Here is a 56395-nt window from a genome sequence, read left to right on the forward strand (position 1 = left end):
AAGGTACGGGGGCGCCGAGCCAGTGAGCATCGCAGGCCGCAAATTACGACGCGCAGTAGGTTTTGATAGGCGTTCTAAAATATTTTTACCTGGCTGCATCCAAATGACTGCCCCATGCGTAGTAATGGTATCAACCAGCCGGTTGAGCCAACTATCAGGAGTTCGCCATGCTTGCCTTCACTGCCCCACGCCAAACCGCCCCTACACTCACCGTCCTGTGCGCCGCCCTGCTGCTGAGCGCCTGTGCGCCCATGAGCGCGCGCTATTCGCAGGAACAATTGCCGAACGCCGTCAAGGTGCCAGATGGTCATCAAGTCGCCATGCAGACGGTGGGCGTGGGCAAGATCGCCTATGAATGCAAGGCGAAAAAAGACACGACGGGCCATGAATGGGTCTTCGTGGGCCCGGATGCGGCCTTGAACGACCGCAGCGGCATGCAAGTGGGCACGTATGTCGGTCCGCCTGCCACCTGGGCCAACCTGGACGGCTCGAAAGTGACGGCGACGCAAGTGGCCGTGGCGCCGGCCGGCGCGGGCAACATCCCGTATCAACTGGTGAAAGCCAACCCGGCCACCGGCAGCGGCGCCATGCAGGGCGTCAGCTACATCCAGCGCGTGGCCACCAGCGGCGGCGTGGCGCCAAGCAGCCCCTGCGGCATGGAGAGCATCGGCGCCAAACAGTGGGTGCCCTACCAGGCCGACTACATCTTCTGGAAAGCCGCGTAGTGACACCTATCAAAACCTGCTGCGCGTCGGGATAGGCGGCCTGCGATGCTCACCGGCTCGGCGCCCCCGTACTGAGTACGGTTGCGCTTCTTAGCCACCTCTCCCTTCCGCTCGCGACGGTTTTGTTAGGTGTTGTGAAACAGGAAAACAACGGTAGAAAAGCGGGTTTCTGGCCTATACTTGGCATGAAAAACTTGCTAACCGTCAACTCCAAACGATTGCGCCGACCTTGCCAGCCCCAGCCGCCCCCTACGATTACGATGCCGCCCTGCGCGCCTGCGCCCGGGGCGAGCAGCAGGCATTGCACGGCCTGTACCAGCAGGAAAGCCGCTACCTGCTCGGTGTGGCCCTGCGCATCGTACGCCAGCGGGCCCTGGCCGAAGACGTGCTGCACGACGCCTTCCTGAATATCTGGCGCCGTGCCGGCAGTTTCGACGCCACGCGCGGCAGCGGCAAGGGCTGGATCTATGTGGTGGTGCGGCACCAGGCACTGAACGTGGCGCGCGCCCGCGCCCATGAAGTATCGGCCGACGAGGATACCGTGGAAAACCTGCTGCACCAACGCCAAGGCGATGACGCCGGCGATGCCTACGCGCTGCAGGCGAACATGGGCAAGCTGCACGATTGCCTCGGTCACCTGGACGAACCCAAGCGCAACAGCATCCTGTATGCCTACGTCGATGGCTGTTCCCACAGTGAAATCGCGCAGCGCCTGCAAGCGCCGCTGGGCACCGTCAAGGCATGGGTCAAGCGGGGCCTGGCCGCCTTGCGGGAGTGCATGGGATGATCGACAACGACGAAGAACTGCAAAGGCTGGCCAGCGAATACGTGCTGGGCACATTGGAACTGACCGAACGGAACGAAGTGGAACAGCGCTTGCCGCACGACGCCGCCTTGCGCGATGCCGTTGCTGCCTGGGAACAGCGTCTGCTGCCCTTGACGACCCTGGCGGCGCCCGAAACGCCGTCCGCGCAACTGTGGCCGCGCATCAGCGCCAGCCTTTTCATGCCGAACACCGTGCGGCAGGCGGGCGGCTGGCAGGCGTGGTGGAACAGCCTGGCCTTCTGGCGACTGCTGGCCGGCGTCGGCCTGGCGGCCACGGCCGCGCTGGCCGTGCTGGTCACCATGCAACTGCAGACGCCAGCCGGACCCGGCTACCTGGTCGTGCTGGTGGCGCCACAGGATAAATCGCCGGGCTGGATCGTGCAGGCGGGCGGACGCGGCGGCAAGAACCGCGACCTGCGCCTGATCCCGCTGGGGCCAACAAATGTACCGCAGCAAAAAGCCCTGCAATTCTGGACCAAGGGCAAGGATTGGGGCGCGCCTGTCTCGCTGGGCCTGGTCAAGCCGGGGCAAAGCCTCAAGTTGACCCTGGACAAGCTGCCGCCGCTGCAGCCGGAGCAGCTGTTTGAAATCACGCTGGAACCGGCTACGGGGTCGCCCACGGGCCGGCCGACGGGGCCGATTTTATACATCGGCCGCGCCGTCAAGGTGATCTGATTACTGAGACAGCTCGTCACCCATCTCGCGCCCGCGCTGCGCGGCCGCCTTGATGCCCTTGACGATGGCCGCCTTGACGCCGCTCTCTTCCATGCTGGTGAGCGCCGCATACGTCGTGCCGCCTTTCGACGTCACGCGCTCGCGCAGCAGCGACACGGGTTCGCTGGAATTGGCCGCCAGCTGCGCCGCGCCCGTAAACGTCGCAATGGCCAGCTGCGTGCCCTGCTCGGACGTCAAGCCCAGTTCGGCAGCCGCCTGCTGCATCGCTTCGATAAAGTAAAACACGTAGGCGGGACCGCTGCCCGACACGGCCGTGACGGGGTCGATCTTCGCCTCGTCGTCGAGCCAGACGGTCTGGCCGACGGCGCGCAGGATGGCGTCCGCCGTCTTTTTCTGTTCTTCGCTCACGCCGCTGCTGGCCACCATGCCCGTGATGCCCATGCCGATCAGGGCCGGCGTGTTCGGCATGCAGCGCACGATGGCGCGGTAATCACCGAGCCATCGCGACAGGTCTTGCGCGCGGATGCCGGCCGCGATCGACAGGATCAATGGCGCCCGTTCCCCGTCGAGGAAGGGCAGCAATTGCGCCGCCACTTCGCGCATGCTTTGCGGTTTCACGGCCAGCACGATCACGTCCACGGCGCGCAGCGCTTCACCGGCGGCACTGGCCGTGGTGACGCCGAATTGCGCCTGCAATTTTTCCAGCGCGGGCGCATGCGGGTCGATCACGTGGATGTTGCCGCCCAGGGTCAGTTTGCCTGCCAGGCCGGCGATCAGGGCGGCGGCCATATTGCCGCCGCCCACGAAGGCGATATTCAATTCTGTCGTCATGGTGATTCTTCCATTCAATCAGTGAGAGTAATTACGGGAACCGAAGATGGCGCTGCCCACGCGCACGATGGTGGCGCCTTCCAGCACGGCGGCGCGCAAGTCGGCCGACATGCCCATCGACAGCGTGTCGAGCGCCAGCCCGTCCGCCTTCAATTGCTGGTACAGCACGCGCAATTGCGCAAAGGCAGCGCGCTGCAGGGCGACATCCGTTTCCGGCTCGGGAATGGCCATCAGGCCGCGCAAGCGCAAGCGAGGCAATTGCGCCACGGCGCGCGCCAGCGCCGGCAAGTCAGCCGGCGTCACGCCGCTCTTGCTCGCCTCGCCGCTGATATTGACTTGCAGGCAGATATTTAAGTCCGGCAAGCCGGCCGGGCGCTGCTCGGACAGGCGAACGGCGATCTTTTCCCGTTCCACCGTATGCACCCAGTCGAAGTGCTCGGCGATGGGGCGCGTCTTGTTGCTCTGGATGGGGCCGATGAAATGCCATGCCGGAGCGTGCTGCGGCGCGGCCTCCTTCACAAAGGCGATCTTGTCGAGCGCTTCCTGCAGATAATTTTCGCCAAACGCCGCCTGGCCCGCGCGCATGGCGGCCAGCACGGCGTCCGCGCCAAAGGTTTTCGACACGGCCAGCAGGGTCACGTCTTCCGGCAGGCGCCGCGCCTCCAGGGCGGCCTGCGCAATACTGTCGCGCACGGCTTGCAAGTTCTGTTCGATTGTGGACATAATCATTTTCTAGTGTATAGGGGCGGCGGCACAGTGCGCCAGCCCATCAATGCAGGCACAGGGATTATAAATGGACATCTCCGAATTACTCGCTTTCTCCGTCAGCAACAAGGCTTCCGACCTGCACCTGTCTTCCGGCCTGCCGCCGATGATACGCGTGCATGGCGACGTGCGCCGCCTGAACGTGGCGCCGCTCGAGCACAAGGAAGTGCACAGCATGATCTACGACATCATGAACGACAGCCAGCGCAAAGCCTATGAAGAAGCGCTGGAATGCGATTTCTCTTTCGAGATTCCCGGCCTGGCGCGCTTCCGCGTCAACGCCTACAACCAGGAACGGGGCGCTTCGGCCGTGCTGCGCACGATTCCCTCAAAAGTGCTGACCCTGGAAGAACTCAACGCCCCGCGCATCTTCGGCGAGCTGGCCATGCGTCCGCGCGGCCTCGTGCTCGTCACGGGTCCGACCGGCTCCGGCAAGTCGACCACCCTGGCGGCCATGGTGAACCACGTCAACGAACGCCTGAACCACCATATTCTGACCATCGAAGACCCGATCGAATTCGTGCATGAGCCAAAAAAATGCCTGATCAACCAGCGCGAGGTGGGGGCGCACACGCATTCGTTCAGCAACGCGCTGCGCTCGGCCCTGCGCGAAGACCCGGACGTGATTCTGGTGGGCGAATTGCGCGACCTGGAAACCATCCGCCTGGCGCTGACGGCAGCCGAAACGGGCCACCTGGTGTTCGGCACCCTGCACACCTCGTCGGCGGCGAAGTCGATCGACCGCATCATCGACGTCTTCCCCGCCGAGGAAAAGGAAATGGTGCGCGCCATGCTGTCCGAATCCTTGCAAGCCGTCATTTCGCAGAATTTGCTGAAAACCAAGGATGGCGCGGGCCGCGTGGCCGCGCATGAAATCATGCTGGCCACGCCCGCCGTGCGCAACCTGATCCGCGAAGCGAAAGTGGCGCAAATGTATTCGGCCATCCAGACGGGCAGCAACGTGGGCATGCAGACCCTGGACCAGTGCTTGAGCGACCTGGTGCGGCGCGGCACGATCTCGGCCGAAGCGGCCCGCGCGGCCGCCAAATCGCCTGAAAACTTCCCCGGATAAGCCCATGCAGACGACGCACGAATACTATGGCGCCATGCACGCGCTGCTGGCGCAGATGCGCGCGCGGGGCGGCTCCGACCTGTTCATCACGGCCGGCTTTCCGCCCGCCATCAAGCTCGACGGCAAGCTGACGCCGCTGGCGGGCGCCGCGCTCGATGCGCAGCAGGCGGCCGGCTACGTGCGCGCCGTCATGAACGAGCGCCAGGCGGCCGAATTCGCGTCCAGCCGCGAAGCCAATTTCGCCATCAGCCCGGACGGCCTGGGGCGTTTCCGCGTGTCCGCCTTCGTGCAGATGGGTCAGGCAGGCATGGTCTTGCGCTTGATCAATACCGCCATCCCCACCCTCGATGGGCTGGGTTTACCGGCCATCCTGCAAGACATCGTGATGAGCAAGCGCGGCCTCGTCATCATGGTGGGCGCCACGGGCTGCGGCAAGTCGACCACCTTGGCGGCCATGGTGGGCCACCGCAACGCGCACAGCCACGGCCACATCATCACCATCGAAGACCCCGTGGAATTCATCCATCCGCACGGCAACTGCATCGTCACCCAGCGCGAGGTGGGCGTCGATACGGACGACTGGGCCACGGCCCTGAAAAACACCCTGCGCCAGGCGCCCGACGTGATCCAGATCGGCGAAATCCGCGACCGCGACACCATGGACCACGCCATCGCATTCGCCGAGACGGGCCATCTGTGCCTGGCCACCCTGCACGCGAACAACGCCAACCAGGCGCTGGACCGCATCATCAATTTCTTCCCCGAAGAGCGGCGCCAGCAGCTGCTGATGGATCTGTCACTCAATTTGAAGGGCATGATTTCGCAGCGGCTGATCCCCAACAAGGACGGCGGCGGACGCAAGGCGGCGCTGGAAATCCTGCTCAATTCGCCGCTGATGAGCGATCTGATCTTCAAGGGCCAGGTGCACGAGATCAAGGAGCTGATGAAAAAATCGCGCGAGCATGGCATGCAGACGTTCGACCAGGCCCTGTTCGACCTGCACGAAGCGGGCGCCATCAGCTATGAAGACGCGCTGCGCAATGCGGACTCCGTCAACGACCTGCGCCTGACGATCAAGCTCAAGGGCGCAACGGCGCCGGAACCGGCCCCGCAAACGGGCACCACCACACTGGGACTGCTCTGACATGAGCAGCATCCACGCTTTCCAGGCCGAGGCGCTGGACGGCACGCCGGTCGACCTGGCGCGCTACAAGGGCAAGGTGCTGCTGATCGTCAATACGGCCAGCGCCTGCGGCTTCACGCCGCAATACCAGGGTCTGGAAGCGCTGTACCGCGAATTTCACGACCAGGGTCTGGTCGTGCTGGGCTTTCCCTGCAACCAATTCCGCCAGCAGGAACCGGGCTCGAATACGGACATCGGCGCTTTTTGCGAGAAAAACTTCGGCGTCACCTTTCCCCTGTTTGCCAAGATCGACGTCAATGGTCCGCAGACCCATCCCCTGTTTGCGCAATTAAAACAGGCGGCGCCCGGCATATTGGGCACGCAAGCGATCAAATGGAATTTCACCAAGTTTTTGGTGCGCAAGGATGGCAGCGTATTTCGCCGCTACGCGACGGCCAGCAAACCGGCCAGCCTGGCGGCCGACATTCGGCAATTGCTACAGGAATAGCACGCGACGCTTTGATTTAAAACAACAAACAATGAAATCAATCAATTCGTATTTATTTCATGCTTGATATCAATATTGTGTTTCCAATAGCAAATTTCGGTGATAATGTTGACATAATTATTCGCAGATATCGATCAAAAAACGATGCCAGTCTTTGGGAAATTCATATCTTCATGGATGCGGATGGGCATTTATTCCCGTCTCTTCATTCCTATTTTCTTCCTGATACTCGCCGTTTCCGCCGTTCGCTATCACGCCCTGCTCGGTACGGAAACGGCGCTGGCCAAGGCGCGCTACCACAGCGATGCCCGGCAACTCGACCTGTTCCTGGCCAATAGCGTATTGCCGCTGAGCGTACACACGCACAGTCACGCGATGCACGACAGCGTGCGCCAGGTGCTGCGCGGCGCCCTGCCGCTGAACCGCAGCCTCGTTTCCGCGCGCTGGGACACGGCTGACGCGCATGTCGAAGTGCTGGCCGACAAACCGCTGGCCGACAGCGTGGCGGCCACGGTGCCCGCGTGGTTCGCGCGCCTGGCCGGCCTCACGGCCATCCGCAGCCGCCTGACGGTGGCGCTGCCGGACGGCGGCGACGGCATCCTCGCCCTGCACTACACGCCCGGCCTGCCCCTGGCGCAGGTATGGCAGCGGGTACGCGAACAGGCCGTCCTCAGCACCATCAATATCGTGCTGGTCTTCCTCTTGCTGAGCTTGATCCTGGCCACGCACCGGCGCTTGCTGGCGCGGCTGGTGCAAGCGACCGACCGCTTCCGCGAAGGCGACTTCACCGTGCGCCTGGCGGCTGGCGCCACGCCCGAAGCGCAAGCCGTGTCGCACTCGTTCAACAGCATGGCCGGCGATGTCGAAGAACTGTTTTCCTCGCTGAAGACCAGCCAGCGCCAGCTGGGCGAGCAGCTGAACGAAACCGTGCACATGCAGCAGGCGCTGCAAAAACTATCATGGCAAAACTACAATGATGTACTGACGGGTTTGCCCAACCGTGCCGCGCTGGCCGCCCGCTTCGAACAGGAAATGTTCCTGGCGCGCGAACGCCAGCGCCTGCTGGCCGTCTGCCTGTTCGACCTCGACCACTTCCAGGTCATCAACGACCGCTACGGCGCCGAAGCGGGCGATGAAATCCTCAAGCAGGTGGCGGGCCGCCTGCACAGTTTTACGGGCCAGGTCCACTACGCGGCGCGCCTGGGCGGCGATGAATTCGTCATGCTGCTGTGCGGCCAGGTGAATATCGCCAGCATCGAACAGAACGTCACGCAATTGATGCAGGAACTGAGCCGCCCCTACCAGTGCGACCAGCAGGCGCTGCACATGACGGCCAGCGCCGGCATCGCCGTCTATGCGGGCAAGGACTTGAATACGGAAAGCCTGCTGCGCCACGCCGACCACGCCGTCTACCAGGCGAAATTGACGGGGCGCAACCAGTACCACTTCTTCGATACCAACCTCGATGAAGAAGTGCGCACCCACCACAACCAGCGCACGGAAGTGCGCCAGGCCCTGATCAACGGCGAACTGCGGCTGTACTACCAGCCCAAGGTCAACATGCGCGCCGGCACGGTGGTGGGCATGGAAGCGCTGCTGCGCTGGCAGCATGCGCGCCGCGGCGTGCTGGCACCGGCGCAATTCCTGCCGCTGGTGGAGCAGACGGACCTGATCATCGACATCGGCGAATGGGTGCTGCGCCAGGCCCTGTGGCAGCTGCAGCGCTGGAGTGCCGCCGGCAAGCACTGGGTGGTCAGCGTGAACATCGCGGCGCGCCACTTCCAGCAACCCAATTTCGTCTCGCGCCTGGAAACCATCCTCGGCGAATTTCCCGGCGTGTGCGCCAGCATGCTGGAACTGGAAATCCTCGAATCGTCGGCCCTGCACGACATCGAGGACGTGCGCCGCATCATCCGCGCCTGCCAGGCGCTGGGCATCACGTTCGCGCTCGACGATTTCGGCACCGGCTACTCGTCGATGTCGTATTTGAAGCGCCTGCCGGCGAACATCGTCAAGATCGACCAAAGCTTCGTGCGCAACATGCTCAACGACCGCGACGACCTGCACCTGGTGCGCGCCGTCATCGGCCTGGCCCGTTCAGTCAGCCTGACGGTGATCGCCGAAGGCGTGGAAAGCGTCGAACATGGCGCGCGCCTGATCCAGCTGGGCTGCGACCTGGCGCAAGGCTACGGCATCGCCCGCCCCATGCCGGCCGAGGCCGTGCTGGAGTGGGCGAACAATTTCATCCCGGCGCCGCAATGGAAAACTGCGCAATATAGCGAAGTGTCTATTTGACCTGGGACAAAGCGGAGTCGATCAGCTCGATCCAGTGCCGCACGGGCGTCTCGGTGCCCGACTGCAGGTGGCTCAGGCAGCCGATATTGGCCGACACAATTTCATCGGGCTCGCACGCTTCCAGGTTTGCCACCTTGTTGTCGCGCAGCTGCTGCGACAGGGCCGGCTGCAGAATCGAATACGTGCCCGCCGAACCGCAGCACAAATGGCTGTCGGCGCACAGGCGCACGTCGACGCCGACGGCGCGCAGCACCTGCTCCACCTTGCCGCGGATTTGCTGGCCGTGCTGCAGGGTGCACGGCGGGTGATACGCGACTTTTTTGCCGATGCGCCCTTTCAGCTGCGCCACCAGCTCGTGTTCAAACGCCGGCATGATCTCGGACAAATCGCGCGTCAGTGCGGCGATGCGCCGCGCCTTCTCCGCATACTGCGCGTCGTGCGCCAGCAAATGGCCGTATTCCTTCACCGTGGCGCCGCAGCCGGACGCCGTCATGACGATGGCTTCGGCACTGTCGACATACGGCCACCAGGCGTCGATATTGCGGCGCATGTCGTCCAGCGCCGCTTCCTGGTCGTTCAGGTGATGGCGCAGCGCGCCGCAGCAGCCGGCCTTCGGCGCGACGATCAATTGCACGCCCAGCGCATCGAGCACGCGCGCCGTGGCCGCGTTGATGTTGGGCGACATGGCCGGCTGCACGCAGCCGTCGAGCAGCAGCATGCTGCGCGCGTGCTGGCGCGCGGGCCATGCGCCGGCGGCGGCGCCCGGGCGCAATTTGTCCTGCAAGCCTTTTGACAGCAAGGGCCGCAGCGCCTGTCCCGCCTTGTACACGGGCGTAAACAGCCAGCGGCGCGGCAAGGCTTCCTTCAGGGCGAAGCGCAAGGCGCGTTCGCGCAAGGGGCGCTGCACGCGCTGCTCGACGACGTTGCGGCCGATGTCGACCAGGCGCCCGTACTGCACCCCCGAGGGACAGGTCGACTCGCAGTTGCGGCAGGTCAGACAGCGGTCCAGGTGCGTCTGCGTCTTGGCCGTGACGGGCGCGCCTTCGAGCACTTGCTTGATCAGGTAGATGCGTCCGCGCGGGCCATCGAGCTCGTCGCCCAGCAGCTGGTAGGTGGGACAGGTGGCCGTGCAAAAGCCGCAATGCACGCAGGCGCGCAAGATGGCTTCGGCTTCGTCGCCTGCCGGCGTATTCTTGATGAAATCGGCGAGATTGGTTTGCATGCGCTCAAGTCATTCTGTGCGGGTTGAAGATGCCGGCAGGGTCGAAAGCCTGCCGCAGGCGCTGGTGGATGGTGGCGATGGCCGGCGCCAGCGGGTGGAACACGCCCACCGCCTTGTCGCCGCCGCGGAACAGGGTGGCGTGCCCCCCAAGAGCGGCCACGGCCTGGCGGATGTGCCGCGCGCTATCGGCGTCAGCATCGCCGTCGAGCTTGAGCCAGCGCTGCGCGCCGCCCCACTCGATCAGCTGGCGCCCTTTTACAATCACGGCGCTGGCGTGCGGCGGCAGCGACAGGCGCCACAAGCTGCCGGCGCCCGCAAAGAAAGCGTGCGTCTGTTCGCGCACGGCCAGCCAGAAGGCGGCCGCCTCATCGGCTGCCAGCAGCTCGCCGCCCAGCGTGTGCAGCGCCGCCGACACGGCCGCCTCGGCGCCGGACAGGCGCAGCGTCAGCACGCCGTCGTGCCAGCAGCTGGCCGATATCGGCAGCGGCTTGCCCGCCCATTCATTCAGCATGCGCAAGGCGGCGATTTCCGCGCACGCCATGCGCAAGGTCGCTTCGCGCAGCGGCAAGGGCAGCACCTTCAGCGACACTTCCAGGATCAGGCCCAAGGTGCCCATGGACCCCGCCAGCAGGCGCGAGACATCGTAGCCGGCCACGTTTTTCATCACCTGCCCGCCGAAAGCCAGGCGTTCGCCATGGCCATCCATCAGCACGGCGCCCAGCACGAAATCACGCAGCGCGCCCGCGCTGGCGCGGCGCGGGCCGGACAGCGCGCTGGCGACGACGCCGCCCACGGTGGCGCCAGGACCGAAATGCGGCGGCTCGAAGGCCAGCATCTGGTTGCGCGCGGCCAGCGCCGCCTCGATGTCCGCCAGCGGCGTGCCGCAGCGGGCCGTGATCACCAGTTCCGTCGGTTCATAGTCGATGATGCCCGCATACGCGCGCGTGTCGAGCACCTCGCCGTCGAATTGCTGGCCATACCAGTCTTTCGTGCCGCCGCCGCGCAGGCGCAAGGGCTTGCCCGCCGCGCTGGCGGCCAGTATCTGCTGCCTGAATTGTTCCATGATCGCTTGCAAAGGAGTCTCCGGCGGTTAAAAACGGGGCAGGTTGGCGAACGGCAGGCGCCCTGCCGTCACATGCATCTTGCCGAATTCGGCGCAGCGGTTCAAGGTGGGGATCGCCTTGTCCGGGTTCAGCAGGGTGTGCGGGTCGAAGGCGCGCTTGACGGCAAAGAAGGCATCGAGTTCGGCGCGCGTAAACTGCACGCACATGGAATTAATCTTTTCCATGCCCACGCCATGCTCGCCCGTGATGGTGCCGCCGACGGCCACGCACAGGGCTAATATGTCCGCGCCAAACGCTTCGGCGCGCTCGAATTGCCCGGGCATGTTGGCGTCGAACAGGATCAGCGGATGCAGATTGCCGTCGCCCGCGTGGAACACATTCGCGCAGCGCAAGCCATGCGTCGTTTCCATGCCGGCGATGCCCGTCAGGACCTCCGCCAGTTTTTTTCGCGGGATGGTGCCGTCCATGCAGTAGTAATCGGGCGAGATGCGCCCGGCGGCGGGAAACGCGTTCTTGCGGCCGGACCAGAACTTCATGCGCTCCGCTTCCGACTGCGAGACGGCGATGGCGCTGGCGCCCGCCCCTTCCAGCACCGCCGTCATGCGGGCGATTTCCTCTTCCACTTCCTCGTGCGTGCCGTCCGCTTCGCACAGCAAAATGGCGGCCGCATCGATGTCGTAGCCGGCCTTGACGAACGGTTCGACCATGCGCGAGGACGTCTGGTCCATCATTTCCAGCCCGGCCGGAATGATGCCGGCGGCAATCACGTTGGCCACGGCGTTGCCGCCCGTGACGACGTCGTCAAAGGACGCCATGATGACTCTGGCCGTGGCCGGTTTCGGGATCAGTTTCACCGTCACTTCCGTGACGATGCCCAGCATGCCTTCGGAGCCGATGAAAACGGCCAGCAGGTCCAGGCCCGGAGAGTCGAGGCATTCGCCGCCCAGTTCCAGCACGTCGCCATCGATGGTGACGATGCGCACGCGCAGCACATTGTGTACGGTCAAGCCGTATTTCAGGCAATGCACGCCGCCCGAGTTTTCCGCCACGTTGCCGCCGATGCTGCAGGCGATCTGCGAGGAGGGATCGGGCGCGTAGTACAGCGCGTGGGGCGCCGCCGCTTCGGAAATGGCCAGGTTGCGCACGCCCGGCTGCACCACGGCAGTGCGCGCGTAGGCGTCCAGACGCACGATGCGGTTCAGGCGCGCCGTCGACAGCACCACGCCGTCGGCGATCGGCAAGGCGCCACCCGACAAGCCCGTGCCGGCGCCGCGCGGCACGATCGGCACCTTCAGTTCCCGGCAGACGCCGAGGATGGCGATGACCTGTTCCTCCGTATCGGGCAGGGTGACCACCATCGGCAGCTGGCGGTAGGCGGCCAGGCCGTCACATTCGTACGGACGCGTATCTTCGGCGTCGGACAGCACGCAGCGGGCCGGCAGCACGGCCAGCAGGGCCGCGACGACGGCTTGCTGGCGCGCGGCGGTCAATCCGGATTCAGGGGCAGCATTGAGCATAAGATGGGGGGAAAGGGCATGGGCGTGCAACGATTGTAAGCACAAAAGTGGCACGCAGCGTTTTTTTTGTCCATTTCGAAGCCAAATCCGCAGCCAGGCGGCGCGCAGTGTCGTATGCTGCCCCCATTCTTCATTGACAGGATCAGCATCATGGGCAACCGACTCTCGAAAATCGCCACGCGCACGGGCGACAATGGCAGCACCGGTCTGGGCGACGGCAGCCGCACCAGCAAGGACAGCGCCCGCATCCACGCCATGGGCGACGTGGACGAACTCAATTCCCATATCGGCTTGCTGCTGTGCGAAGCCATGCCCGACGCCTTGCGCGACGAGCTGGTGGCCATCCAGCACGACCTGTTCGACCTGGGCGGGGAAATCTGCATCCCCGGCTACCAGCTGATCAAGGAAGAGCATGTGCTGCGCCTCGATGATTTACTGGCGAAATATAATGCGGACTTGCCCGCCCTGAGTGAATTCATCCTGCCGGCCGGTTCGCGCGCCGCCTCGCTGGCGCATGTCTGCCGCACCGTGTGCCGCCGCGCCGAGCGCAGCATCGTCGCGCTGGCCAATGCGGAAACCATCCACGAGCATCCGCGCCAGTACGTGAACCGCCTGTCGGACCTGCTGTTCGTGCTGTCGCGCGTGCTGAACCGCTTTGCCGGCGGCAGCGACGTGCTGTGGCGGCATGACCGCACGCGGGGCTAACGTCGGCAACGCCGGCCTGGCCAGCGTACAGGCCAGCCGGCGAACTTTATTGAATGCTAGTCTTGCGCGCAGCGGTTGTAGCACAGCTGATGAATCTTGGTACAGGCGCCTGGCGACCTCGGATGATCCGTCATGCACTGGTCCAGCCCTTCATCGCATTGCGCATAGCATTCCGGCTCGCCGCCGGCAATCGCATACGAGGCGCTGACGCCCATGGCAAACAAAAAGAAACCCAGTTTTTTGAACATAAGCACTCCTGTTGAATTGACAGACGATCACTGACATCCATGGCGCGCCGTCTCTTACGCGCCATCCGTGAGTCAGATTTTCTTCAGCGCCGCTTCCAGCGCGCCCGTATTAAACCCCTGGATCTTGCGGTTGCCGATCAACACCACCGGCACGCCGCCACCGCCGAGTTCTTCATGGGCTTTTTTCGCTGCCGGCGATTTCTCGATATCGAGATCGACGAAGTCGATCTTGTTCTCCTTGAAATACGCGCGCGTCTTGGCGCAATAGCCGCACCAGTCCGTGCCGTACAACACCACCTTCGCCTGGGCATTCGGGAAATACGCGGCGTAGTTGCCCTCGGTGTAATTCGACTTGAGAAGGCCGGGCAACAGGGACAGGCCATAACCGCTGCCCAGGCCGGCGGCCAGGATCAAGCCATACATGGCGATGGTTTTCATTTTTTTCTGCATCATAGGTATCAGGGACGTAGATGATCGAGGGCGGCCGACGCGGCATGCGCCTGCCGGCCGCCTCGCAATGCAAAAAAAGATATCAGGTGCCGGCTTGGCAGACTCTCAGGCAGGCTTTGTAATTGTTGCTGCACAATGGGGATCTGTCGCCATACATCATCTTGCATTCCCGCAGTTCCTCCTCGCAGCTATAGCAGTCGATATCGGAAGCGATGGCATAGGAAGCGCTCAATCCCAGGGTGAAAATAAATGCCGCAATCTTTTTCATTTACTACTCTCCATGTGAGCGATTGCCTCAGGCAATCGCGGCAGACCAGTCGTAAGAAATTTCATCTTTGCTTGCTACGAAAACGAATATGGACCGCACTTATTTTAGAGTCAACGTTTCCATAGGATAAATTTTCACTTTCGGAAATATATCGGGAAAGCCCCTGGAATGTGGCATTTGGAGAGATTGCGGCGCATAAAACGTCTATACAATATCGGCGCCGCAGCAGTAGAGGCAGGTTGCGGGCGCAGCCGGCAGAGCGGCAATACCAGGCCGAAAAAAACGCCGTGGCGCGAGGCGCTAGCGCGCGCCGTTCTCCATCGCCAGCACATGCTCGCGCAGCAAGCCACGCAGCAACTGCACTTGCCCCACGGCATCGGCCTGCAAAGGCGTCAGCACCTCGCTGATGCAGGGGCCGGGCGCTGCGGCGCCGGAATCCCCGCGCAGCAAGGCATCCATTTCAGCACTGACCTCGGCAATCCACTGCTGCAGCTCGGGCGGCGCCGGCTCGGCCTGGGGACTCAGGCTGATGCGTGCCGTGCTGCCCGCCACGCGGCGCAGCAGCGGCAAGGTGCGCAGCGCCGCCAGGCCCACGCCACTGCTGCGGTCGAGGCGGCGTTCGATGCGCAGGCGCTGCAGCACCTGTTCCGCGTTATTGCTGGCCAGCCCCGCCTCGCGGCGCAGGCGCGCGATGGCGCTATCCCATTTCCCGCCGGCCGCCAGCACGGCCAGCAGGTATTTCAGGTTGGCCGACACGGCTTTCGCCAGGCGCTGGTCCAGGTCGTCCGCTTCGCGGTCGGGCCACAGGAAAAACGTGGCCAGCAGAGCCAGCACGCAACCGAGCACATTGTTGCCCAGGCGACTCATCGCATACACCATCTCGCTGGCGGGCGCCGCATAGTCGGCCACCAGCACGAAGGCGGGCGTCATGAACAGCACGTGCAGGCTGTAGCTGACGCGGCGCAAGGCCATGGTGGCGACGATCAGCGGAAACACCACCAGCGAAATCGCCAGCGGGGTGTGCACGGCCAGGCCGATCAGCACGGCCAGCACGGCGCCCAGCACGCTGCCCGCGACCCGCTCGATGCCGCGCGGCCAGGTGGTCGACACGGACGGCTGCAGTATCAGCAACGTGGCCATGGTGGCCCAGTAGCCGAACGGAATGTGCAGCGCCTCGACCAGCAGGAAGCCGGCCGTCGTGGCCAGCGACACGCGCGCCGCATGGCGCCAGCTCAGCGACTGCGGCGTGGCGTTGACTTTCGCCGTCTGCCACGCCTGCCCCAGCGCCAGGAAAGCCGCCTCGCGCCACGGCAGCTGCGCCGCGCGCGGCAAGCCCAGTTCCATGAAGTCCACGTTCAGGCGCAGCGGCAGCAAGGCGCCCAGCGCCGCTTCCAGGCGCCGTCCGCAGCCCGCCAGGCGGCGCTGCAATTCCAGGGGCGGCGTTTCCGGCTGGCGCTGCACGGCCTGCCCCAGGCGGCGCAGCAGCACGGCCATCACTTCCAGGCTGCGCCGCGCGCGCGGGTCCTGGCGCAGGCGCTGCTGCTCGCGCTCGCACGTATGCGTGACGGCGATCAGATAGGCGAAGATGCGCTCGGCGTCGCTGAGCGCCAGCAGCAGGTTGTCGTACAGGGCGCTGCGGCCCGCGCGTGCGGGCGGTACGGCGGCCAGCGCCACGCGCGCCGCTTCCAGCGCGGCGCGCGCCTGCGAACGGTAGCTGGCGCCATGCGCGGCGGCGTCCGCCTGCGGCGCGTCATGTTCGAGGAAGCGCGCATTGTCGCGCGCGATGCCGGCCAGGCGCGAATACGCGGCGCGGATGGCGCGCCGGCTCGGGCCGAACGGGTGGATGCGCCAGACGGTAAAACTGAGCACCGTGGCAAACAGGCAGCCGAACATGTAGAGGCCCAGGAAAGGCGCCGTCTGCGTCATCGATTCCAATGGGTGCGTGACCATCACCACGCAGGCCGTGGCCGCCAGGATGGCCACTTGCGCCGTGGCCGCGCCCCAGATGCGCGCCAGCGCGCCGGCCCAGGAAAACAGCAGCACGGCGATGGCCGCCGTCGCCACGCCATGGCCGGCCGCCAGCGCCGTCAGGCCGCCGGCCACGGTCGACAGCAGGCCGAAGCCCAGCATCGACACAAAACGCATGCGCCGCGTGCCGGCCGCGTCGGCCAGGCAGGTCCAGAAGGCGCCGATGGCGGCCCAGGAAAAATCGGGCTGATCGAACAGCAGGCCCAGCAGCAGCATGGCGCTGGAAGCACAGGCGGCCCGCAAGCCCTCGGACAGATTCGTTTCGTCGATGGCCAGGGTGACCATCCACAGGGGACGGCGCTGCGACAGGGTGTCGGTGTAGGCGTGCATGCCCGTCAGCCAGCGGCCGGCCAGTGCACGCGCACGGCGGTGAAGTTTCCTGAAATGCAAGGTGGACTTTGAGAAGGTATCAAAGCGTCATCGTAGCATTCCCGGAGGATAAATGTTGCAGTGCAGCGTAATGTGGTGATGCTGCTCAGGAGAATATGGCAGGGGATGGCAATGAAATTAACATCCGCACCAAATCTTGCTGGCGCTCCTCACCCGTTTTTTTCAGCAATGCCCGCAACTGGGTACGGGCCGTCGGCACCCCCACGTGATATTTAAGCGCATAGTCATCGATCGACATCCCACTACCGAGTTCATGTGCCAGTCGCGCTTCCGCCGGCGTCAGCGGAAACCACTGCATCAACTGGCTGGGCGACGCCATCTTCTTGCTCTTTCCCAAGCTAAAGATCAGCACCACCGCCGTCCCCACCGTGGCTTGCAAGGCGTTGTAGCCGTGTTCGCCTGGATCGCAGGAAAACGGCAGCGCCGTCACATACAGCGGCGTGGTCGAACGTATGCGCAGGCTATGCGCCCGGCCATCCGCACGCACTTGCCGGAACAACATGTCCAGTTCGCTGCCATCGACCAGTTTGCCATGCACCACATCGGGACGGGGCCGCCCGAGTATGCAGTTTTCCGCAAACTGATTGGCAAAGGTAACATTGCGCAAGGCATTGATGCCAATCACGCCATAATGCAGTGCATTCAAGGCAAATTCGCTGACGGCAAATGCCTGGGCGACCGGTGCAGCCTGGATCAGCGTTTCCACCGTGCGTTTCAGGTGCGTGCCGAGCGCGCTGAAATGCCGGTGTTCCTCATCCGTAAAATCAGCGCGTCCCGCGCCGTGATTGAATCCCACGTAAATACTCTGCTGCTCGCCACGGTATAAGCACGCGCCGATGAGATAACGCAAATCATGGGGAATCAGATAATCCTGATAAAACGCGCTGCGCGCGACGAAAGCCGGGCCGCAAATGGAACTGCAGCGATAAGTCTGTCCCGTCGGGACGCTGTCGACAAAATGGCGACGCGGATCAATTCTTCCATATTCCTGCGCATACTGTTCCACCGCCGCTACTCTATCCTTGTTAGTGACGATGGTGAATGATTCCTCGCCTGCCGAGGTAATACCGAACAAGTGGCAAAAATCGGAATCCATCATGGCGTTGATACCCGTGAGCGCAGGCGTCAGCAATGCAGGCTGCAGCACCGTCTGATATAAATCGCCCAACGATTTATCCCACTGCTCCATATCCAGTTTCATTTGGCGTCCCGGATCTTTTAAAAGAAGAAATACATCATGGATTTTTTTTGGTGGCCTGGCGCATTGTGCCGGCATGGGCGCCAACACAATATCATCAGTTTGAATGAAACCGCTGCCATGCTATTGCATCGACAATGCGCAAGCTTACCGATGTTTCCATTGTTAATGGAAATATATTCATCCACTCGATGCCCTGTCTTCCCATGAAAAGCCGCCCATGTCATTGCACCCGACACTTTATATATTGCTTGCCACCTTGCTGCTCGGCGGCTGTGATCAGCAAACTGCCGCCGTCGCCAGCGCCCCGGCTGCCGTCAGCACCAGTAGCAACGCAGACGCCGGATCTGGCGCGAGCGTAGGGCAGGACGGCATTCCCCAATTACAGCGCGAGGCCTTGCTGCCGCTTGCGGCATACATCGCCGATCCTGCTTCCCCGCAAGAGCCGAATGCAGCAGAAACCCGGATTTCGGAGCATTTTCGCCAGATGTACTGGTCAGCAGCCAAGCGCGACGACACCTTGCTGGCCGTCGATTTCATTGCAGGTTTCCCGAAAGTACAAGACAGTTTTCAACGCACGGACTTGATCCGCTCGAATCGCGCCCTGCTCGACGCGGCCTTTGCGGACACCCGTGCCAACAAGCACTTTTCCATCTACCATCGGAAGGCCGCGCCCTTGCAGCTGCAACACTATGACGACAAGGAAAAGGGTTTCCCTTTTCAGCTGGACTGGTCCGAGGACCGCGAGCTGTACTTCGCCAAACCGAACACGCCGGGCATACAGCGCGACAGCTGGCGATTGTTGGTGCTCGGCGGTAGCGTGCCTGCCTCGCAAGCGGCGCAGTCAGCCATATTCCGGCCGCCCAGTGAAGACGCTGCGCGCCACATTGAAAGCAGGCTGGCAAAGGTCGCCAATCCTGACGGCAAGGCGCTGTCATTACCGGTCATCCTGCTGGGCCATACGGTCGCCGCCCACGTCCACCAGTTTGAATACCGCGTGGTGTTTGTCGTCGATGCCGTCGTTGCCCTCGATCCCACTGATCGCACGCCGTTGTTTACGCTCGATGCCACGCATCTGGGCCGCAGCTTCCCCATTCGGAACAAGGAAACCGCTGAACTGCTCGGTGCGCCATATCCCCAAACGACCCATGCACGTTTCATGTAATCACCGGAGAAAAAATGGACAACGAACGTGAAATGAGCGGTATCTTTGCCAATAACGATCTGGGGGTGGGCGCCACGCGCCAGGAACAGATCGACGCTGGCGTTTCTTATATGGATACCCCCTGCGATGCGGCCAACAAGGTCACGCAATACAGGCTGCCGCCTACCCTGCCGATGGGAGACGGTGGCCACGGCCCGTCCGTGCTGCCCCTGTTTTTCGGCGTCGCCGTGCTGTTTGTGGGCTTGATACTGGCGGTCGGCTATTTTTCCAAGTATGGCGTCATGGCCTTGCTCGGTCTGGCCATGTCGGGACTGATCACTGTCCCCGTCATGATCGCCATTGCCATCAAGCGCTGGCCTGTCGTCAGGCCGCATCTCAAGAAGATAGGCTTGGTCTTTTTGGCTGGCTATGTGCTGGGCATGATACTTGGCCCCCTCATCACGCTGGCAGCGCATATTTACACGATTTACCTCTTGCTTAAGTGTAAGCCGATGCGCAAATAGCAGGTCACCAGCCCAATGAAAAAGCGACGCATGGCGTCGCTTTTTCATTGGGGCAATATCAAGATCAACTGACCATGGCCAGGCGCGGCCCTACTGCCGGAAAACGCTGCTCGATCGAGGCGGCGATGCCGGTGGCGTCGAGACCCACGCTTTTCAGCAGTTGCACGGGGTCGCCATGGTCGATGAAGACGTCCGGCAAGCCCAGCATCAAAATCGGCTTGACGATTGCCTCAAGCGCCAGGGCCTCGGCCACGGCCGAACCGGCGCCGCCCATGATGCAGCCCTCTTCCACCGTCACCAGGTAATCGTGGTCAAGAGCCAGCTGCTTCACCAGCGCCACGTCGAGCGGCTTGACGAAGCGCATGTTGGCCACCGTCGCGTCGAGCTTCTCGCCCGCCGCCACGCTCGGCGCCACCATGGAGCCAAAGGCCAGGATGGCGATGCGCTTGCCGTGGCGCTTGAGCTCGCCCTTGCCGATCTCGATGCTGCTCAGTTCCGGCACGATGGCCACGCCCGCACCGGCGCCGCGCGGATAGCGGATGGCCGCCGGGCCCGGATAGTGGTAGCCCGTGGTGAGCATTTGACGGCATTCGTTTTCGTCGGACGCGGCCATGATGACCATGTTCGGGATGCAGCGCAAAAACGCCATGTCGTAGTTGCCCGCGTGCGTGGCGCCGTCGGCGCCCACCAGGCCGGCGCGGTCCAGCGCAAACGTCACGTCCAGGTTTTGCAGCGCCACGTCGTGGATCAGCTGATCGTAGGCGCGCTGCAGGAAAGTCGAATAGATGGCCACGACGGGTTTCAATCCCTCGCAAGCCAGGCCTGCAGCGAAGGTCACGGAATGCTGCTCGGCAATACCGACGTCAAAGTAGCGGTTCGGAAATTGCTGTTCGAACTTGACCATGCCCGAGCCTTCGCGCATGGCCGGCGTGATGCCCACCAGGAGCTTGTCGTGCGCGGCCATGTCGCACAGCCAGTTGCCGAACACTTCCGTGTACGTCATCTTGCCCGGCGCCGTGGCCGGCTTGATGCCTTCCAGGGGATTGAACTTCGGCGTGCCGTGGTACAGGATCGGTTCGGCCTCGGCCAGCTTGTAGCCTTGCCCCTTCTTGGTGACCACGTGCAGGAATTGCGGACCCTTCAATTGCTTGATATTTTGCAAGGTCGGGATCAGCGAATCGAGGTCGTGGCCATCGATGGGGCCGATATAGTTAAAACCGAATTCCTCGAACATGGTGGCGGGCACGACCATGCCCTTGGCGTGCTCTTCGAAGCGCTTCGCCAATTCCAGCACGGGGCCGGGCAAGACGGACTTGCCGACATTTTTCGCTGCCGCATAGAACTGGCCCGACATCAGGCGCGCCAGGTGGCGGTTCAGCGCGCCCACGGGCGGCGAGATCGACATGTCGTTGTCGTTCAGGATCACCAGCAGGTTGATGTCTTCTTGCACACCCGCATTATTCATCGCCTCGAAAGCCATGCCGGCCGTCATCGAACCGTCGCCGATCACGGCGATCGCGTGCAGCGGGTCGCCCTTGATCTTGGCGGCCTGCGCCATGCCCAGCGCGGCGGAAATGGATGTCGACGAGTGCGCCGTGCCAAAGGTGTCGTACTCGCTCTCGTCGCGCTTCGGGAAGCCGGAGATGCCATCCTTCTGGCGCAGCGTGTGCATGCGCTCGCGCCGGCCCGTGAGGATCTTGTGCGAATAGGTCTGGTGGCCCACGTCCCAGACGATGCGGTCGTGCGGCGTGTTGAACACATAGTGCAGCGCGACGGTCAGCTCGACCGTGCCCAGATTGGACGACAGGTGGCCGCCCGTCTTGGAGACGGAATCGAGCAGGAAGCTGCGCAATTCCTGCGCCAGCGGCACCAGTTGCGAGCGGGCCAGCTTGCGCACTTGCGCTGGTTCATTGATGGTTTCTAACAGTTTCATTTATGCCTTCCGCTGCACGACCAGGTCTGCCAGCTCGCGCAGACGGCGTGCCTTGTCCCCGAATGGCGCCAGCGCCGCATGGGCGTCGCACCGCAATTGTTCTGCCAGGGCTCGCGATGGTTCCAGCCCCAGTATCGATACGTAAGTGGGCTTGTTGGCGGCCGCATCCTTGCCCGCCGTCTTGCCCAGGGTGGCCGAATCGGCCGTGGCGTCGAGCACGTCGTCCACCACCTGGAACGCCAGGCCGACGGCGCGCGCATACGCGTTCAGCGCCGTCATCTCGTCCGGCGCCAGGTCCTTGCCGGCCAGCGCGCCGAGAATCACGGCCGCGCGCAGCAAGGCGCCCGTTTTGAGTTGATGCATCTGTTCCAGCTGCGGCAGGCTCAAGGCCAGGCCGACGCTGTCGAGGTCGATCGCCTGGCCGCCGCACATGCCGCCTGACCCGGAGGCGTGCGCCAGCAGCTTGACCATGGCCATTTGCCGCCCGGGCGGAATCGCCGCGCCGTCGGCCAGCAGCATGAACGCCTGCGATTGCAGCGCGTCACCGACCAGCAGGGCCGTCGCTTCATCGTAGGCAATGTGCACGGTGGGCTTGCCACGGCGCAAGGCATCGTCATCCATGCACGGCATGTCGTCGTGCACCAGCGAATACACGTGAATCATTTCCAAGGCGCAAGCAGCGCGCGCGAGGGTATCTTGATCGGCATCAAACAATTCACCGGCCGCCATCACCAGCAGCGGACGCACGCGCTTGCCGCCGCCCAACAGCGCATAGCGCATGGCCGCGTGCAACTTGTGCGGTACGGCGTCGGCCGCAGGCAAAAATTGGTCGAGCCGGCCTTCCACGCCGGACTGGGTGCTTTGCATCCAGTCGCCGAAGGTGACGCCGTCTTGCTGCACGCTGGCCATCATTGCGCGGCCTCGCCGGCATCCACGAACGGTTTCAACATGTCGCCTTCCAGTACTTTCACCTGCGCCTCGACGCTATCGAGCTGGGTGGCGCAATACTTGACCAGTTCCGAGCCGCGCTGATACGCCGCGACCGATGCTTCCAGCGGCAACTGGCCCGCTTCCATTTGCGTTACCAGCTGCGCCAGTTCCGCCATGGCCTCTTCAAACGAGGCCGGCGCTGCGGCAGCGGCAGTTAATTTCTTCGACATAGACTCAGATCTCTTCGTGGCACGAGGGGTATGTAGGGAGACGCCGGGGACTCCCGGCCAGCATAGAAGCGTTATTTTAGAACAAACCACACTATTAAGTGAAAACTAAAGCGCAATCGGCGTGCTCAAAGGGGTAGACGTTGCCAGCTTGGCAGTCAATTCTAGCGCAATCGCCCCCCTCGGTCGGAAATTGCACGGTAAATGACAATGTTTATCATTGAAGTAGCCTATTTGCCGGAGGGGTTTGGCAATGCCGAGGCCGATACGCGCTATAATCGCCGGTTCTGTCCGAAATACCGTTTCAACAAATTTGAATTCAGGTCTTTGCGGATTCTTTCTCTCTGTAGCGGTTGCCCAGGGATAGGCCTGGGGCACTGCTGACCGTTGTACATTTATGGGGGGTTGGGATGTCCGATCTGGCTACTCACGCCAAGCTGGCGCGTTCAAACGCGCAACTTCCGGTCCACGTCTATTTTGACGAAACGCTGTTGCAGCGTGAAATGCAGCAATTGTTCCAAGCCGGCCCGCGTTATGTCGGGCATGCGCTGATGGTGCCGGAAACCGGCGATTTTGCGACCCTGGCGTCTGAGAACGAAGGGCGCATGCTCGTGCGCAACGCCAATGGTATCGAAGTGCTGTCCAACGTGTGCCGCCACCGGCAGGCGCTGATGTTCAATGGCCGCGGCAATGCCAATAACATCGTCTGCCCGCTGCACCGCTGGACCTACGACCTCAAGGGTGAATTGATCGGCGCGCCGCACTTCCCCGAGACGCCGTGCCTGAACCTGTCGAAAACGCCGCTGCAAAGCTGGAATGGCTTGCTGTTCGAGCAAAATGGCTACAACGTGATGGAAAAATTGAAAGATTTGTCCGTCTCGAAAGACCTCGATTTTTCCGGCTATATGTTCGACCACGTGGAAATCCACGCGTGCGACTACAACTGGAAGACCTTCATCGAAGTCTACCTCGAGGATTATCACGTGGAACCGTTCCACCCGGGCCTGGGCAGCTTTGTCAGCTGCGACGACCTGCGCTGGGAATTCGGCAAGGATTACAGCGTGCAAACGGTGGGCGTGCACCGCGGCCTGCAGCAGGCCGGTTCGCCCGCCTACAAGAAATGGCAGGAACAGGTGCTGCAATTCCGTGGCGGCGAAGTGCCACCGTATGGCGCCATCTGGCTGACGCTTTATCCGAACATCATGGTCGAATGGTATCCGCACGTGCTGATCGTCTCGACCCTGTGGCCGGACGGTCCGCAAAAGACGCGCAACGTGGTGGAGTTCTATTACCCGGAAGAAATCGTGCTGTTCGAGCGCGACTTCGTCGAAGCGGAACGGGCTGCCTACATGGAAACCTGCGTCGAGGACGATGAAATCGCCCTGCGCATGGATGCGGGCCGCAAGGCCCTGATGGCGCGCGGCGAGAACGAAGTGGGTCCTTACCAGTCCCCGATGGAAGACGGCATGCAGCACTTCCACGAGTGGTACCGCAACAATATCGAACTGTAATTCCCTCAAGGGCCGCCTCGTGCGGCCTTTTTCATTTTCATTACCAGGATTTACTCATGCAATCGCTTTGGATGTTATTCGCCAGTTTCATGTTTGCCATCATGGGCGTGTGCGTCAAACTGGCGTCGGATATGTATTCGACGTCCGAAATCGTCATGTATCGCGGCATCATCGGCATGAGCGTCATGGGCTGCACGATTTTGTACCAGGGCGGCAGCTTTAAAACCACGATGCCGGGCCAGCATCTGTGGCGCGGCGTGGTGGGCGTGATCGCCCTGTGGCTGTGGTTTTATGCCATCGCCATCCTGCCACTGGCCACGGCCATGACGCTCAATTACATGGCGCCCATCTGGATCGCCGTGATCCTGCTGGCCGGTGGCTGGTGGAAAGGCATGCAACAGGTCGAGTGGCCGCTGGTGGCAGCCATTGCCATGAGCTTTGTCGGCGTGACCCTGCTGCTGCAACCCGTGTTCGAGAGCGACCAGCTGGCCGGCGCCATCACGGCCTTGATTTCCGGCATGCTGTCGGCCCTCGCCTACTTGCAGGTGCGCAAGCTGGGCTTGCTGGGCGAACCCGAATACCGCGTCGTGTTTTATTTCTCGGTCGTCAATTTCCTCGCCGGCGTGATCGGCCACGTGGCCAGCGCCGGCGGCGGCCCCGTCGTCTGGCATGCGCACACAAGCGCCTACGGCATCGGCTTGCTGGCCGCCATCGGCCTGTGCGCCACCATGGCGCAGATGGCCATGACGCGCGCCTATCGCCTGGGCAAGACCCTCGTAGTTGCGAATTTGCAATACACGGGCATCGTCTTTTCCAGCTTCTGGGGCGTGGTGATCTTTGGCGACCTGTTCGACTGGCACGGCTGGGCCGGCATCGGCGTCATTCTCGCCTCCGGCATCGCCGCCACCTATTACAATACCCGCAACACGGCCCGTGGCGCGGCGATCGCGCGCACGGATCCCATCGCCAGCGAAGTGTAAAGGAGCGTTCCTGATGTACACCACCTTGATCCAGGCCAGCGAACTGGCCAGCCACGTAAATGACAGCGACTGGGTCATCCTCGATTGCCGCCACGACTTGCTCAACCCCACGGCCGGCAGCGACGCGTTTGCCGCCGGCCACATCCAGAACGCGCAGTTTGCCGACATCGACACGGCCCTGTCCGGCCCCAAGACGGCGCGCGGACCCCAATTTACCGGACGGCATCCCTTGCCCGACCGCAACGCCCTGCTGGCCACCTTGCGCGGCTGGGGCATCGACGACGACACGCAAGTGGTCGCCTATGACGGCCAGGGCGGCATGTTCGCCGCCCGTCTGTGGTGGCTGCTGCGCTGGCTCGGCCACCCGAACGTCGCCGTGCTCGACGGCGGCCTGGCCGCCTGGCAGGCGCAAGGCTTGCCGCTGGTCACGCCCGTGGCACCACGCCCTGTCGGCAAGCTGACGGAAAAAGCCAGCCTGACGCGCACCGTGACCGTGCAGGACGTCGTTGCGAACCTGGAAACCCGGGCGTTGACGGTCATCGACGCGCGCGCCCCCGACCGTTACCGGGGAGAAAACGAAACCATCGACCCCGTGGGCGGCCATATCCCCGGCGCGAAAAACCGTTTTTTCAAGGATAACCTGCAGGCGGATGGCCGCTTCAAATCCGCCAAAGAACTGGAGCAGGAATTCGCGGGCCTCATCAGCACGGCTGAATCGACCATCCTGCAATGCGGCTCGGGCGTGACGGCCTGCCACAACCTGCTGGCCCTGGAAGTGGCGGGTTTGACCGGCGCGGCCCTGTATCCGGGTTCGTGGAGCGAATGGTGCGCCGACCCGGCGCGGCCGGTGGCGACGGGTAATTAAGAAAAATGGCGGACCAGATGGTCCGCCATTTTTTTTCACCCGTGGATAACTATTAACTTATCCCCAGCGCTTGATTCAACTGCGCCAGTTCCGCCTGCCACGCCTGCTGGCTGGCCGGCTTCTGGTGGCGCGGTTTTCTCGCCAGATCTTCCGCCAGCAATTGCTCGAGTTCGCACAAGCGTTCCAGTTGCACGTCGACGTCCGTCAGAACCACAGACGCATGCTCCACGCGCGGCGCGGGTGTCAACGCCGGCCCATCCTCGGCGCTCAGCCTTGCATAGGCGCTGGCCGCGTCCGGCCACTCTTCCAGCTGGCCATCGGCCACCACCCAAAAACGGTTGCAGGCCGTCTCGATCAGGTCGCGGTCGTGCGACACCAGCAGGCAGCCGCCGGCAAAGCCCTGCAACGCTTGCCCCAGCTCGGCCTTGCCCTGCATGTCCAGGTGGTTGCTCGGTTCGTCGAGCAGCAGCAAATGATAGCTGGCCAGCGACAGGCCCAGGAACAGCAGCCGCGCCCGCTCGCCGCCGCTCAGGGTGGCCACCGTCTGGCCATGGCGCGCATACGGGAAACCGGCTGAAATCAAGGCCTGCTTGCGCGCCACCTGGCTGCGCGCCGCCTCGTTTTGCACGGCAAACGGGTACAAGGCGTCGGACAGATCGGCCGTATCGGCCAGTTGCTTGAGCGACTGGTCGTAGTAACCGATGTGGGCCGCGTGGTGGTAGCGCAAGTCGCTACGCTCCTCCTGTGCCTGGATCGCTTGCCAGCACAGGCGCAGCAAGGACGACTTGCCGCTGCCGTTGGCGCCCAGCAAGGCGACCCGGTCGCCCGGTTTCAGCCACAGCTGGCCCACCTGGAACAGCAGCGGCGAGGCCGGTACGGCGCGCACCTCCAGCCCATCGAGCGCCAGCAGCTGGTCGGCCGCCAGCGCCTTGCCGCGCAGGATCAGGCGCCAGGGCGCGCCATCGCTGACGAACGACTGTTCCTCCTGCAGCTTGTCGATGCGCCGCTGCATGCTCTTGGCCTTGCGCGCCATACCGACGTTATCGTAGATCTTGCCCCACAAGGCCAGGCGGGTGCTGCTGACGGCCAGGCGGTCGATTTCCTTCTGTTCGGCCGCATGTCTGGCGGCAGCGGCAAGATCGGCTTCGGCCAGCGCCGCCAGCGCCGGGCCGCACGGCAAGTCGAAATCGTACAGCCGGCTGTCGCGCAAGATCCAGCTGCGCGTGGCCACATTGTCGAGCAGGCGCTGGTCGTGCGAGACGAGGATGAAGGCGCCGCGCCAGCTCAACAGGAATTGCTCCAGCCACAGCAGCGATGGCAAATCCAGGTGATTGCTCGGTTCATCGAGCAGCAGCACGTTCGGTTCCTGCAGCAGGGCACGCCCCAGCAGCAGCCGCGTGTGCTGGCCGCCGGACAAGGAATGCACGGGCACGTGCGCCGTCTCGTGCTCGAAACCTAACTCGGCCAGCAGGCTGTCGATCCGCCAATGCAGTTCCGGCTGCGCCAGCACGGGCGCCAGCAAGGCGTCGTACAGGCTCAGGTTGGCAAGTTCGGCCGGCAAGTGCTGCTCCACATGCTGCAAGCGGCAGGCACGGGCATAGTGGATGGTACCGGCAGTCGCTTCGCGGGTGCCGCTGAGCAAGCCCAGCAAGGTGGATTTACCGCAGCCATTGTGGCCGATCAGGCCGATGCGGTCGCCCTGGCGCAAGGTAAAGGCGAGTTCATTGAAGAGGAAACCGTCGTGGGTGTCCAGCTGTAAAGCTTGGGTAGAGATCAGGGTAGTCATGGCTCTTGTCTTTGTTCGGGATGCAAGCATCCGCGTTAACAGGAGCGCTAACGACAACGGAGTACCAGGAAAGGACTCGTTTAGGAGGGTGGCTTTGCTCTGGCCAGGTTATCGCAGCGCGATAGAACGTGGGCAAGAGCTGGCAAATGCGCTTAAAGAGCGTGCGCGCCACAAGGCGAGCAACAGATTTTCTTCCATGATATTTTCCTCCTTTCTGTGCAAGTTAGTCAGAAAGGCAATACTACACGCACCGGGTCAGTACATCAACCGCCGTGGCGCTTATGCGTCAGGAACAGCACGATGCACACGCCCAATCCGATCAGCAGCACTTGCGGGATGGTTTCGCGCAAGGTGGCGCGGCGCTGCATCTGCGGCATCAGATCGCTCAAGGCGATATAGATGAAGCCGGACGAGGCGAACACGAGCACGTAGGGAATCAGATTGCTGGCGCGGTCCAGGGTGAAATAGCCGAGCAAGCCGCCGGCCACCGCCATCAGGCTGCACAGCAGGTTGAAGATATACGCGCGCAGGCGCGAGAAACCGGCATTGAGCAGCACGATGAAGTCGCCGATTTCCTGCGGGATTTCATGCGCGATGATGGCCAGGCCCGTCACCAGGCCCAGCTTCGGGTCGGCCAGGAAGGCGGCGGCGATCAGGATGCCGTCCGTAAAATTGTGCATGCCGTCGCCGACCAGGATCATCCAGCCGGCCTTGCCCGCCTCGTGCTTGTCGTGGCCGTGCGCATGGTGGTGGCCATCGCCTTCGTGGTGGTGCGAATGGCGCAGGATGGCAAATTTTTCCAGCATGAAGAAGGCCAGCAAGCCCGCCAGCAGGGTGGCGAACAGGCTGCGCGGGTCGGCCTGCGATTCGAACGCTTCGGGCAAGGCGTGCAGCAATGACGTCGACAACATGATGCCGACGGACAAGCTGACCATGCGCTCGACCACCTTGGACAGGAATGCAAACGAAAAGATCGCCGCCGCGGTAATGCTCAACACGCCCGCGAGCGTGGTCGCGAGCAAAATGGATATAAGGACGGGATCGATGATTTTCTTACCTCAAAATGGCGCCGGCCTACGGGCGCCCGCGATGCTGGCGTCTGGCTTGATTTGTACGGTGTTGCTTATTATTCAATCTTGTGCGCGCTTGGCGGCAGCGTGGCGCAGTGAAGATGCAATTGTACTGCATTGACGCGCACCGGGCATTTTACAGCCCGGTGCACTTTTCGCGGCAACTTCCGGAAAATTTAGGTAGTTTGCTGTTGCGGCATTACGCCACGCCGTGGCTTTTGAACCAGGCCAGGCAGCGAGCATAGCCGTCTTTCGCATCGGCCGCCACATAGCTGGGGCGGTAATCGGCGTTGAAGGCGTGGCCCGCATCGGGATACACGACGAATTGCGACTGGTTGCCGCCCTTGGCCAGCGCACCCTTCATCTTCGTGATCGATTCCTGGCTGATGCCCGTATCCTTGCCGCCATACAAGCCCAGCACGGGGACTTTCAAGGTCGGGGCGATATCGATGGGGTTGCTCGGTTGCAAGGGAGTCGCTTCGCCCACCAGGCGGCCATACCAGGCCACGCCCGCCTTGACGGCAGGATTGTGCGCCGCGTACAGCCACGTGATACGGCCGCCCCAGCAAAAGCCGGTGATGCCCAGGCGGCTCGTGTCGCCGCCATTCTGCTTCGCCCACGCAACAACCGCATCGAGGTCCGCCATCACTTGCGCGTCCGGCGTCTTGGCGATGATGCCTTTCATCAACTCCGGGATGCTGGCCACCTTGGTGGGATCGCCCTGGCGCACGAACAGATCGGGCGCCAGGGCCAGATAACCGTGCTTGGCGAAACGCCGCGCTATGTCGGCGATATGCTCATGCACGCCAAAGATTTCTGAAATGACCAGGACCACGGGCAAACCCGTCTTGCCTTCCGGCTGGGCCGCATACACGGGCACGGCCTGGCCATCGACCATCACCGACATGCTGCCCGTGACAAGCCCGGCGGAATCCGTCTTGATGACGTTTTGCGCCGCCACGGGCAGCACGGCCACGGCAAACCCCGCGCCCAGCGCTACCTTCAGGAAACCACGCCGGCCATCCAGCCCGGACAGGCTGCTCTGGCCCAGCAAACTTTCACAATCGGTGATCATGTCGCTCATGCGCTTCCCCTGAATATATTGCCTTTGGAAATGTCGGCTTACGCTGCGCTAAGCCGACCTACGGTCACTGCTCATCACTCTTGATCGGCACGTAGGTCGGCTTAGCGGGGCATGCCCCGCGTAAGCCGACACCGCATCAGTGCGCTTCGTCCCAATTTTTACCAATACCGACTTCCGCCGTCAGCGGCACCTTCAGATCGGCCACACTAGCCATCATTTCCGGCAGCTTGCGCTTGACCAGTTCCAGTTCCGCGTCCGGCACTTCCAGCACCAGTTCATCGTGCACCTGCATGATCATCTTCGTTTGCAAGCCGTCCGTTTCCAGCCAGCCTTGCACGGCGATCATGGCCAGCTTGATCAGGTCGGCGGCCGTGCCTTGCATCGGTGCGTTGATCGCCGCCCGTTCCGCGCCCTGGCGGCGCGGGCCGTTTGGCGAATTGATTTCCGGCAACCACAAACGGCGGCCGAACACGGTTTCCACGTAGCCGCGCGCCTTGGCTTGCTGGCGCGTGTCTTCCATATACTGTTTCACGCCCGAAAAACGCGCGAAGTAGCGGTCGATATAGCTTTGCGCAGCCGTGCGGTCCACGCCCAAGTTACCGGCCAGGCCAAATGCGCTCATGCCGTAGATCAAACCGAAGTTGATGACCTTGGCGTAGCGGCGCTGTTCGCTTTGCACTTCCGCGGCCGGCACGCCAAAGATTTCAGCGGCCGTGGCGCGGTGAATGTCGATGCCGTCGGCAAACGCGCGCAGCATGGCTTCATCGCCCGAGATGTGCGCCATGATGCGCAATTCGATTTGCGAATAGTCGGCCGAGACGATATGGCTGCCCGGCGGCGCGATGAACGCTTCGCGGATGCGCCGGCCTTCCGCGCTGCGGATGGGAATATTCTGCAAGTTCGGATCGTTCGACGCCAGGCGTCCCGTCACGGCCACGGCTTGCGCATAGTTCGTATGCACCCGGCCCGTGGTGACGTTGATCATCTTCGGCAATTTGTCCGTGTAGGTCGACTTCAGCTTGGCCATGCCGCGGTATTCGAGCAGCACTTTGGGCAGCGGATAATCCTCGGCCAGCTTTTGCAGCACCTCTTCATCCGTCGAGGGCGCGCCCGTCGGGGTTTTTTTAATTACCGGCAACTTCAATTTCTCGAAGAAGATTTCACCGATCTGCTTGGGCGAGCCTAAATTAAACGGCTGCTCGGCCAGTTCATACGCCTTCTTTTCCAGCTCCAGAATCTTCACGGCCAGCTCGGCCGACTGGATGTTGAGCAATTCGTCATCGATCAGCACGCCGTTGCGCTCGATCTTTTGCAAGACCACGGCCGTCGGCATTTCGATCTTTTCATAGATGAAGGTGAGTTTTTCATCGTTCGCCACATTGCCCCACATGGCATTGTGCAAACGCAAGGTGACGTCGGCATCCTCGGCCGCGTATTTCGCCGCCTGCTCTACCTCGACCTGATTGAACGTGATCTGCTTGGCGCCCTTGCCGCACACATCCTCGAACGGGATCGTCGTGTAGTTCAGGTGGCGCAGGGCCAGGCTGTCCATGTCGTGCTTCTTGTGCGATTCGAACACATACGATTCGAGCAAGGTATCGTGGGCGATGCCGCGCAACGTCACGCCGTGGTTGGCGAAGATGTGGCTGTCGTATTTCAGGTTCTGCCCCAGCTTGGGCTTGGTCGCATCTTCCAGCCACGGGCGCAATTTCGCCAGCACGTGTTCGCGGCTCAACTGATCCGGCGCGCCCGCGTAGTCGTGCGCCAGCGGGATGTAGCAGGCGGCGTGCTCGGCGACCGACAGGGAAATGCCGACCATTTGCGCCGTCATCGGTTCGAGCGAAGTGGTTTCCGTGTCCACGGCGCTCAAAGGCGCCGCATCGATCAGGGCGATCCATTTGTCCAGCTGCTCATCCGTCAGCACGGTTTCATACACGGCCTCGACTGCTGGCGCGGCATCGGCAAACATGTCGCCGGTCGTATTCGTCGTCGCTGCAGGCGCGCCGACGGGCGACATCGGCGGCGGCGCCGCGCCCAGTTCGCGCAGCAGCGCCTTGAAGCCGTAGCGCTGGAAGAAGGCCAGCAAGGCTTCCTTGTCTTCGTGTTGCGCCACCAGCGAGTCGGCGATCGTCGTCATGTGGCCGGACAGATCGCAATCGGTCTTGACGGTGATCAAGGCGCGCGCCTGCGGCAGCCATGGCAGGGCCGTGCGCAGGTGCTCCCCCACGGCGCCGCCCACCTTGGCCGCGTTTTCCATCACGCCTTCCAGGCTGTCGTACAAGGTCAGCCATTTGACGGCCGTTTTCGGGCCGCATTTCGATACGCCCGGCACGTTGTCGACGGTATCGCCGATCAGCGACAGATAATCGATGATGCGGTTCGGCGGCACGCCGAACTTGGCCAGCACGGCCGCTTCGTCGAGCTTTTCATTGCTCATGGTATTGATCAGCGTCACCTGGCTGTTGACCAGTTGCGCCAGGTCCTTGTCGCCCGTGGAGACCACCACGTTCATGCCGGCGGCGGCCGCCTGCACGGCCAACGTCCCAATCACGTCATCGGCTTCCACGCCGTCGACCATCAGGATGGGCCAGCCCATGGCGCGCACGGCTTCGTGGATCGGTTCGATCTGCAGGCGCAGGTCGTCCGGCATCGAGGCGCGCGTGGCCTTGTACTCGGGATACATGTCATCGCGGAATGTCTTGCCCTTGGCGTCGAACACGCAGGCGATGTAGGCGGCCGGGTAATCGGCGCGCAGGCGGCGCAGCATGTTGACCATGCCGTGCATGGCGCCCGTGGGATAACCGTCCGGGCTGCGCAGGTCAGGCAGCGCATGGAAGGCGCGATAAAGGTAACTGGAACCGTCGACTAACAGCAGGGTGTTTTGCATAATGCCAATAAAATAAGGTGAGCCGCGCCAGCCGGGAAGAAACAGCGGCGGCGGGTGGAATATCGCCCAATTATCGCAGAGTTTAGGGCCGCGCCACCGGTCGCCACGCATGCCGTTCCTGGCGTTTTTTAGCAACCTGGCGGCCCCGTGCCTGCGTGCGGGCTGCCACTGCCAGCCATTTCGCCTCATTTAAACAGCATTGCCTACCAGTTTGTTACAATGCCTTATAGATAAATTGACGGCAATACAGCACTGCACGCGCTGCAGTCCCACACATGGAAGCGAACCCATCATGATGCGTACATCGACACTCTGGACATTCCTCGCCCTGCCCCTGCTGGCATGTTCGGCCATCGCCAGCGCCCAGACGCCAGCCAAACCGAGCGAAGCACCGCCACAGCTCGAACGTATCGAGGAAATGGGCGAAGCGCCCATCACCGTGGCGCCGGCCGCCGCCAAGCAGCAGATTACCGAAAAACGCGAAGCGGGCGTCACCAGCGAAGTGAAAGTCACCAGCGGCGGCAGCACCTATTACATGAAGCCGGCCGCCGGCGCCGACCAGGCCAACGGCAACGCCCTGCGCGGCCCGCAATGGAAAGTGCTGGAATTCGACCTGGGCAAGAAGAAACAGAAACAACGCGACGACGAGGCAGCAGACGTGCCAGCACCACCCGCAGCAGCGAAGTAAGCAGCCACTCTCTTCTGCCCTGCCCCGGCCACCTGCGGGGCAGCCGGCTTTTTTTGACCTTTTAGACCATTCCCCTCTTTCCCATGGCAGTTTTTACCGCGCTACACCTGGACGATATCGGCCAGTGGCTCACGCAGTTTCCACTCGGCAAACCTCTGGCGCTCAAGGGCATCGCGTCCGGCATCGAAAACAGCAATTTCTTCCTGAGCACGGAGCGCGGCGAGTATGTGCTGACGATCTTTGAAAACCTCAGCTTCGAGCAATTGCCGTTCTATCTGCAACTGATGCGTCATTTGGCGGACCGGGGCGTGCTGGTGCCCGCGCCGATCGCCAACGCCGATGGCGAGCTGGTGACGGCCCTGCAAGGCAAGCCGGCCGCCATCGTCAGCAAACTCGACGGCAGCTCGCAGATGGCGCCGCAAGCCGTGCATTGCGCCGCTGTCGGCGCCATGCTGGCGAAGATGCACCTGGCGGCGCAGGACTTCCCCCTGCAGCAGCCGAACTTGCGGGGACTGCAGTGGTGGAACGCCACCACACCGCTGGTCTTGCACCACCTCGACGATGCCAAGGCGCATTTGCTGCGCGCGGAAATCCATTTCCAGGACGCTTTTGCGGCCTGTGCTACCTATAAAGCCATCCCGCGCGGCCCCGTGCATGCCGACTTGTTCCGCAACAACGTCATGTTTGACGGCGAGCAACTGACGGGCTTTTTCGACTTTTATTTTGCCGGCTGCGACACCTGGCTGTTCGACGTGGCCGTCACCGTCAACGACTGGTGCGTGGACCTGGCGACGGGCGTGCTCGACAAGGTGCGCGTGCGCGCCCTGCTCGACGCCTACCAGGCCGTACGCCCGTTCACGCAGGAAGAACAGACGGCATGGCAACCGATGCTGCGCGCCGCCGCGCTGCGCTTCTGGCTGTCGCGCCTGTACGATTATTACCAGCCGCGCGAAGCGGAAATGCTGACCCCGCACGATCCCACGCATTTCGAACGCATTCTGCGCGAACGTATCGCCACACCTGCCCCGGAACTGTTTTAAACATGGAAAAATTACCTGCAAGTACAGGTTGGCAATGGGTGAAACAGGGATTCTCCCTGTTTCGCAAGCAACCTGGCGGCATGTCGATGCTGTTTCTCGGCTATATGTTCTGCATGCTGGCCGTCAGCATCGTGCCCCTGCTGGGACAAATGCTGCCCGTTATTCTGGTCCCCGTGTTTTCCATCGCCTTCGTGCAAGGCTGCCTGAATATCGACCAGGGCAAGCGCGTCTTGCCCAGCCTGTTGATCTCGGGCTTCCGCAAGCCGGCGCTTCCGTCCCTGCTGGGCCTGGGCGTGCTGTACATCCTGATGGCCATCGTGGCCATCGGCGCCTCGACCCTGGTCGATGATGGCTTGCTGTGGCAACTGGTCACGGGGCAATTGACGGAAGAAGCGGCGCGCGCCGCCATCCCCGAATCGCGTATGGGCCTGGGCATCCTGCTGGCCATCGTGCTGTATGTGCCCGCCGCCATGGCCTTCTGCTTTGCCGCGCCGCTGATCTACTGGAAACAAACCAGCCTGGGCAAGGCGCTGTTCTTCAGCTTTTTCGCCGTCTGGCGCTCGCTGTCGGCCTTCATCGTCTTCGCCGCCACCTGGTTCGCCATCAGCGTTGTCACCAGCCAGTTACTGGCCGTCATCTTTGGCCGCACGCCGCTGATGATGCAGCTGATGATGCCCCTGTCGATGATCTTGACCATCATCATGCATTGCTCGTTCTACGCCGCCTACCGCCAGATCTTCGGCGTGCCCGTCGATGAGAGCAAGACGGTGTCGCTGGACAAGCCGAACGACTGATTTTCACGCCGCATGCAAAAAGGGCAGCCTGCGCAGGCTGCCCTTCTTTATTGCTGCTCAGCAAACTAGCGGCCCAGGCGTTCCAATTTGGCAATCCCCAGGTCCAGCACCTTCATGCCATGCTGTCCGAAGTTGATCTGCGCGCGTGCATTGCCGCCGCCGCCTTCGATATTGACGATCACGCCTTCGCCGAACTTGGCGTGCGCCACCGATTCGCCGATGCGCCAGCCGCCACCTGTGGCTTTTTGCGCGATCTTTTGCGCAATCGCGTTGTCCGACCCCAGACTGGCCACCTTGGGCGCTTCGTCCCAGGCCGACTTGCGGTTGCCGAACCAGTTCGCCTGCACCTTCGGCGACAGCCATTTCAGCGCTTCTTCCGGCAACTCGTCAAAGAAGCGCGACTTCATGTTGTAGCGCGTCTGGCCGTGCAGCATGCGCGTCTGCGCAAAGCTCATATATAAGCGTTTGCGCGCGCGCGTGATGGCCACGTACATCAGCCGGCGTTCCTCTTCCACGCCATTGTCTTCCTTCGAGCTGCTTTCGTGCGGGAACAGGCCCTCTTCCAGGCCGGTAATGAACACGTTGTCGAATTCCAGGCCCTTGGCCGAGTGCACCGTCATCATCTGCAGCGCATCCTGGCCCGCCTGCGCCTGGTTGTCCCCGGCTTCCAGCGACGCGTGCGATAAAAATGCGGAGAGCGGCGACATGACGGCCGGCAGCGGCGCGTCGGCGTCGAGGATTTCGATACCATCCTGGTTGACGACGGGCGCACCCGACTGCGCCTGGGCGCTTGGGCCCAGATGGGCCGGTGCCGCCTGGCCGAAACCCTCTTCGGAAACGAACTGGCTGGCCGCGCTGACCATCTGCTCCAGATTCTCGATGCGGTCGGCGCCTTCTTTTTCATTCTGATAATGCTGCAGCAAGGTACTCGCTTCCAGCACCACTCTGACCATTTCCGGCAGCGACAGTTGCTGCGTTTCGAAACGCACGCCCTCGATCAGCTTGACGAAACCGGCCAGCACGCTGCCCGCCTTGCCCGCCACGTAGGGCACGGAGGCGTACAGCGAAATGCCGTATTGCTCGGACGCTGCCTGCAATTGCTCGATAGAGCGCATGCCGATACCGCGCGTGGGGAAATTGACCACGCGCAAGAAAGCGGAATCGTTGTGCGGATTGTCCATCAACTGCAAGTAGGCAATCGCGTGCTTGACCTCGGCGCGCTGGAAGTAGCGCTGGCCGCCGTACACGTGGTACGGAATGCTGGCTGAAAACAGCGCATGTTCGATCACGCGCGACTGCGCATTCGAGCGGTACAGAATCGCGATTTCGCTGCGCGAGGCGCCATCGGCGATCAGGCTTTTTGCCTCTTCGATGATCCACTGCGCTTCCTGCAAATCGGAACTGGCTTCATACACGCGCACCTGCTCGCCATGGCCCGCGTCCGTGCGCAAATTCTTGCCCAGGCGCTTGCTATTGTTCGCGATCAACACGTTGGCGCTGTCGAGGATATGGCCGTGCGAACGGTAGTTCTGCTCCAGCTTGATCAAGTTCTTCACCTGGAACTCGTGCTCGAAGGCGCTCATGTTGCCGACATTCGCGCCGCGAAACGCGTAGATGCTCTGGTCATCGTCGCCGACGGCAAACAGGGCGCCGCCATCGCGGCTGCCGTGGCCTGCCAGCAATTTCAACCAGTTGTATTGCAGATTATTCGTATCCTGGAACTCGTCCACGAGGATGTGGCGGAAGCGCGCCTGGTAATGTTCACGCAGGGGCTGATTGCGGCTGAGCAATTCGTACGTGCGCAGCAGCAATTCAGCAAAATCGACGACGCCTTCGCGCTGGCACTGGTCGTCGTACAGCTGGTACAGCTCGACCATCTTGCGCTCGTGCGCGTCATACGCTTCCACATCCGTGGCACGCAAACCCTGGTCCTTGGCGTTGTTGATGAAATACATCACCGTCTTCGGCGGGAATTTCTCATCATCGATATTGTTCGCCTTCAACAAGCGCTTGATCACGGACAACTGATCCTGCGAATCGAGGATCTGGAACGTTTGCGGCAAGGCCGCGTCACGGTAATGCGTGCGCAGCAAGCGGTTGCACAGGCCGTGGAAGGTGCCGATCCACATGCCGCGCGTGTTGATTGGCAGCATGGCCGACAGGCGCGTGAGCATTTCCTTGGCGGCCTTGTTGGTAAAGGTCACGGCCAGGATGCCGGGCGGCGATACCTGCTGGGTCTGGATCAGCCACGCGATGCGGGTGGTCAGCACGCGGGTCTTGCCCGAACCGGCGCCAGCCAGGATCAGCGCATGCTGGGCCGGCAAGGTGACGGCAGCCAATTGTTCGGGATTGAGGTTGTGAAGAAGATTTTGCATGCCGTGATTATACCGGCATGGCTAAAAATACTGTGCATTTGTCCAGCGGTCGCGCCAGTTTTCCATGTGCGCGCTACAATCGGCGTCCCGACACAGCGTCCTGTATCCGATGACACCACCCACTCACCTCGACGGCGCCCGCGTACTGGCCTGGGCCTGGTCCGACTTGCCGTTCGGCCACGTCACCGATGCGCATGGCGCCGCCCCCATCGCCATCCACGGCCTGGCCGTGTGCCGCTACGCAGACGAGGCGCGTGTGTATCGCTTCAGCTGCGATGTACACTGGGAAACGCTGCAAGATGAGGTGCATGCCAGCGTGGACGAGGCCAGGGAGCGGTTGCCGGCGCAATACCGCGCCGTGGCCGCCACCTGGAATCTTGCCTAGCGCACCAGCCTGGCCTTGCCTTCGCTGAGCGCCTGGGCGATCACCTGGCGCGTGGTCTTGTCGGCTGCTTTCGATGCCGTTTCCTGCTGGCGTCCCAGCGCTTCCATTTGCTTGCCCAGGGTTTCCATCGGCTTGCCGCGCTGACCTATCTGACGCGACAGCGCATCCACCTTGGCCGCTTCGCGCTCTTGCGTGGCGGCAATGCGATCGTTGACCTCTTCCATGGCGTCCTGCGCATCCTCCATCTGCTGCTGCAGGCGCTCCACCTCGCGCCCTGCCGCACGGCGCGCTGTCTCCGTGGTCGCTTGCGCCTGGCGGCGCGCCGCCTCGCCCATCTTGCGGCCCAGTTCCTGCTGCTGGCGGCCCAGCGTTTGCAGCTGCTCCGCATCGCGCGTAACTCCATTCGCCTGCGCTGCGCCATGGGCGCCCATCTTGCGGCCCATTTCGCCCATGGCCTTGCCATGTTCGCTCATCTGCTTGCCCAGGCCGCTCATTTCCAGCCCCAGCTGCTGCGACGGCTTCCAGGCGTCGCGCACGCGGGCCAACAGCGCGGCATCCTGCGTCACATAGCCCTTGCCCTGGTCGCGGAACCACAGGAAATGCCCCTTGAGCGAACGCTGCAGCTGCTTGATCTGCTGGCCATCGACATCGGTGCCTGCCATCGTGACGCTATCCTCGCTGCTGTCGACGAGCGCATAGCCATCGCCGCTACCCATGGAGATATTGATCTGCTTGCTGAGCGGCGCGGGCGGGGCCGGTGGCGCGGGCGGCTGCGGCGCCTGCACGGCCAGCGCGCTGCCGCCAAGCACGATACCGGCCAGGCTGAGGATCAAACGGTGGGAAGTGGACATGGCTGCCTCGTCGCAAAAGTAGTGGAGCGCTGACTGTAGCGGCGGATGGCTCACGGCTCCAGCATGGTGCGACAGGCTGCAAAAAACCCTGCCTGGACGGCAGGCTTGCGCGACGGATGGAAGCGGGGCAAAAAAAAAACGGAGGCCGCAGCCTCCGCAAAAACGCCGTGGTACGGCGTATTTCAATTAATACAGCACGACGGAGCGGATCGATTCGCCGCTCTTCATCAAGTCGAAACCCTGGTTGATATCGTCCAGTTTCAAACGGTGCGTGATCAAATCATCGATATTGAGCTTGCCTTCCATATACCAGTCGACGATCTTCGGCACGTCCGTGCGGCCGCGCGCGCCGCCGAAGGCGGAACCCTTCCATACGCGCCCCGTCACCAGCTGGAATGGACGGGTGGAAATTTCCTGGCCGGCCGCCGCCACGCCGATGATGATGGACTGGCCCCAGCCCTTGTGGCAGCACTCGAGCGACTGGCGCATGGTGGTGGTGTTGCCGATGCATTCAAACGAATAGTCGGCGCCGCCGTCCGTCAGTTGCACGATGGTGTCGACCACGTTGTCCACTTCGTTGGCGTTGACAAAATGCGTCATGCCGAACTTGCGCGCGATGGCCTGGCGCGCCGGGTTGATGTCGACACCGATGATCTTGTCCGCGCCGACCATCTTGGCCGCCTGGATCACGTTCAGGCCGATGCCGCCCAGGCCGAACACGACCACATTCGCGCCCGCCTCGACCTTGGCCGTGAACAAGACGGCGCCCACGCCCGTCGTCACGCCGCAGCCGATGTAGCACACCTTGTCGAATGGCGCGTCTTCGCGGATTTTCGCCAGGGCGATTTCCGGCACGACGATATAGTTGGAAAAGGTGGACGTGCCCATGTAGTGGAAGATGGGTTGACCGTCGATGGAAAAGCGCGAGGTCGCGTCCGGCATCAGGCCGCGGCCCTGCGTCGAGCGGATCGACTGGCACAGGTTCGTCTTTTGCGACAGGCAAAATTTGCACTGGCGGCATTCCGGCGTGTACAGGGGAATGACGTGGTCATCCTTTTTCAGGCTTTTCACGCCCGGGCCCACATCGACGACGATGCCGGCGCCTTCATGGCCGAGGATGGACGGGAAGATGCCTTCCGGATCGGCGCCCGACAAGGTGTAGTAATCGGTGTGGCAAATGCCCGTGGCCTTGATCTCGACCAATACCTCGCCCTCGCGCGGGCCGGCCAGATCGACTTCCTCGATGGTCAAAGGCGCGCCCGCCTTCCATGCAATCGCTGCTTTGGTTTTCATGTGTGTCCTGTGGTGTGTGCTGTGTATGGTTGAACCGGGCGCGCCAGCGCGCCGTAGCGTCACATCATAACAAGGCAGGCGCCGGCGTGCCACGCCGGCACCCGTGCAACACCTACTTGCTTTTCGCGCGGTTCAAAAAGGCGCCGTGCAAGCCGTTCAGGGTTTCCTCGGCCAGCAGCAGCTGGCTGGCGATTTCATTGATCTTGCGGCGGCTGGAGCGGGCGTGGTCGCGCAACACTTCGAAGGCCGTGTTGCGGTCCGTCTGGAACTTGCCCATCAGCAAACCGACGGCCAGGCTGGTTTCGCGCCCGGCGGCCAGCGCCGCATTCAGGTTCAGTTCGGTGCGCCGCAGCTGGCGGATTTCATCGGCACGCGCCAGGCCCGCTTCAAAGGCGGGCATCAAGCGGCCTTCATCGACGGGTTTCACCACGTAGCCGACGGCGCCGTAGGCGGCCGCCTGCTTGCCCGATTCGCTGTCGCCGCTGCCGGACAGGAACATGAACGGCACGCCCGTTTCGCCATGCAAGCGCTTGGCCAGTTCCAGGCCGGACATGCCCGGCATGTGGATGTCGAGCAAGGCCAGATCCGGCTCGCGCTGGGCGACCATTTGCAGCGCCACTTCGGCCGAGTGGGCCAGGGCCGTCTCGTAACCGGCATGGCGCAGGATTTCGCCGAGGAATTCCAACAGGAGCTGGTCATCGTCAACGATCAGGATAAGGCGTTTCGCGGCGGCTGGCTGACTCATGGGTGGGGGACCTCGGTAATGAATGATGTTCTTATTATATGCCGATTATTCGCCCAAATCAGCCTTCCATTCCCGTGCGCATGCCGCAAACAAGTGATTGAATTGCTGCATCGCAATATTCAATTCGTCCGCTTGATAGACGCTGGTGATGGCCGCCACCATGTCGGCGCCGCGCGCGACCAGCGGTGCCGCGTTGTCCGGCGTCATGCCGCCGATCACCACGCAGGGCAAGGCGATCTCGCGTTTCGCCTGCAGCACGATATCGAGCGGCGTCGTCACCGGGTACTTTTTCACCAGCGACGGATAAAAGCCGCCGAAGGCCACGTAGCTGGCGCCGCCCGCCTCGGCCGTGCGTGCCAGGGCCATGTCGCCATAGCATGAGGCGCCGACGATCTTCTCCTTGCCCAGGCGCGCGCGCACCTGCGCCACGGACGCATCCGTGCCACCCACGTGCACGCCGTCCGCGTCGAGTTCTTCGCACAGGTCGATAAAGTCATTGATGATGAAAGGCACGCCATACTTGCGGGCCAGCGCCAGCAAGGCACCGGCCTGTTCGCGCCGTTGCTGCGCCTCGGCGCTCTTGTGGCGATATTGCAGTAGCGCCACGCCTTCCTGCAGAGCTTGCTCGCTGACGTCGAGCAGGCGGTCGGTGTCGTCCCAGTTCGGGGTGACCAGATACAGTCCACGCATGATGTTTTCCTTATGTAAAGAATCGTTGCGGCATGAGTTGACCTGGCGCAATCGCATACGCGCCGGCCAGGGCCGCATGGCTATAGTGTTGCGCCAGATCCAGCGCTTCGGGCAGTGCCTGGCCCAATGCCAGGCGCGCCGCGATGGCCGACGCCAAGGTGCAGCCGCTGCCGTGGAATTCGCCGGGAAGACGCGGCCAGCGCCACTCGCGCTCGCCGCCGGCGTCGTCAAACCAGCGGTTGAGCACTGCCTCACCGTCGCCATGGCCGCCCGTCACCAGCACGTGCTGGCAGCCTTGCGCGCGCAGGTTTTCTGCGCCACCGAGGGCCAGCGCTTCCGGCCCGTTCGGCACGATCACGGTCGTCAGCGGCAGCAAGGGCGCCAGCGCCAGCACGGCGTCGTCCCGGCTGAGCACATCGCCATGGCCGCTGGCCAGCACGGGATCGAGCACCACGGGCAAATCGGGCCGCGCCTGCCGCAGTTGCGCGATCAGTTGCGCGATGACGGCCGCGTTCGCGGCGCTGCCAGGGATGCCGATCTTCACGGCGAGAATGGCCATCTTGTCGATCAGCGCCTGTGCCTGGCGGCGCAGCAATTCCGGCGCCACAGGTTCGACAGCAAACACGCGGTCATTGTCCTGCACCGTCAGCGCCGTGATGACGGGCAAGGCATGCGCGCCCTGCGCCGCAATGGCCAAAATATCGGCGGCGAGGCCGGCGCCGCCCGACGGGTCGAGGCCGGCAAACACCAGCACAGTGTGGCGCATCGGCACCATCACGCCAGGCGGCCCGCCATCGGCGACGACGGCGAAGCGGCGAATTTACGCGGCATGCGGCCCGCCAGAAACGCTTCGCGCCCGGCCCGCACGGCCAGCTTCATGGCACGCGCCATGCGCACGGGGTCGCGCGCGCCGGCAATCGCCGTATTCATCAGCACGCCATCGCAACCGAGTTCCATGGCAATGGCCGCATCCGACGCCGTGCCCACGCCCGCGTCCACCAGCACGGGGACTTTCGCCTGATCGATGATCAGCGACAGATTCCACGGATTCAAAATGCCCATGCCCGAGCCGATCAGGGAGGCCAGCGGCATGACGGCCACGCAGCCGATGTCTTCCAGAATCTTCGCCTGGATCGGGTCGTCGCTGCAGTAGACCATCACGTCAAAGCCATCCTTGACCAGCGCTTCGGCCGCAATCAGCGTTTCCGGCATGTGCGGAAACAGGGTCTTCTCGTCGCCCAATACTTCGAGCTTCACCAGATTGCGCCCGCCCAGCAGTTCGCGCGCCAGTTGCAGCGTGTAGACGGCATCTTTCGCGTTGTAGCAGCCGGCCGTGTTCGGCAAGATCGTGTACTGGTCCGGCGGCACGAAGTCGAGCAGGCTGGGCGCGTTCGGATCTTGCCCGATGTTGACCCGGCGGATCGCCACCGTGATGATCTGCGCCTCGGCCGCGTCCGTCGCTTCGCGCGTCTGCGGCAAGTCCTTGTACTTGCCGCTACCGACCAACAAGCGTGATTGATATTGCTTGCCTGCGATCGTCAGCAGGTCATTGTTTGTTGCGGTATGCATGTGCTTTTCCTTAAGTTTTTAAACGTCCGAAGAAAACCGTAGCGAGCGGCGATGATTTGTGGCCGAGACGCGCAACCGTGCTTGAGCACGGTGAGCATCGCAGGCCGCAAAGCGCGACGCGCAGTAGGTTTGCTTGGACGTTTTCAGCCGCCACCGATGGCGCGGACTATTTCTACCTGATCTTGGCTTTGCAAGGTCTTGCCCTGCCACGCCTTGCGCGGCACGACATTGCGGTTGACGGCCAGCGCCAGCGCCTGGTTTTCCAGCGCCAGCGCGGCGATCAGCTGATCCAGGGTTTGCCCGGGTGGCACCTGGTGCGGCGCGCCATTGAGCACGATGTCTATCATTGCGTTCACGATGCCGCCTCCTTCAGACCTTGCGGTACAGCTCGGCGCCGTTCTTGACGAATTCGATGGCTTTCACCTCCATCCCCTGCTTGAGTGCCTGGTCTTCCGCGATGCCCATGCCGGCCGCGTATTCGCGCACTTCCTGCGTGATCTTCATCGAGCAGAAATGCGGGCCGCACATGGAGCAGAAATGCGCCACCTTGGCCGAATCCTTGGGCAGGGTTTCATCGTGGAATTCGCGCGCCTTGTCCGGGTCCAGGCCGATGTTGAACTGGTCGTCCCAGCGGAATTCGAAGCGCGCTTTCGACAGGGCGTTGTCGCGGATTTGCGCGCCCGGATGGCCTTTCGCCAGGTCGGCCGCGTGCGCCGCGATCTTGTAGGTGATGATGCCGTCCTTCACATCCGCCTTGTTGGGCAGGCCCAGGTGTTCCTTCGGCGTCACGTAGCACAGCATGGCCGTGCCATACCAGCCGATCATGGCCGCGCCGATGCCGGACGTGATGTGGTCGTAGCCGGGCGCGATATCGGTGGTCAACGGTCCCAGCGTGTAGAACGGCGCTTCGCCGCACTGTTCCAGCTGCAAATCCATGTTTTCCTTGATCAGTTGCATGGGCACGTGGCCCGGGCCTTCGATCATCACTTGCACGTCGTGCTTCCATGCCACTTGCGTCAGCTCGCCCAGGGTTTTCAGTTCGCCCAGCTGCGCTTCGTCGTTGGCGTCGTAGATGGAACCGGGGCGCAAGCCGTCGCCCAGCGAGAACGACACGTCATACGCCTTCATGATTTCGCAAATGTCTTCGAAATGCGTGTACAGGAACGATTCCTGATGGTGCGCCAGGCACCATTTCGCCATGATGGAGCCGCCGCGCGAGACGATGCCCGTCAAGCGCTTGGCCGTCATCGGCACATAGCGCAGCAGCACGCCGGCGTGGATGGTGAAGTAATCGACGCCCTGCTCGGCCTGCTCGATGAGGGTATCGCGGAAGATTTCCCACGTCAGGTCTTCGGCCTTGCCGTTGACCTTTTCCAGAGCCTGGTAGATGGGCACGGTGCCGATCGGCACAGGGCTGTTGCGCACGATCCATTCGCGCGTTTCGTGGATGTGCTTGCCGGTGGACAAGTCCATCACGTTGTCGCCGCCCCAGCGGATGGCCCAGGTCATCTTTTCCACTTCCTCGCCAATGGACGAAGTGACGGCGGAATTGCCGATGTTCGCGTTGATTTTCACCAGGAAATTGCGGCCGATAATCATCGGTTCCACTTCCGGGTGGTTGATGTTGGCGGGAATAATGGCGCGGCCGCGGGCGATTTCCTCGCGCACGAATTCGGGCGTGATTTCGGCCGGGATGCTGGCGCCAAACGACTGGCCCGGGTGCTGGCGGCCCATCAGGTCGGCCAGGCGTTCGCCCATGGGACCGGAGGCTTGCAGTTCGCGCAAATACTCCTGGCGGCGCATGTTTTCGCGGATGGCGACAAATTCCATTTCCGGCGTGATGATGCCGCGCTTCGCGTAATGCATTTGCGTGACGTTCTTGCCGGCAATGGCGCGGCGCGGCTTGCGGTGCAAGTTGAAACGCAGCTCGGCCAGTTTCGGGTCCGCCAGGCGGGCGATGCCGTAATCGGAGGTGGGGCCGGGCAACTCTTCCGTATCGGCACGTTCCATGATCCACGGCAGGCGCGGCGTATCGAGGCCCGAGCGGATGTCGATCTGCACGTCCGGGTCCGTGTAGGGGCCGGAGGTGTCGTACACGTAGATCGGCGGATTCTTTTCGCCGCCGAACGACGCTTCCGTGTCGGATTGGCTGATTCTGCGCATGGGCACGCGGATGTCGGGGCGGCTGCCTTCGACATAGATCTTGCGCGAATTGGGCAGCGGCGCGATGGCGGCTTCGTCGACCGTGGCGGTGGCGGAGAGGAATTTCGGGTTGGCGTTCATTTTGGCTCCTTGGCTAGACTATTTTTAAGCCTGGAGCCAGCTAAGGAGGTTCGGAATTGCGCACGCGGAAAGGCGGGGTGCGTTCATCCTAAAGCTTCCCTTCGCTGGCATTATCCAGATCAGGTTCGGAGGGTATTTCTCACCCGCGCTTGCACTGTGTTTCCACAGCGAAAGGCAGGACCCCTAGCGTTTGCCGCCTTGCGGCAGCGAGCCAATTATACGCGGTTCACGCCGCGTGGCCAGATGATTTCTTGACGATGTCGTGTTTGTGCATCTGCTGCAATGCAACAGATGCCAGCACGCTTATTTCTTCTTGCCCCAGCGCCAGGCGGTCGGTTCGCCCTTCAGCTGGCAAATGAAAATGAGCGCGGCAACGATGGCCACTTCATACACGATGTAGCCGACGAGCATGGTTTGCGGCGGGAACAGGAAAGCGCCGCAGGCGAACAGCGCCAGTGCGGCCAGAAACACCAGCCAGCCTTGCCAGGTGATGGGCAAGCCCCAGCCCCAGCCATAGGTCTTGGCGGGAAACCAGTAGGAGGGAGATTTGTCAGCCATGATGCTTTCCTTGTCGATGTCGATGACACCAAGTATAAATCACGCTCTCCGCAAGCGCTCCGTGACATCGAGGCCGATGCCGCGGTAGCCGATGAAGCGGCTGCCATTGTCGAACATCGGTTCGCCGCTGACCTGCAAATACTGCGTGCTGCCGTCGAGGTTGGCGCGGCTGTAGATGAAGTCGAGGAACGGTTCGCGCGCGGCAATCTTGGCGTCGAGCAGCGCTCGTTCGGCCGCATTCCAGCGCTGCGGCTCTTCCTCGCTGCCGATGCCCAGCATTTCAGCCACGGGACCGGAAAAGCGCGTCAGGTTGCCCTGCGCATCCTGTTCCCAGTACCAGTCGGACGACAGTTCCGTGAAGCGCTGGAAGCGCGCTTCGCTTTCGCGCAGCTCCGCCGTGCGTTCTTCCACCTTCTGTTCCAGCGACTTGTTGTATTCGGCCAGCTTCTGGTACAGCAAACGCACTTCCAGCATGTTGTGGATGCGCGTCTTGACTTCCACCAGGTCGAAAGGCTTGCTGACGAAGTCCTTGGCGCCCGCCTGCAGCGCGCGCAGCTTGTGGCCGGGCTGGGCCGTGATCACCAGCACGGGCAGATAGCTGCCCGCCTCGATGTCGCGCAAGCCTTCCATCACTTCGAAGCCATCCATTTCCGGCATCTGCAAGTCGAGCAGGATCAGGTCGTAGCGGTGCTGCTGGTGCAGCGCGCGCACGGCTTGCGGGTCCATGGTGGACGTGATGCGCGTATAGCCGGCGTTGCGCAGCACCTGTTCGAGCAGCATGACGTTGGCCTCCTGGTCATCGACGATGAGGATGCTGGCGTTGAGGATCTCGGTGGCTTGAAGCATGGCGGTATTCCTAAAATGAAGTGCTGAATTAGCGTACTGTGTGAGTGTCGTCGGCCAGGCCGTGCGCGGCCGCATGGTGCAGGGCCACGTCGAGCGCGTCCATGAATTCGACGACCTTGATGGGCTTGGTCAGATAGCGGAAGAAGCCCGCTTCCAGGCCCTTCTCGATGTCGCGCGGCACGGCGTTGGCGGACAGGGCCATGACGGGAATGTGGCTGGTGAGGGGATCATCATGCAGGATATTCAGGGCGCCATAGCCGCTGATGCCGGGCAGGTTGATATCCATCAAGATCACGTCCGGCTGATACGTGCGCGCCAGGTCGATGCCCAGGTGCGCATCGATGGCCGTCAGCAGTTTCAAGTCGCTGCGGCGGGCGATCAATTGCTCCACCAGCGCCAGGTTGGCGGGATTGTCTTCCACGTACAGCAAGGTGCGCTGGCTTTCCTGATTTTCCTGCACCACAGGCAGCACTTCACCCTCTTCCAGGTGCAGTTCGGGCGCGCGCGAAGCCTGGAATTCCACCCAGAAGGTGGTGCCCAGGCCCACCGTGCTGTCGACGCCGATGGTGCCGCCCATCAGTTCGACCAACTGCTTGGTGACGACCAGGCCGATACCCGTGCCCTCTTCCGTGCTGCTTTCCTGACCCAGGCGGTTGAAAGGCTGGAACAGCTGACTCATCTGTTCGGCATTCAGGCCGGCGCCGCTGTCGGTGACGCTGGTGCGTACTTTGTCGCCGTGCTGGCGGCAAACGACTTTCACGCTGCCGCCGCTCTGGTTGTACTTGATGGCGTTCGACAACAGGTTGATCATCACCTGTTTCACGCGCGTGCGGTCGGCATGCACATAGAAAGCCTTGCCGCAGCGGGGGAAATGCATGCTGATGCCGCGCTTTTCCGCCTGCGGCGCGATCATCGCCTGGCAATCCTGCAACACATCGAGCAAGGACATCGCCTCTTCCGACATGGTGACCTTGCCCGACTCGATCATGGCCAGGTCGAGGATTTCATTGATCAAACGCAAGAGATACCAGCCGCCCTTGAGGATCTGATCGATCGAGCGCTGCTGCGGCAAGCTCGGTGCCGGTGTCTCGGACGCCATCAGCTGGGCGAAGCCGAGCACGGCATTCAAGGGCGTGCGCAACTCATGGCTCATGCTCGACAGAAACTCGGACTTGGCCAGATTCGCTTTTTCCGCCGCCTGGCGGGCCTTTTCCATTTCGATATTCGTGTCTTGCAGCGCTTGCTCGAACTGCTTGCGTTCCGTCACGTCGCGCGCGGCGGCAAACACGCCCTGCAGCTTGCGGTCGCGGTCGTGGAAGGTCGAGGCGTTGTACGACACCACCGTCCGCTTGCCGTCGCGCGCCAGGGCCGTCAGCTCGTAATTGGTCAACTTGCCTTCACGCAACACGCGTGCGATGGCTTCCTCGGCCCGTTCCGGTTCCGTAAAGTAATTCTTGCACGGTGCGCCGATCAATTCGTCGCGCGTGCAGCCCGTCAGCGCTTCCATCTGCTGGTTGACGTCGCTGATGATGCCGCGCGGATCCGTCGTCATCAGGGCGTCGATATTCGATTCGATCAGCGAGCGCGTATAGAACTGCTGCTCGCGCAAGCGCTGGTCCAGCAGCGCCTGTTCCGCCTCGACCTGCTTGCGCGCCGTGTTGTCGGTGCCGATCAGCAAGTAACCGATGACCTTGCTCTGCGCGTCGCGCAAGGCCGTCACGGAGACCATGGCGGGGAAGCGGCTGCCATCCTTGCGGATATACGTCAATTCGTAGATGTCTTCGATGCCGCGCGTGGCCTTGAACACCAGCGCTTCGACGCCGGGCGTGATGACCGTGTCGAGTTCGGCACTGAGGGCGGCGGCGCGCGCGATGATTTCTTGCGCGTCGGAAATACCGGCCGGGGTCAGCTTGTCGACCACGTCGCTCGCTTCATAGCCGAGCATGCGTTCGGCGCCCACATTGAAAATCTGGATCACGCCCTGCGCATCGGTGGCGATGCACGAGAAATTGGCGCTATTGAAAATGGCATCCTGCAAGGCGCCCGCCTTGAGCAGCTGGCGCGGCAGGCTGGCCGCCAGCGTGCGCCGGTACAGCGCCACGAGCAGCATCAGCAGCAGGAAGACCAGCGCGTCGATGACGCAGGCCGTCTCGAACGGCGCGCGCCAGGCCAGCACGCCGACGGCCAGCAGCGCGATGGCGCTGAATGAAAACGCCAGCGCCATGGGCCAGCGCGACGGTGCGCGCGGGGGAATGTTTTCAACAGATTGCATGAGGTAGCCTGGGCTGTGACAACGATAAGAGGGACATGCGGTGATCAGGAACCTTGGCGCTGGCGCACGTCCGACAGCAGGCGAGCGAATTCCTTTTTGACCACGCCATAGCATTCGCACACATGGCCTTCGAGGCCGGCGCGGTCCAGCACGGAGATATGGCCGCGCCGGTAACTGATGAAGCCGCGCTGCTGCAAGCGCCCGGCCGCTTCCGTCACGCCCTCGCGGCGCACGCCCAGCATGTTGGCAATCAATTCCTGTGTCATCGTCAGCTCGCGGTTCGGCAGGCGGTCCATGGTCAGCAGCAGCCAGCGGCACAGCTGCTGCTCCACCGTATGGTGGCGGTTGCACACGGCCGTCTGTGACATTTGCGTGATCAGGGCTTGCGTATAGCGCAGCAGCAAGCGCATGACGGGACCGGCGCGGTCGAATTCTTCCATCAGCAAATGGGCCTTGAGCCGGTAGCCGACGCCGCCCGTCTGCACCACGGCGCGGCTCGGTGTCGAGTTGCCGCCCATGAACAGCGACACGCCCACCATGCCTTCATTGCCGACGCCGGCAATTTCCGACGAGCCGCCGTTTTCCAGCAGGTAGTGGATGGACACGATGGCGGTGGTGGGGAAATACACATGCTGCAGCTTGTCGCCCGAATCGTAGATCACGTCACCGAGCAGCATGGAGACTTGCTCCAGATGGGGGGCCAGGCGCGCGAAATCGGCGTCGAGCATGGCGGCGAGCAAATGGTTTTGATTCGGGTTGTGCAGCTGGGCATGCGGACTCGACATGGGCAGTTTTCCTGGTTTCCAGTCGTCAGCTAGGGGGATCAATGAAAAGCGCCCGAACGAGGGGCACCATAATAGTGCAGCGTAACACAGCGCTGCCACAGTGCCCCCACTATATTTCTTGACGGCATGGTCGTCTGTTCGGCAGCGAACGGACGCTCAGGTACCCCGCGCCCTACAGTCAGTCACTGCCAGGGCTGCCGTATCACGGATCGGCGCCGGCGCTGCTACCGGACGCCATCATGCAATCATTCTTCAAACGCATTTCCATTTCCGTTTCCACCTCGGCCCTGATCACGCTGGCGGTCGGGCTGTGCCTGACGGCGCTATGCTATGTCTCGGCGCGCCAGATCGAGTCGGAAAGCGCCAGGCTGCTGCTGCAGTACCACGCCAGCGGTCACACGCTGCGCGCCGCCATGCTGCCGGCCAACGGCATGAGCCTGGATGCGAACCATCGCGGCTCCCTGTATGTGCTGCTGGGCGGATTATTGTCGAGCCTGCTGGCGACGGCGTATGTGTTTCAGCTAGTCACGCGCAACTCCGTGATTGCCCGCATCACGGGCGAACGCACGGCGGCGCTGCAGTTTGCCAATTTGCGCCTGTCCGAAGACATCGCCGCGCGCATGCACAATGAACAGTCGCTGCGGCTGCGCGAACGCATCATCGAAGTGTCGGCCAATGCCATCATCCTGTGCAGCGCCGACGCGCCGGGCTACCTGATCGAATACGTCAATCCCGCCTTCGAGCGCATCACCGGCTATGCGGCTGGCGAAGTCATCGGCCAACGCCTGGAAGACTTGCAGGGACCCGAACAGGGGCGGCAAGACATGCATGAGATTACTGCGGCCCTGCGCGAACAGCGCGAAGGCAAGGCCATCGTGCGCAATTTCCGCAAGGATGGCAGCTGCTACTGGAGCGAGCTGTTCGTCGCGCCCGTGCGCGATGATGGCGATGGCCCCGTCAGCCACTTTGTGGTGGCGCAATACGACATCAGCACCGTCATGCGCTTCGAACAGGAACTGGAATTTCAGGCCAGGCACGACGTCCTCACGGGACTGGCCAACCGCGCCCTGCTGCGTGAACGGCTGGAGCAGGCGATGGCCGTGACGCGGCGCAGCGGCCTGCCCCTGTGGGTGGTGTTCATCGACCTCGACCGCTTTAAATTCGTCAACGACACGCTGGGCCACGATGCGGGCGACACTGTGCTGAAAAGCGTGGCCGAGCGCCTGCGCGACGCCACGCGCGAAGTCGACACGGTGGCGCGCCTGGGCGGCGACGAATTCGTGCTGCTGCTGCCCCAACATGGCAATGGCGAACCGGGCGTGGCCATCCTGCAACGCATCCAGGACGCCGTGGCGCAGCCGCTGCAACTGGGCGAATATGAATTTTTTCTCAGCTGCTGCATGGGCGTGGCCGTGTATCCCGACGATGGCGACAATGCCGATACCTTGATCAAGCACGCCGACATCGCCATGTACCGCGCCAAGGAACTGGGACGGGGCCACTGGCAATTCTATGCCTCGGCCATGAATGCGGGCACCCTGGAGCGGCTGGGACTGGAGAGCGAGTTGCGCCACGCCCTGGAACGGGGGCAGTTCCACCTCGAATACCAGCCCCAGCTGGATTTGGCCAGCGGCAAGGTGGTGGGCATGGAAGCGCTGCTGCGCTGGCAACATCCGCAACTGGGGCGCATCGCACCGGCCAGCTTTATCGGCCTGGCCGAGGAAATGGGCTTGATCATCCCCATCGGCGACTGGGTGCTGCGCACCGCATGCGCCCAGGCGCGCGCCTGGCAGCTGGCCGGCCATGGCCCGCTGCGCCTGGCTGTCAACCTGTCGGCGCGGCAATTCAAGCAAAGGAATCTGCTGCATGCGGTGGCGCAGGCGCTGGCCGAAACGGGGCTGGCCGCTGCCGATCTGGAATTGGAATTGACCGAAAGCATGGTCATGCATGACGTGGAACAAGCCACGGCCATCATGGCCAACCTGAAGGCGCTGGGCGTGCAACTGTCCATCGACGACTTCGGCACCGGCTATTCCAGCCTGGCCTACCTGCGCCACTTCCCCATCGACGTACTGAAAATCGACAAGACCTTCGTCAGCGACATCACGCACGACGACGACGCAGCCATCGTGCGCGCCATCATTTCACTGGCGCACAGCCTGCGTCTGAAAGTCATCGCCGAAGGCGTGGAAACGCCGCAGCAGCTGGCCTTCCTGCGCCAGCACGGCTGCGACCAGATGCAGGGCTATCTGTTCAGCCGCCCGCTGAGCGTGCCCGCCTTTGAAGCGCTGCTGCACGACGGCAGCATGCTGGCCGCTGCTTAAAACGCGTGGCGCAGGCCGACGTTGAAGGCGCGGTTGCCCGTGCCCACTTCCGTCGCATTACCCACCATGTAGGCGGCGTCGTTGCGGTTGCGGATGTGCGCATAGGCCACATAAACCTTGCTGCGCTTGGACAAGGCATACGTGGCGCCGACGGCCAGCTGCTGCGCATCGCGGTTGGCCGCATTGCGGTCATCCTTGTGCACATACGAGGCCAGCAAAGTCGTCGCGCCAAGCGGCACGGACACGCCGACGATGGCATCGCGGCTGTCCGTCGACGGGGCCGGCGCCTGCGCCGCACCGTACGGATTTTCCGCAAAGAACATGGTGCTGCCATCGCCCGTGTTGCGGCCATAGCCGGCAAACGCCGTGGCCACGCCGAAGTTGTAGTTGCCAGCCAGAATGGTGTTATTGGCAGCGGCCTTGCCCGGCTCGCCGGCACGGCTCTGGCGCGCCAGGCGCAGGGTCAATGGACCGTTGACATAGCCGAGGGCCAGGCCCAGCGAGCGCTGATCTGCCACCACACCCGTATGTTCGCCAAAGCCATACATCACGGTGGCGGTGACGCCGCGCAGCTCGGGCGAGGTGTAGCGCACGGTATTGTCGATGCGCGTGGCCGAATAGCCGGCCAGGTTGGTTGCCGCGCCGGCCAGACCGCCTTCGAACGGGTCGGCCACGTCGGTCAGCGCCTGGCTTTGCAGGTTGTACTGGCGCCCCACGGTCAGCATGCCCAACGGGCTGTCGATGCCGACAAACGCCTGGCGGCCGAACAATTGCCCTGCCTGGTCGGAGCGGCCCGTATCGCTCAGGACACCGGCTTCCAGGGTGAACACGGCGTGCAAGCCATTGCCCAGCGATTCCGTGCCGCGCACGCCAAGGCGCGAGCCGGCCGATACGCCGCTGGTGAGCTTGCTGACGCCGCCTTCCTGCACCAGGCCCGCATCCATCAAACCATACAGGGTGACGGAAGACGAATCGACGGACGACTGGGCGTGCGCGGCAGGCAAGGCGCCCAGGGTGGTGGCAAGGCCGGCAAAGATGGCGATTTTTTTCATGATGATTTCCTTGTAAAAGCGAAACCAGGAAAGCGGCGGCCACGGCAAGGCCACAAGCGGCAAGGCGCCATGCGGGGGATGCCGTATCAAAAGACGACGCGCCGGACAAAAGATCCTGGCTAAGCTGTGGCGGCAGCGGCGTGCAATGGACGCGCCGCTTTGATTGCGCCGTGAATGGTGCACCGCTGGCGGTGCGCGTGGCTCAGGCGCCCGGCCCGAAGGGGACGCGCTGAAGGTGGCTGGCATCGCAGATGCGCTGGCCGTGTGACGCGGACGCGAGTTCGATAAAACTGCATCTGCTGGCGCCGTCCGCAAAGATAGGGCGGTGGCGCCGAGGCCAGCATTATAACATCGGCAGCCCTTCCATCCCCGTTCTGTTGCTGGGAAATGGCCCGCAAAGCCGCCAAAACACTGAAAAAGGGCTGTTGCCACGCTGCAGGCGATGCCGTGTCATCTATAATGGTTCCTTTTGCCAATCACACGCCAAATCATGGAATTAGCCAAGTCTTTCGAGCCCGCCGACATTGAACAATTCTGGCGCACCGAGTGGGAACAGCGCGGTTACTTTACCGCCACCCTCGATGCCGGAAAACCTTCCTTCAGCATCCAGTTGCCGCCGCCGAACGTCACCGGCACGCTGCACATGGGCCATGCGTTCAACCAGACCATCATGGATGGCCTGACCCGCTACCACCGCATGCTGGGCCACAACACGGCCTGGATACCCGGCACCGACCACGCGGGCATCGCCACGCAAATCGTCGTGCAGCGCCAGCTCGACGCGCAAAAGATTTCGCGCCATGACCTGGGCCGCGAGAAATTCGTGGAAAAAGTGTGGGAATGGAAAGAAAAATCCGGCTCCATCATCACCGGCCAGATGCGCCGCCTGGGCGCCTCGGCCGACTGGCAGCGCGAATACTTCACGATGGATGAACCGCGCTCGAAAGTCGTCACCGACGTCTTCGTGCGCCTGTTCGAGCAAGGCCTGATCTACCGCGGCAAGCGCCTCGTCAACTGGGACCCCGTGCTGGGCACGGCTGTCTCGGACCTGGAAGTGGTGTCCGAGGAAGAGGACGGCTCGATGTGGTACATCAAGTACCCGCTGGCCGACGGCAGCGGTTTCCTGACTGTGGCCACCACGCGTCCTGAAACCATGCTGGGCGACGTGGCCGTGGCCGTCGATCCGACGGACGAGCGCTACGCAGCGCTGGTGGGCAAGATGCTCAAACTGCCGCTGACGGACCGCGAAATCCCCGTCATCGCCGACGAATACGTCGACAAGGAATTCGGCACGGGCTGCGTGAAGATCACCCCGGCGCATGACATGAACGATTACGCCGTCGGCCAGCGCCACAAACTGGCGCAGATCGTCATTCTGACCCTGGACGCGAAGATCACCGACGACGCGCCCGAGGCCTACCGCGGCATGGACCGCTTCGCCGCGCGCAAGCAGATCGTCGCCGACCTCGATGCGCAAGGCTTGCTGGAACAGGTCAAACCGCACAAGCTGATGGTGCCGCGCGGCGACCGCACGGGCGTCGTCATCGAGCCGATGCTGACGGACCAGTGGTTTGTCGCCATGAGCAAACCTGCCCCGGAAGGCACCTTCTTCCCCGGCAAATCGATCGCGGAAACGGCGCTGGACAAGGTCGCCAATGGCGAAATCAAGTTCGTGCCGGAAAACTGGAGCACCACCTACAACCAGTGGCTCAACAACATCCAGGACTGGTGCATCTCGCGCCAATTGTGGTGGGGCCATCAAATTCCGGCCTGGTACGACGACGCCGGCAATATCTTCGTTGCGAAAACGCAAGCCGAAGCGGAAGCCAAGGCGCTGGCCGCCGGCAGCACGGGCCCCTTGAAGCGCGACGACGACGTGCTCGACACGTGGTTCTCGTCGGCCCTGGTGCCGTTCTCGACCATGGGTTGGCCGGAAGAAACGCCGGACATGAAGGCTTTCCTGCCGTCGTCCGTGCTGGTGACGGGTTTCGACATCATCTTCTTCTGGGTCGCGCGCATGGTCATGATGACGGCGCACTTCACGGGCAAGGTGCCGTTTGAAACCGTCTACGTGCACGGCCTGGTGCGCGATTCGACGGGGCAGAAAATGTCCAAGTCGAAGGGCAACACGCTGGACCCGATCGACCTGATCGACGGCATCGACCTGGAAGGCTTGATCGTCAAGCGCACCACCGGCCTGATGAACCCGCGCGATGCGGAAAAGATCACCAAGGCGACGCGCAAGGAATTCCCGGACGGCATTTCGGCCTACGGCACGGACGCCGTGCGCTTCACCATGGCCAGCTATGCCTCGCTGGGTCGCAACATCAATTTCGACCTGGGCCGCTGCGAAGGCTACCGCAACTTCTGCAACAAAATGTGGAACGCCACGCGTTTCGTCATGATGAATACGGAAGGCAAGGATTGCACGCCGAACGAGGCCGACCTGTCGCAAGCGGACAAGTGGATCATCTCCTTGCTGCAACGCGCTGAACTGGACGTGGCCAAGGGCTTTGAAGACTTCCGTTTCGACAATATCGCCGCCACCATCTACAAATTCGTCTGGGACGAGTATTGCGACTGGTATCTGGAAGTGGCCAAGGTGCAAGTGCAACAGGGCACGGAAGGCCAGCAGCGCGCCACCCGCCACACCTTGCTGCGCGTGCTGGAAGTGGTGCTGCGCCTGGCCCATCCGATCATCCCGTTCGTCACGGAAGCGCTGTGGCAAACGGTGGCGCCTTTGGCCGGCAAGACGCTCAAGCCTGAAGGTGATTCGATCATGATGCAGCCGTACCCGATCGCCAACACCGACAAGATCGATGAAGCGGCCGAAGCGTGGATGCAGCAGCTGAAAGCCTTGACGGACGCGACGCGCAACCTGCGCGGCGAAATGCAGATCTCGCCTTCCGTGCGCGTGCCGCTGATCGTCGAAGCGGGCAATGCGACGGAAAAGGCCGCGCTGGCCTCGTACGCACCGTACATCCAGTCGCTGGGC

At 62.7% G+C, this 56395-nt stretch carries 50 protein-coding genes and 1 riboswitch (1 of these 51 cut by a window edge); of the genes, 19 read left to right on the plus strand and 31 right to left on the minus strand.

Annotated elements, in window-relative coordinates:
- Window positions 1-167: 167 nt before the first annotated feature.
- The 3 genes from ACP7DW_RS18715 to ACP7DW_RS18725 all read left to right on the plus strand — a co-directional run bounded on the left by ACP7DW_RS18715 (window position 168) and on the right by ACP7DW_RS18725 (window position 2225).
- Window positions 168-725, plus strand: coding sequence for a DUF3455 domain-containing protein (locus ACP7DW_RS18715; RefSeq protein ID WP_426056139.1), 558 nt, complete (start codon window positions 168-170; stop codon window positions 723-725).
- Window positions 726-954: 229 nt separating this feature from the next.
- On the plus strand, window positions 955-1512 hold the full coding sequence (locus ACP7DW_RS18720; RefSeq protein WP_426056138.1) for a sigma-70 family RNA polymerase sigma factor: 558 nt from the start codon (window positions 955-957) through the stop codon (window positions 1510-1512).
- On the plus strand, window positions 1509-2225 hold the full coding sequence (locus ACP7DW_RS18725) for an anti-sigma factor (protein ID WP_426056137.1): 717 nt from the start codon (window positions 1509-1511) through the stop codon (window positions 2223-2225). Before ACP7DW_RS18720 ends, ACP7DW_RS18725 begins: the two co-directional genes overlap by 4 nt.
- Here ACP7DW_RS18725 and proC read toward each other — a convergent pair whose 3' ends face one another.
- Together proC and ACP7DW_RS18735 are read right to left on the minus strand one after the other, a co-directional pair.
- On the minus strand, window positions 2226-3056 hold the full coding sequence (proC, locus tag ACP7DW_RS18730; protein WP_426056136.1) for a pyrroline-5-carboxylate reductase: 831 nt from the start codon (window positions 3054-3056) through the stop codon (window positions 2226-2228). It abuts the gene before it with no gap.
- A gap of 18 nt (window positions 3057-3074) precedes the next feature.
- Complete coding sequence (locus ACP7DW_RS18735) at window positions 3075-3779, minus strand: YggS family pyridoxal phosphate-dependent enzyme (RefSeq protein ID WP_426056135.1); 705 nt, start codon at window positions 3777-3779, stop codon at window positions 3075-3077.
- A gap of 70 nt (window positions 3780-3849) precedes the next feature.
- Here ACP7DW_RS18735 and ACP7DW_RS18740 point away from each other — a divergent pair, with 70 nt between their 5' ends.
- The 4 genes from ACP7DW_RS18740 to ACP7DW_RS18755 all read left to right on the plus strand — a co-directional run bounded on the left by ACP7DW_RS18740 (window position 3850) and on the right by ACP7DW_RS18755 (window position 8819).
- Entirely contained in the window at window positions 3850-4893 is a 1044-nt protein-coding gene (locus tag ACP7DW_RS18740) for a type IV pilus twitching motility protein PilT (protein ID WP_426056134.1), read from the plus strand.
- Between the two features lie 4 nt (window positions 4894-4897).
- Window positions 4898-6037 carry a PilT/PilU family type 4a pilus ATPase gene (locus ACP7DW_RS18745; protein ID WP_426056133.1) on the plus strand — a complete coding sequence of 380 codons (1140 nt, stop codon included), beginning with the start codon at window positions 4898-4900 and terminating at the stop codon, window positions 6035-6037.
- A 1-nt stretch (window position 6038) separates the two neighbouring features.
- Window positions 6039-6524 carry a glutathione peroxidase gene (locus tag ACP7DW_RS18750; RefSeq protein ID WP_426056132.1) on the plus strand — a complete coding sequence of 162 codons (486 nt, stop codon included), beginning with the start codon at window positions 6039-6041 and terminating at the stop codon, window positions 6522-6524.
- A 183-nt stretch (window positions 6525-6707) separates the two neighbouring features.
- On the plus strand, window positions 6708-8819 hold the full coding sequence (locus ACP7DW_RS18755; protein WP_426056131.1) for a putative bifunctional diguanylate cyclase/phosphodiesterase: 2112 nt from the start codon (window positions 6708-6710) through the stop codon (window positions 8817-8819).
- Here the strand turns inward: ACP7DW_RS18755 and glcF are convergent.
- From glcF to ACP7DW_RS18770, 3 genes are read right to left on the minus strand one after another with little or no spacing between them, the layout of a single operon-like run.
- A complete protein-coding gene (gene glcF / locus ACP7DW_RS18760) occupies window positions 8812-10041 on the minus strand; it encodes a glycolate oxidase subunit GlcF (RefSeq protein WP_426056130.1) in 1230 nt (409 codons plus the stop codon). The genes ACP7DW_RS18755 and glcF overlap by 8 nt on opposite strands.
- Window positions 10042-10045: 4 nt before the next feature.
- Window positions 10046-11104: a glycolate oxidase subunit GlcE gene (gene glcE, locus ACP7DW_RS18765; protein WP_426056129.1), complete on the minus strand. Its 1059-nt coding sequence runs from the start codon at window positions 11102-11104 to the stop codon at window positions 10046-10048.
- 27 nt (window positions 11105-11131) lie between these two features.
- On the minus strand, window positions 11132-12622 hold the full coding sequence (locus tag ACP7DW_RS18770) for an FAD-linked oxidase C-terminal domain-containing protein (RefSeq protein ID WP_426056128.1): 1491 nt from the start codon (window positions 12620-12622) through the stop codon (window positions 11132-11134).
- 150 nt (window positions 12623-12772) lie between these two features.
- Between ACP7DW_RS18770 and ACP7DW_RS18775 the strand changes: the two genes are divergently transcribed.
- Window positions 12773-13327: a cob(I)yrinic acid a,c-diamide adenosyltransferase gene (locus ACP7DW_RS18775; protein WP_426056127.1), complete on the plus strand. Its 555-nt coding sequence runs from the start codon at window positions 12773-12775 to the stop codon at window positions 13325-13327.
- Window positions 13328-13383: 56 nt separating this feature from the next.
- Here the strand turns inward: ACP7DW_RS18775 and ACP7DW_RS18780 are convergent, their stop codons facing one another.
- The 5 genes from ACP7DW_RS18780 to ACP7DW_RS18800 form a co-directional block, all read right to left on the minus strand.
- Window positions 13384-13575, minus strand: a complete 192-nt coding sequence (locus tag ACP7DW_RS18780) for a hypothetical protein (protein WP_096233840.1) — start codon at window positions 13573-13575, stop codon at window positions 13384-13386.
- A gap of 72 nt (window positions 13576-13647) precedes the next feature.
- Entirely contained in the window at window positions 13648-14013 is a 366-nt protein-coding gene (locus ACP7DW_RS18785; RefSeq protein WP_298406326.1) for a glutaredoxin family protein, read from the minus strand.
- Window positions 14014-14107: 94 nt separating this feature from the next.
- The gene (locus ACP7DW_RS18790; protein ID WP_426056126.1) at window positions 14108-14293 is read right to left on the minus strand and encodes a hypothetical protein; all 186 of its coding nucleotides are present in this window, start codon (window positions 14291-14293) and stop codon (window positions 14108-14110) included.
- A 300-nt stretch (window positions 14294-14593) separates the two neighbouring features.
- Complete coding sequence (locus ACP7DW_RS18795; RefSeq protein ID WP_426056125.1) at window positions 14594-16651, minus strand: FUSC family protein; 2058 nt, start codon at window positions 16649-16651, stop codon at window positions 14594-14596.
- Window positions 16652-16796: 145 nt separating this feature from the next.
- Complete coding sequence (locus ACP7DW_RS18800) at window positions 16797-17987, minus strand: hypothetical protein (RefSeq protein WP_426085225.1); 1191 nt, start codon at window positions 17985-17987, stop codon at window positions 16797-16799.
- Between the two features lie 142 nt (window positions 17988-18129).
- On the opposite strand from ACP7DW_RS18800, the gene ACP7DW_RS18805 reads away from it, so the two are divergent.
- Together ACP7DW_RS18805 and ACP7DW_RS18810 are read left to right on the plus strand one after the other, a co-directional pair.
- Window positions 18130-19074, plus strand: coding sequence for a hypothetical protein (locus ACP7DW_RS18805; protein ID WP_426056123.1), 945 nt, complete (start codon window positions 18130-18132; stop codon window positions 19072-19074).
- A gap of 14 nt (window positions 19075-19088) precedes the next feature.
- On the plus strand, window positions 19089-19577 hold the full coding sequence (locus ACP7DW_RS18810; RefSeq protein WP_426056122.1) for a hypothetical protein: 489 nt from the start codon (window positions 19089-19091) through the stop codon (window positions 19575-19577).
- Window positions 19578-19641: 64 nt separating this feature from the next.
- On the opposite strand, the gene dxs is transcribed toward ACP7DW_RS18810, so the two are convergent.
- Genes dxs through ACP7DW_RS18825 form a run of 3 tightly spaced genes read right to left on the minus strand, consistent with a single transcriptional unit; the run spans window position 19642 to window position 22670 of the window.
- Window positions 19642-21510 carry a 1-deoxy-D-xylulose-5-phosphate synthase gene (dxs, locus tag ACP7DW_RS18815; RefSeq protein WP_426056121.1) on the minus strand — a complete coding sequence of 623 codons (1869 nt, stop codon included), beginning with the start codon at window positions 21508-21510 and terminating at the stop codon, window positions 19642-19644.
- Window positions 21511-22422, minus strand: coding sequence for a polyprenyl synthetase family protein (locus tag ACP7DW_RS18820; protein ID WP_426056120.1), 912 nt, complete (start codon window positions 22420-22422; stop codon window positions 21511-21513).
- Complete coding sequence (locus ACP7DW_RS18825) at window positions 22419-22670, minus strand: exodeoxyribonuclease VII small subunit (RefSeq protein ID WP_046683420.1); 252 nt, start codon at window positions 22668-22670, stop codon at window positions 22419-22421. Before ACP7DW_RS18825 ends, ACP7DW_RS18820 begins: the two co-directional genes overlap by 4 nt.
- Window positions 22671-23077: 407 nt before the next feature.
- Here ACP7DW_RS18825 and ACP7DW_RS18830 point away from each other — a divergent pair, with 407 nt between their 5' ends.
- The 3 genes from ACP7DW_RS18830 to ACP7DW_RS18840 are packed head-to-tail and all read left to right on the plus strand — an operon-like array spanning window position 23078 to window position 26023.
- Window positions 23078-24178 (plus strand): aromatic ring-hydroxylating oxygenase subunit alpha, encoded by a 1101-nt coding sequence (locus tag ACP7DW_RS18830; RefSeq protein WP_426056119.1) that lies wholly within the window; start codon window positions 23078-23080, stop codon window positions 24176-24178.
- Window positions 24179-24234: 56 nt separating this feature from the next.
- Window positions 24235-25158 carry a DMT family transporter gene (locus ACP7DW_RS18835; RefSeq protein WP_426056118.1) on the plus strand — a complete coding sequence of 308 codons (924 nt, stop codon included), beginning with the start codon at window positions 24235-24237 and terminating at the stop codon, window positions 25156-25158.
- Between the two features lie 13 nt (window positions 25159-25171).
- A complete protein-coding gene (locus ACP7DW_RS18840) occupies window positions 25172-26023 on the plus strand; it encodes a sulfurtransferase (RefSeq protein ID WP_426056117.1) in 852 nt (283 codons plus the stop codon).
- 52 nt (window positions 26024-26075) lie between these two features.
- On the opposite strand, the gene ACP7DW_RS18845 is transcribed toward ACP7DW_RS18840, so the two are convergent.
- From ACP7DW_RS18845 to polA, 4 genes are all read right to left on the minus strand, one after another.
- Window positions 26076-27809, minus strand: coding sequence for an ABC-F family ATP-binding cassette domain-containing protein (locus tag ACP7DW_RS18845; protein ID WP_426056116.1), 1734 nt, complete (start codon window positions 27807-27809; stop codon window positions 26076-26078).
- Window positions 27810-28072: 263 nt separating this feature from the next.
- Window positions 28073-28831, minus strand: a complete 759-nt coding sequence (locus ACP7DW_RS18850; RefSeq protein ID WP_096233833.1) for a ZIP family metal transporter — start codon at window positions 28829-28831, stop codon at window positions 28073-28075.
- Window positions 28832-29078: 247 nt separating this feature from the next.
- On the minus strand, window positions 29079-29963 hold the full coding sequence (locus ACP7DW_RS18855) for a dienelactone hydrolase family protein (RefSeq protein WP_426056115.1): 885 nt from the start codon (window positions 29961-29963) through the stop codon (window positions 29079-29081).
- 136 nt (window positions 29964-30099) lie between these two features.
- Window positions 30100-32850, minus strand: coding sequence for a DNA polymerase I (gene polA, locus ACP7DW_RS18860; RefSeq protein WP_426056114.1), 2751 nt, complete (start codon window positions 32848-32850; stop codon window positions 30100-30102).
- Between the two features lie 292 nt (window positions 32851-33142).
- Between polA and ACP7DW_RS18865 the strand changes: the two genes are divergently transcribed.
- The 3 genes from ACP7DW_RS18865 to ACP7DW_RS18875 all read left to right on the plus strand — a co-directional run bounded on the left by ACP7DW_RS18865 (window position 33143) and on the right by ACP7DW_RS18875 (window position 35372).
- A complete protein-coding gene (locus ACP7DW_RS18865; RefSeq protein ID WP_426056113.1) occupies window positions 33143-33538 on the plus strand; it encodes a hypothetical protein in 396 nt (131 codons plus the stop codon).
- 83 nt (window positions 33539-33621) lie between these two features.
- On the plus strand, window positions 33622-34578 hold the full coding sequence (locus ACP7DW_RS18870; RefSeq protein WP_426056112.1) for a homoserine kinase: 957 nt from the start codon (window positions 33622-33624) through the stop codon (window positions 34576-34578).
- 2 nt (window positions 34579-34580) lie between these two features.
- Complete coding sequence (locus tag ACP7DW_RS18875; RefSeq protein ID WP_426056111.1) at window positions 34581-35372, plus strand: BPSS1780 family membrane protein; 792 nt, start codon at window positions 34581-34583, stop codon at window positions 35370-35372.
- Window positions 35373-35437: 65 nt separating this feature from the next.
- Here the strand turns inward: ACP7DW_RS18875 and ACP7DW_RS18880 are convergent, their stop codons facing one another.
- The gene (locus tag ACP7DW_RS18880) at window positions 35438-37747 is read right to left on the minus strand and encodes a UvrD-helicase domain-containing protein (RefSeq protein WP_099760678.1); all 2310 of its coding nucleotides are present in this window, start codon (window positions 37745-37747) and stop codon (window positions 35438-35440) included.
- Between the two features lie 109 nt (window positions 37748-37856).
- On the opposite strand from ACP7DW_RS18880, the gene ACP7DW_RS18885 reads away from it, so the two are divergent.
- A complete protein-coding gene (locus ACP7DW_RS18885; protein ID WP_426056110.1) occupies window positions 37857-38132 on the plus strand; it encodes a hypothetical protein in 276 nt (91 codons plus the stop codon).
- Here ACP7DW_RS18885 and ACP7DW_RS18890 read toward each other — a convergent pair.
- From ACP7DW_RS18890 to ACP7DW_RS18945, 12 genes are all read right to left on the minus strand, one after another.
- On the minus strand, window positions 38129-38983 hold the full coding sequence (locus tag ACP7DW_RS18890; protein WP_426056109.1) for a hypothetical protein: 855 nt from the start codon (window positions 38981-38983) through the stop codon (window positions 38129-38131). The genes ACP7DW_RS18885 and ACP7DW_RS18890 overlap by 4 nt on opposite strands.
- Window positions 38984-39169: 186 nt before the next feature.
- Window positions 39170-40276: an S-(hydroxymethyl)glutathione dehydrogenase/class III alcohol dehydrogenase gene (locus tag ACP7DW_RS18895; RefSeq protein WP_141171723.1), complete on the minus strand. Its 1107-nt coding sequence runs from the start codon at window positions 40274-40276 to the stop codon at window positions 39170-39172.
- A 112-nt stretch (window positions 40277-40388) separates the two neighbouring features.
- Window positions 40389-41021 (minus strand): ANTAR domain-containing response regulator, encoded by a 633-nt coding sequence (locus ACP7DW_RS18900; RefSeq protein ID WP_099760683.1) that lies wholly within the window; start codon window positions 41019-41021, stop codon window positions 40389-40391.
- 45 nt (window positions 41022-41066) lie between these two features.
- A complete protein-coding gene (thiE, locus tag ACP7DW_RS18905) occupies window positions 41067-41711 on the minus strand; it encodes a thiamine phosphate synthase (protein WP_426056108.1) in 645 nt (214 codons plus the stop codon).
- 10 nt (window positions 41712-41721) lie between these two features.
- A complete protein-coding gene (thiD, locus tag ACP7DW_RS18910) occupies window positions 41722-42477 on the minus strand; it encodes a bifunctional hydroxymethylpyrimidine kinase/phosphomethylpyrimidine kinase (RefSeq protein ID WP_426056107.1) in 756 nt (251 codons plus the stop codon).
- Between the two features lie 8 nt (window positions 42478-42485).
- Window positions 42486-43280, minus strand: coding sequence for a thiazole synthase (locus ACP7DW_RS18915; RefSeq protein WP_092803851.1), 795 nt, complete (start codon window positions 43278-43280; stop codon window positions 42486-42488).
- A gap of 143 nt (window positions 43281-43423) precedes the next feature.
- Window positions 43424-43627 (minus strand): sulfur carrier protein ThiS, encoded by a 204-nt coding sequence (gene thiS / locus ACP7DW_RS18920; RefSeq protein ID WP_426056216.1) that lies wholly within the window; start codon window positions 43625-43627, stop codon window positions 43424-43426.
- Window positions 43628-43649: 22 nt separating this feature from the next.
- A complete protein-coding gene (thiC, locus tag ACP7DW_RS18925; RefSeq protein ID WP_141171720.1) occupies window positions 43650-45563 on the minus strand; it encodes a phosphomethylpyrimidine synthase ThiC in 1914 nt (637 codons plus the stop codon).
- Between the two features lie 79 nt (window positions 45564-45642).
- Window positions 45643-45758, minus strand: a riboswitch (TPP riboswitch).
- Window positions 45759-45866: 108 nt separating this feature from the next.
- On the minus strand, window positions 45867-46121 hold the full coding sequence (locus tag ACP7DW_RS18930; protein WP_096233818.1) for a hypothetical protein: 255 nt from the start codon (window positions 46119-46121) through the stop codon (window positions 45867-45869).
- A 39-nt stretch (window positions 46122-46160) separates the two neighbouring features.
- Window positions 46161-46967, minus strand: a complete 807-nt coding sequence (locus tag ACP7DW_RS18935; protein ID WP_426056106.1) for a response regulator — start codon at window positions 46965-46967, stop codon at window positions 46161-46163.
- A gap of 28 nt (window positions 46968-46995) precedes the next feature.
- Window positions 46996-49239, minus strand: a complete 2244-nt coding sequence (locus ACP7DW_RS18940; protein ID WP_426056105.1) for a PAS domain S-box protein — start codon at window positions 49237-49239, stop codon at window positions 46996-46998.
- Window positions 49240-49283: 44 nt separating this feature from the next.
- The gene (locus ACP7DW_RS18945) at window positions 49284-50024 is read right to left on the minus strand and encodes a Crp/Fnr family transcriptional regulator (RefSeq protein ID WP_152253562.1); all 741 of its coding nucleotides are present in this window, start codon (window positions 50022-50024) and stop codon (window positions 49284-49286) included.
- A 239-nt stretch (window positions 50025-50263) separates the two neighbouring features.
- Here ACP7DW_RS18945 and ACP7DW_RS18950 point away from each other — a divergent pair, with 239 nt between their 5' ends.
- On the plus strand, window positions 50264-52348 hold the full coding sequence (locus tag ACP7DW_RS18950) for a putative bifunctional diguanylate cyclase/phosphodiesterase (RefSeq protein ID WP_426056104.1): 2085 nt from the start codon (window positions 50264-50266) through the stop codon (window positions 52346-52348).
- Here ACP7DW_RS18950 and ACP7DW_RS18955 read toward each other — a convergent pair.
- Window positions 52345-53400 carry a porin gene (locus tag ACP7DW_RS18955; protein ID WP_426056103.1) on the minus strand — a complete coding sequence of 352 codons (1056 nt, stop codon included), beginning with the start codon at window positions 53398-53400 and terminating at the stop codon, window positions 52345-52347. The genes ACP7DW_RS18950 and ACP7DW_RS18955 overlap by 4 nt on opposite strands.
- A 490-nt stretch (window positions 53401-53890) precedes the next feature.
- Between ACP7DW_RS18955 and ACP7DW_RS18960 the strand changes: the two genes are divergently transcribed.
- On the plus strand, window positions 53891-56395 hold the 5' portion of the coding sequence (locus tag ACP7DW_RS18960) for a valine--tRNA ligase (protein WP_426056102.1). 303 nt of this gene lie beyond the right edge of the window; only the first 2505 of its 2808 coding nucleotides appear in the window; its start codon is at window positions 53891-53893; the stop codon falls past the right edge of the window.

This window comes from Janthinobacterium sp. PSRC1-1 (genome assembly GCF_049897525.1).
Taxonomy (GTDB): domain Bacteria; phylum Pseudomonadota; class Gammaproteobacteria; order Burkholderiales; family Burkholderiaceae_D; genus Janthinobacterium; species Janthinobacterium tructae.

What these genes read in the sequence shown, in the direction of transcription:
- ACP7DW_RS18870 (WP_426056112.1), top strand. Translation starts at nt 33,622, where the DNA reads ATGGCAGTTTTTACCGCGCTACACCTGGACGATATCGGCCAGTGGCTC.
- dxs (WP_426056121.1), bottom strand. Translation starts at nt 21,510, where the DNA reads ATGAAACTGTTAGAAACCATCAATGAACCAGCGCAAGTGCGCAAGCTG.
- ACP7DW_RS18930 (WP_096233818.1), bottom strand. Translation starts at nt 46,121, where the DNA reads ATGGCTGACAAATCTCCCTCCTACTGGTTTCCCGCCAAGACCTATGGC.
- ACP7DW_RS18880 (WP_099760678.1), bottom strand. Translation starts at nt 37,747, where the DNA reads ATGCAAAATCTTCTTCACAACCTCAATCCCGAACAATTGGCTGCCGTC.
- glcF (WP_426056130.1), bottom strand. Translation starts at nt 10,041, where the DNA reads ATGCAAACCAATCTCGCCGATTTCATCAAGAATACGCCGGCAGGCGAC.
- ACP7DW_RS18810 (WP_426056122.1), top strand. Translation starts at nt 19,089, where the DNA reads ATGGACAACGAACGTGAAATGAGCGGTATCTTTGCCAATAACGATCTG.
- ACP7DW_RS18780 (WP_096233840.1), bottom strand. Translation starts at nt 13,575, where the DNA reads ATGTTCAAAAAACTGGGTTTCTTTTTGTTTGCCATGGGCGTCAGCGCC.
- ACP7DW_RS18825 (WP_046683420.1), bottom strand. Translation starts at nt 22,670, where the DNA reads ATGTCGAAGAAATTAACTGCCGCTGCCGCAGCGCCGGCCTCGTTTGAA.
- ACP7DW_RS18755 (WP_426056131.1), top strand. Translation starts at nt 6,708, where the DNA reads ATGGGCATTTATTCCCGTCTCTTCATTCCTATTTTCTTCCTGATACTC.
- thiD (WP_426056107.1), bottom strand. Translation starts at nt 42,477, where the DNA reads ATGCGCCACACTGTGCTGGTGTTTGCCGGCCTCGACCCGTCGGGCGGC.
- ACP7DW_RS18875 (WP_426056111.1), top strand. Translation starts at nt 34,581, where the DNA reads ATGGAAAAATTACCTGCAAGTACAGGTTGGCAATGGGTGAAACAGGGA.
- thiC (WP_141171720.1), bottom strand. Translation starts at nt 45,563, where the DNA reads ATGAACGCCAACCCGAAATTCCTCTCCGCCACCGCCACGGTCGACGAA.
- ACP7DW_RS18725 (WP_426056137.1), top strand. Translation starts at nt 1,509, where the DNA reads ATGATCGACAACGACGAAGAACTGCAAAGGCTGGCCAGCGAATACGTG.
- thiS (WP_426056216.1), bottom strand. Translation starts at nt 43,627, where the DNA reads ATGATAGACATCGTGCTCAATGGCGCGCCGCACCAGGTGCCACCCGGG.
- ACP7DW_RS18955 (WP_426056103.1), bottom strand. Translation starts at nt 53,400, where the DNA reads ATGAAAAAAATCGCCATCTTTGCCGGCCTTGCCACCACCCTGGGCGCC.
- ACP7DW_RS18865 (WP_426056113.1), top strand. Translation starts at nt 33,143, where the DNA reads ATGATGCGTACATCGACACTCTGGACATTCCTCGCCCTGCCCCTGCTG.
- glcE (WP_426056129.1), bottom strand. Translation starts at nt 11,104, where the DNA reads ATGGAACAATTCAGGCAGCAGATACTGGCCGCCAGCGCGGCGGGCAAG.
- ACP7DW_RS18820 (WP_426056120.1), bottom strand. Translation starts at nt 22,422, where the DNA reads ATGATGGCCAGCGTGCAGCAAGACGGCGTCACCTTCGGCGACTGGATG.
- ACP7DW_RS18835 (WP_426056118.1), top strand. Translation starts at nt 24,235, where the DNA reads ATGCAATCGCTTTGGATGTTATTCGCCAGTTTCATGTTTGCCATCATG.
- ACP7DW_RS18805 (WP_426056123.1), top strand. Translation starts at nt 18,130, where the DNA reads ATGTCATTGCACCCGACACTTTATATATTGCTTGCCACCTTGCTGCTC.
- ACP7DW_RS18890 (WP_426056109.1), bottom strand. Translation starts at nt 38,983, where the DNA reads ATGTCCACTTCCCACCGTTTGATCCTCAGCCTGGCCGGTATCGTGCTT.
- ACP7DW_RS18790 (WP_426056126.1), bottom strand. Translation starts at nt 14,293, where the DNA reads ATGAAAAAGATTGCGGCATTTATTTTCACCCTGGGATTGAGCGCTTCC.
- ACP7DW_RS18750 (WP_426056132.1), top strand. Translation starts at nt 6,039, where the DNA reads ATGAGCAGCATCCACGCTTTCCAGGCCGAGGCGCTGGACGGCACGCCG.
- ACP7DW_RS18845 (WP_426056116.1), bottom strand. Translation starts at nt 27,809, where the DNA reads ATGACTACCCTGATCTCTACCCAAGCTTTACAGCTGGACACCCACGAC.
- ACP7DW_RS18775 (WP_426056127.1), top strand. Translation starts at nt 12,773, where the DNA reads ATGGGCAACCGACTCTCGAAAATCGCCACGCGCACGGGCGACAATGGC.
- ACP7DW_RS18950 (WP_426056104.1), top strand. Translation starts at nt 50,264, where the DNA reads ATGCAATCATTCTTCAAACGCATTTCCATTTCCGTTTCCACCTCGGCC.
- ACP7DW_RS18900 (WP_099760683.1), bottom strand. Translation starts at nt 41,021, where the DNA reads ATGAGTCAGCCAGCCGCCGCGAAACGCCTTATCCTGATCGTTGACGAT.
- ACP7DW_RS18895 (WP_141171723.1), bottom strand. Translation starts at nt 40,276, where the DNA reads ATGAAAACCAAAGCAGCGATTGCATGGAAGGCGGGCGCGCCTTTGACC.
- polA (WP_426056114.1), bottom strand. Translation starts at nt 32,850, where the DNA reads ATGCAAAACACCCTGCTGTTAGTCGACGGTTCCAGTTACCTTTATCGC.
- ACP7DW_RS18735 (WP_426056135.1), bottom strand. Translation starts at nt 3,779, where the DNA reads ATGTCCACAATCGAACAGAACTTGCAAGCCGTGCGCGACAGTATTGCG.
- ACP7DW_RS18745 (WP_426056133.1), top strand. Translation starts at nt 4,898, where the DNA reads ATGCAGACGACGCACGAATACTATGGCGCCATGCACGCGCTGCTGGCG.
- ACP7DW_RS18935 (WP_426056106.1), bottom strand. Translation starts at nt 46,967, where the DNA reads ATGCTTCAAGCCACCGAGATCCTCAACGCCAGCATCCTCATCGTCGAT.
- ACP7DW_RS18915 (WP_092803851.1), bottom strand. Translation starts at nt 43,280, where the DNA reads ATGCATACCGCAACAAACAATGACCTGCTGACGATCGCAGGCAAGCAA.
- ACP7DW_RS18855 (WP_426056115.1), bottom strand. Translation starts at nt 29,963, where the DNA reads ATGAGCGACATGATCACCGATTGTGAAAGTTTGCTGGGCCAGAGCAGC.
- ACP7DW_RS18800 (WP_426085225.1), bottom strand. Translation starts at nt 17,987, where the DNA reads ATGCCGGCACAATGCGCCAGGCCACCAAAAAAAATCCATGATGTATTT.
- ACP7DW_RS18795 (WP_426056125.1), bottom strand. Translation starts at nt 16,651, where the DNA reads ATGCACGCCTACACCGACACCCTGTCGCAGCGCCGTCCCCTGTGGATG.
- thiE (WP_426056108.1), bottom strand. Translation starts at nt 41,711, where the DNA reads ATGCGTGGACTGTATCTGGTCACCCCGAACTGGGACGACACCGACCGC.
- ACP7DW_RS18840 (WP_426056117.1), top strand. Translation starts at nt 25,172, where the DNA reads ATGTACACCACCTTGATCCAGGCCAGCGAACTGGCCAGCCACGTAAAT.
- ACP7DW_RS18945 (WP_152253562.1), bottom strand. Translation starts at nt 50,024, where the DNA reads ATGTCGAGTCCGCATGCCCAGCTGCACAACCCGAATCAAAACCATTTG.
- proC (WP_426056136.1), bottom strand. Translation starts at nt 3,056, where the DNA reads ATGACGACAGAATTGAATATCGCCTTCGTGGGCGGCGGCAATATGGCC.
- ACP7DW_RS18830 (WP_426056119.1), top strand. Translation starts at nt 23,078, where the DNA reads ATGTCCGATCTGGCTACTCACGCCAAGCTGGCGCGTTCAAACGCGCAA.
- ACP7DW_RS18785 (WP_298406326.1), bottom strand. Translation starts at nt 14,013, where the DNA reads ATGAAAACCATCGCCATGTATGGCTTGATCCTGGCCGCCGGCCTGGGC.
- ACP7DW_RS18740 (WP_426056134.1), top strand. Translation starts at nt 3,850, where the DNA reads ATGGACATCTCCGAATTACTCGCTTTCTCCGTCAGCAACAAGGCTTCC.
- ACP7DW_RS18770 (WP_426056128.1), bottom strand. Translation starts at nt 12,622, where the DNA reads ATGCTCAATGCTGCCCCTGAATCCGGATTGACCGCCGCGCGCCAGCAA.
- ACP7DW_RS18940 (WP_426056105.1), bottom strand. Translation starts at nt 49,239, where the DNA reads ATGCAATCTGTTGAAAACATTCCCCCGCGCGCACCGTCGCGCTGGCCC.
- ACP7DW_RS18885 (WP_426056110.1), top strand. Translation starts at nt 37,857, where the DNA reads ATGACACCACCCACTCACCTCGACGGCGCCCGCGTACTGGCCTGGGCC.
- ACP7DW_RS18715 (WP_426056139.1), top strand. Translation starts at nt 168, where the DNA reads ATGCTTGCCTTCACTGCCCCACGCCAAACCGCCCCTACACTCACCGTC.